The organism is Mesorhizobium sp. WSM4840 (genome assembly GCF_055811755.1).
Window position 1 is genome coordinate 54747 of record NZ_JBVVQD010000021.1, and the last position, 57671, is coordinate 112417.

A 57671-nucleotide genomic window follows, 5' to 3' on the forward strand; every position below is an offset into this window, starting at 1 on the left:
GTTTGCCGAGATGTACGGATTCCCCCTGACGATCTACATGTTCTCAGGCTGGCTGCAGTCAAGGTTCCCCGGCGTTGACTGGCTCTCGCATGATGCCGGTCACCTCCTGGAGATGATGTTCGGCTGGCGGCTCAATCCGCATTTCGGCCCCTTCCACATTCTCAGCTTCTTCCTGATCGGCGGCGGCTTCGTGCTGATCGCGAGTGCGTGGCGGGTGCTTTACGAAGCGCAGCGCCACAATCGCCTCGCAACCGGCGGCCCATATGCCTCCGTCCGGCATCCGCAGTATGTCGGCTTCGTTCTCGTCATGGCGGGCTTCCTCGTGCAGTGGCCGACGCTGCTGACGGTGCTGATGTTCCCCGTTCTGGTTGGCATGTATGTGCGGCTTTCCTTCATCGAAGAGCGTGAAGCGAGAAAGGAATTCGCCGATGCCTACGACCGCTATGCGGCCCGCGTGCCCGCCTTTTTTCCGCATGTGGCCAGGCTGTTCGGTTCCGCCGGCGAGCGCCGTGCGCCCTAAAGGCCAGGGAGGCGCTCGGGCATGATCTTTCTGTGCTGACCGAAACAACAATCTCGAGACCGAAGGAAATCATCATGAAACGCCGAGATATCCTGAAGGGTGCAGTGGCAGGCGCCGCAGCTCTGTGGTCGCAGCACCCTTCACCAACCAGTCAGGCGGCATGATGTCGGCCTTCGCTTACCGAAGCTGAGTCACCGCTGGCGTGCGGTCGCCACCACGATATGCGGCATGGAGAGCGACGATGAAAAAGATCAATCTGGAAGTGCGCGACCTAGTCGGCATGATGGATTTCGCGGCGGTCGAAAAACGTCTCGCGGCTTTGCCTGATGTTGCCGGTGTCGCGATGAACGCGGGGTCGACCACGGCGACCATCGAGTTCGATGAACGGCGGACGAGCCCGCAGACCCTTGCCCACGAAATCGAAGCCTGCGGCTTCCATTGCCGCGGCGAGACCGTACCTCGGCATCTGTGCAGTCCCGACAGCACGACAATTCCGCCAGGGCATCCGGCCGCGATCTCCGGGCACGCCGGGCCTGATCACGCCGCCATGATCCAAACGGGTCCAATGGACCGGAGGACAGTTGCGGCCAAGGTGCCGCACGACGCAATGGCCCATGAGATGGGGCACGGCGCCGGCATGGACATGCAAGACATGGTCAAGGACATGCGCAACCGGTTCCTTGTCAGCCTGGTTTTCACGCTGCCGATCTTTGCCATGGAGCCGATGGGTCTGGGCGAGCCCTGGTTGCGCCCGCCTTTCGGGCTGAGCGAAGACGTCGCGATGTTTTTCCTCGCCAGCGCCGCGATCCTCTATCCTGTCTGGCCGTTCCTGGTTGCCGCCTGGCGGGCCCTGCGCAACGGCGTCCTCAACATGGCCGTGCTGGTGATGCTGAGCGTCGGCACCGGCTACCTGTTCAGCGTCGGCGCGACCTTCTTCTTCGAGGGCCAGCAATTCTATGAGGCCGCCAGCGTGCTGCTCGTGTTCATCCTGCTCGGCCATTGGCTCGAGATGCGCGCCCGCGCCGGGGCCTCGGCCGCGATCAGGGCCCTGCTCGACCTCGCCCCGCCCAAGGCCACCGTCTTGCGCGATGGCAAGGAGGCCGAGGTTGCGACCGCGGACGTCGTGCTCGGCGAGATCGTGGTCCTGCGCCCCGGCAACAAGCTTCCCGTCGATGGCGAGGTGATCGAGGGCGGGTCGACGATCGATGAATCGATGCTGACCGGCGAGTCGATGCCGGTTACCAAGAAGGTCGGCGACAAGGTCATCGGGGCGACGATCAACAAGAGTGGCACGCTGCGTTACCGCTCCACCAAGGTGGGCGCCGACACAGCCTTGGCGCAGATCGTCAAGCTGGTCCAGGAAGCCCAGAATTCGAAGGCGCCGGCGCAGCTGCTCGCAGATCGTGCCTCGCAATGGCTGGTGCTCGCCGCGATCATCATCGGGCTTGCGACCTTCGCCGTCTGGTTCTGGTGGCTCAGCCAGCCACTGTTGTTCGCGATGACCCTGACCATCACCGTCTTCGTCATCGCTTGTCCCGATGCGCTTGGCCTCGCCACGCCGATGGCCGTCATGGTCGGCACCGGCCTTGGCGCTTCAAACGGGATCCTGTTCAAGAATGCCGCCGCTCTCGAGGACGCGACCAAGCTCGACGTGATCGTCTTCGATAAGACCGGCACGCTGACCATGGGCCAGCCCAAGGTCGTCGAGATCGTTCCGGCGGCCGGCGTTTCACGCGACGAGGTTCTGCAGATCGCGGCCGCCGTGGACCAGGGCTCGGATCATCCGTTGGCCGTCGCCATCGTCGAGCGGGCCAAGGACCGGAAGCTTCCCAAGGTTTCGGATTTCCTTAACATCGAAGGCAAGGGTGCCAGCGCCGCTGTCGGTGGAAGTCCGGTATTCCTCGGCAATCGGCGCCTCATGGACGAACAGAAGATCGATCTTCTGGCGCTCGGCGAGAAGGCCGAGACGCTCAAGGCCGAAGGTCGCACCGTCATTCACGTGGCGCGGTCCGGCAAGCTGCTCGGGCTCATTGCGATTGCCGACACGCCGCGTCCGACAGCCATCCCGACGATTGCCAAACTGCACGAGCAGGGCGTGCGCGTGGCCATGCTGACGGGCGACAATGCCGGCACCGCTAGGCGCATCGCGGACATGCTCGGCATCGACATCGTCCTGGCCGATGTCTTGCCGGGGCAGAAGGCGGAACAGATCAAGGAACTGCAGGGACAGGGGCTGAAGGTCGGCATGGTCGGCGACGGCATCAACGACGCGCCGGCCCTCACGCAAGCCGATGTCGGGTTCGCCATTGGTGCGGGCACCGATGTCGCCATTGAGAGCGCCGACATCGTGCTGATGAAGAGCGATCCCTACGACGTGGTCGGGGCAATGACGCTCTCGCGCGCCACGCTGCGCAAGATGCACCAGAACCTGTGGTGGGCGGTCGGTTACAATGTCATCGCCTTCCCGATCGCGGCAGGCGTGTTCTACCCGTTCCTGTTGAGCCCCGAGATTGCGGCGCTCGCAATGTCGGGCAGTTCGGCCCTTGTCGCCGTCAATGCGCTTTTGCTAAAGCGAGCCAGGCTCGAGGGCATCCGTCCTGCTGCATCGACCACCGCAGGCGCCGTTCATGAGCACCTAACTGGCGCGCCGGCATGAGCGGAGCTATGCAAGGTCCCTTGACCGTGCAGCGATGGAGCCTTGGCGTACTTCTGGCCTCGGCCTTCGTGGTTGCGCTCGGCTACGGAATTGTCCTTGCCGGTCCTGCCGATGATGGTCGAGCGGCTTGCCGGTTCCGCAGACCCGGCATTCAACGCATGGCACATCGACTTTTTGAGCGCCGCCTATATCGCCGCGCCGGTGGTCGCCGCTTTCCTCTGGGGGAAGTGTTCCGATTGATCGGGCGCAGGCCCGTCCTTGTCGTCGGTCTGCTCGGCTTTACCGTCACTCTGGCGGCCTCGGCGCTGGCACCGAGCCTGCTCGTTCTTTATGTCGGGCGGATCTCGAATGGCGGCTTCGCGGCGGCCGTGGTGCCAACTGCCCTCGCGTTCATTGCCGACATCGAGGGCGGGGCCGACACCGAAGGCGGGGACGATCGCCGCGCAAGAGCGTTCGGCTGGATCAGCATGGCATCGATCGCGGGCTTCCTGGTCGGGCCGATGCTCGGCGGGCTCGCTGCGGAACTGGAGTTTGACTTGGGTGCGGCGGCGGCCCTACCGCAGGCCGTTCCCTTCTTTCTTGAGTCCGGCCTCGCTGTCGCGGCAGCCCTTGGCGTGTGGTTTGCGCTGCCTGGAACCTGTTGCCAAGGGCCTCTGTCGAGGCGCGCAATCGCGGCTTCGTACCCGGAGAGCTACGGCTGCTCGCACTTGCCGCTGTCGCCGCGGCAGGGCTTGGCGCATTCGAAGTCGGGCTCACGTTGCGAAACCTCGAACTCGCCATGGGGCCTCGCCGCGCTCGGCCTCATGTTCGCGACGTGCAGCGTGGTCATGTTTGCAGTCCAAGGCCTCATCTTTTCGCCGCTCGTCAAACCGGCAACGGCAAGGTTGCTTGTGGCCCCCGCCTTCCTGGTGATGGTGATCTGGCGGTCTTTCCGACAGTTGCCGGCTTCGGCGAAATGATCTTCGCCATTTCCGTTGTCGCGGCGTCGGCCGGGGTAATAAGCCCGCTGCTCGCCTATTTGGTGTCGCGCATCACCGCGCGAAACCGGGGGCATGGAACTGGGCATCCAGTCGGCGGCGGTCAGTCTCGGGCTGTCGGTAGGCTCTGCGGCCGCCGGCCTGCTGTTCGGTTTCCCCGGCCTGCAAGGCGCCGCTTTCTTTGCCGCTGCCGCCGCCATGGGGCTCGCCGCGCAGGTGAGCCTGAAGCTGCCGCGACGGCCGCCACCACCGCTGGAGAGGGCCGAGCCTTTTTCCGTTTCCAGGAGGAGTCCTCCTGCTCCACAGTGAGCAGACTCCTTCAACCGCCGAATACACTCTACCTCGGCGCAAGCCGATCAAACAGCTGGCGTCGGTTCCCGATCGAACTCTCCCAACCAGCCGCCTTCAAATCCCGCCCGTTGCAGGCCGCTGCGGATGTACCGGCACGAGCGCATCAGCCGCCACAGGAGGCCGTTGCGATCGTTCTCGATCATCAGGACGACGGGGCCCTCGTTGAGGCCGAAGTGCCAGGGCGAAACCCACCATCCAAAGGCGTTGTCCGTCGTCCCTGGATGCGTCGGATTGAAAGCCGCCTTGAAACCATAGGCATTGGCGGCCTTGAGCTTGGCCTGGTGGATGCAGAAGCTGATCGCCGGTCGGACGATTTCTGACGCGAACGGCAAGGAGGCCACGACGGCCCACGGAGCGAGCGTGCCATCGTCGGGGCCGTACGGGACGCCGCGCGCGACATAATCCTCAAAGCTGCGTTCGATGCCGTTCAACTTGAGCGTGGAAGGCCCAGGACCCTCGCTTGCGGTGATGCCCCAGCAGTGTTCGCCGTAACCCTCGAATCCACGCGGATTTTCGACAGCGTAACGCTGATGGACGAAGGTGGCGCGTCGGGTGTTCTCGAAATAGTCGCTTCCCTTGCTGCGCATGAAGGCATCCTGCACGCCGCGAAAATCGATCCATACATGCGAAAGCTGGTGGATGAACAGCGGTCCCGCATAGAGGTAGTCGAAGCCGTAACAGTTCTCCCATCGGAAGGTCGCGGTCCATGCAGTGTAGCTGCTCGGGGGTAACGGGTGTGTCGGCGAACCCAGTCCCAAGACATAGAGCAAGAGCGCTTCGTCATAGCCTTGCCATCGATACTTCAGGAACCCGTGCTCGGGTGTCCAGCCATGGGTGACGGTCTCTCCTCCATCCTGCGCCCAACGCCAATCGGCTCGGTGATAAAGCGCCTCTGCCAAGCTGCGGATCTCGGCTTCGGCCTCGGTGTCGGCATCGAAATACTGCCCTGCAGCCAGCGCCCCAGCCAGCAGGAACACGCTGTCGATCGTCGACAGCTCGCATTGCCAGGCGCGCCGGCCGGTCTGCATGTCCAGGAAATGGTAGTAGAAGCCGCGATATCCGGTAGCGTCCGGCTCCAGGCCCTGCGGACTGTTCCAGAAGAAGCGCAGCGTCGCCAAGGTGCGTTCCGCAGCCGCGCTTCGCGTCATGAATCCGCGCTCGACGCCCACTGGATAGCACGCCAGCGCAAGGCCAGTGGCGGCGATGCTTGCGGGCCAATTCGCTTCGGTCTTGTCCAGAATGAGCCCGTTGGCGGGGTTCACTTCATGGATGAAGTAGTCGAATGTCTCCCGCTGCAGGGTCGCCAGATCGTCTTCCATGGCAGAGGTGGTCACCATGCGGTTGCTCTCGGGAGAATGCGATCGCATCGCTCTGTGTTCCCTGACCGCTGTTCACGGATGCGTATGGTCGTCGAAGAGTCGCCCGAAGGATACGCAAGTGCCTAAGAAGGCGAGCGCCGCCATGATGCGCTGCCCTCCCCTTGCGACTGTTCCTTCGATGGGCGACAGCAACGAAACGACCTGTGAGGCGATTCTGCCCCAAGCGGATGCTGTATCACTGTCTCGGGCCAACGGGTGGCGGGATGAGGCCGGCGCCAGCTAGGAACGTGCGAACTGCTATGCGAACATCCTGCTGCTGTTCAACCAGAAGATGTCCCCCAGCGTCGTAGACGACCAGTTTGGCACCCGGAATCTTGGCTGCGGCGAACTCAGCTGCCGGCAGCGTGTTAAACAGGTCGTCGCGCGCAGAAATAATGATCGTCGGCGCAGTAATTTCCTCCAACGGCAGTTCATGCAACGCGGGGGCGCTATCGATGTTGATTCCGGGAAAGCGCAGCGACAACGGCTCAACACTCTTGACAATGCTCATGACGCGGTCCCGCTCGGCTCGAGGCGCAGCCGCAACCAGCGAGGGCTGAACGCCAAGGAAGCGAACGAGCACTGACGGCGCGATCTTCTCGGTGGCCCACCATGCGAAATCGCCGCCGGCATTGACGACCCAGAATACGAACTTGTTGCCGCGGCTCGCTTCAATCGAGACCGGACTGGTGGGCGAATAAAGGCCTGGGACGATCAAAATGAGAGCGGTGACCTTGTCCGGGTGCCGGAGTGCCAGCTCGACCGCAGAACGCGCGCCCGCCGAAACGCCGACGACCACCGCTTTGGGAACGTTCAGTTTGGATAGCAGCGCCGCGTGCGCATCGGCCTGCGCGGCTGGAGAGGTATCCTGCGGAACGGGCGTGCGCAAATAGCCGAAGCGCGACGGCGCGATGATCCGAAAGCCCTCACCCACAAAATTGGCTGCATTGGCAAGGCCTTGGTCAAAGCCGCCACCGGCGCCGTGGATCGATAAGAGCGGAGTACCCACGCCACTGTCGGCGTATTCGATCGGGCCTATGTCGAGCTTGGCGACCACACTGCCGCTGCTGGCAGCGTCGCGCATACGGCCAAGCTCGTTCTTGTAAAGCAAGAAAGCCACACTCGCCGTGGCCGCTATGGCGATAGACATGGCCAGCAGGAAACCACCAATTCGTCTCATTGGAAAAAGCTCCACAAAGGACAGACGAATATTGGCATATCTCGCTTGGAAGCAGGTTGATTTACCTCAATTTCCCTGAGTGACAGCATCGGCCGGTGTATTCGGATGCTATCAATTGTGGGAGGCTTAAGCCGGTCGGCGCCCCCAGCGAAGGAACGCCCTCTGGAACCGGAATTGACGATGTAGGCGAGGCGAGGCGCCCTTCTTATGGTGGATATGGCCACTACGATGACATGTCGACCGCACTCTGTTGGCTGCGACGTCCGGGGTTTCGCCAGAAGCTATCCTGTCTTTCGAAAGGACCGGCCGGAATTTGTCCAACGCCGATATGCTCGCCGTGCGACGCGCTTTGGAGCAACTTGGAGCGGAATTTATTCCCGAGGATGCCATGGGAGGTGCCGGCGTTCGGCTCCGCTTCGATGCGGACCAATCACGGCGGATTTCGGATTGGAGGCCGAAGGCGGCGCGGCCGGCGATGACGATGTGACCTGACGGACTGCCGGCATGCGCTTTGATGCGCATCAAGGTAAAAGGCCGGGCTTCATGGTGATCTTGCAGCGAGGTCTTAGAGGAGCACGAAGGTGGACGCACCGGGAAATCCCGAACTGGCCATCGCCGCGATGGTGGACGGCGACCCTCCGGACGTCGTGCTGAATCGGGAGATCATCGAAGCTTATTCCCTCGATGATGACGCGCTTCGCGTCTTGATCGCGAAAGAGCGCCCCGAATTGGAACGGCGCCGGCTTGCCTATCGCGGAACGCATCCACCCTTGTCGATCGCCGGAAAGACCGCGATCATCGTGGATGACGGGGTCGCGACCGGCACGACGATGAAGTTCGCGATCCGTGCGCTCAAGCGCCGGTCACCACGGGAAATCGTCGTAGCGGTTCCTGTTTCGCCGCAGGACACGGTGGCTGATCTGGCCCGGGAAGCCGACCGCGTTGTTTGCCTTAGTCAGCCTGGACAGTTCCGCGCCCTTGGCTACCACTATCCGAGCTTCCCTCAGCTGTCCGACAACGAGGTCATCGCCGCGATGGACGAGGCTGTCCAGTCGCGAAAAGCCGGCGGGCGCCGAAATCAGAAGCGCGCCTCAGGCGCGGCCAGAGAAACAACGACACTGAACCGTCGTGAAAAATAGGAGATCGCACCGATGCTGATCCGCACACTTTCTGCCTTGGAATGCACGAAATTGCTGGCGGCCAATCGTGTCGGCCACTTGGCATGCGTGAAGAACGGGCAACCCTACGTCGTGTGCTTCAACTACGCCTACGCCGACAATCACCTCTATGCGTTCTCCTTGCTGGGTAAGAAGATCGACTGGATGCGGGCCAATCCCCTGGTGTGCGCTCAGGTCGAGGAACACGGCCAGGGACGCGGATGGAGAAGCGTGATTGTCGACGGCCGCTTTGAAGAACTGCCGGATCGGATCGGCCACAAGGTTTCAGCGCAATCATGCATGGTCGGTGTTGAGCAAGCACGCCGACTGGTGGGACCCGGGCGCGTTCAAGCCTGTCATGCCTCCCGTGTCAGATAGCACGCCGCACGTCTTCTTCCGGATCCTCATCGAGCAGGTGTCGGGCCGGGAAGCAAGCGAGTAGGCTGTTTCCACCAGTTCGATGCCTCGCGCAGAACAGCACGTGACAGATCCTCCAAAAACAAGGGCCGGCAGATCGCGCCGGCCCGGCAGTTTTCAGTCCTTGCATTGCTACCGCGCCATAAGGATCGGCATCGATGGATCCTCAAGCATCGACTTGGTGACGCCGCCGAAGATGCGCTGACGCAACCGGGAATGGCCATAAGCGCCCATGACCATCAGATCGGCGGCGATATCGACGGCGTGCCGACGAAGCACGTCAGCGACTGAATGGTTCGAGCTCGGGAGCCGGTCGACCGTGACCTTCACGCCATGCCGCGCGAGATAAGTAGCGGCATCGGCTCCGGGTTCGGCGCCGTGGTGGTATTCGTCCTCCACCGGGTCGACCATGACGAGGTGCACCTCGTCGGCGCCTATCAGCATGTCGAGCGACTCGCGGACCGCGCGCGACGACTCCAGACGGGCGTCCCAGGCGACCAGCACGCGTTTCGGCTTCAGTGTCGGCCGCGATCCCTCGGGGATGAGCAGCAGGGGCTTGCCGGAAGAAAACAATGCGCCTTCGATCACTTTGCTCTTCAGCGTTTCGCCGGCAAGCAACTCCGGTCCAATAACCGTAATATCGGCATAGCGGGCACGTCGGCCGATCGTTTCGTCGGCCCAGGCAGTGTCGGGATAGTCGTCGATCAGATCGCCCGATGTGACGATTTGGGGAAGGAATGCGGAAACGACCGAAGTTCGCTCTTTAAGCCTCTTGAGGTCGGCCCGGCGTTCCTCCAGCCACGCCGGTGAAACTGCAGCGGCATATCCACCGCCCGAGGGTGGTGCCTCAAGCACGAGAACGAGCACGGAAAGATGGGCACCAAACTGCTCGCACAGGCCGGCGGCAAGTTTGAGATCGCCGTCACCCTGGCTCGGTCCTGTAACCGCAAGGATCGTTTTGAAAGCCATGGCGCCTGCTCCTGATTTTGCCTCAAATTTCAATCGTCGTTGCAACAATGGCGAGACGGCTCGCCGTGTTCATTGCGCTGAATCAAAGACCGCCCCCTATGCAAATTGATCCGGATCAACGTGTCCACGTGCTGACGCTGTAGGCTTGGCCACCAATTGGGAACACGCCGATGAAATTCCTCATAGCGGCAGCTTTCGCAATCATGGCCTGCAAGGCGTCCACCGCGCAGGAAATGAGCTATGGCGAGGCGGAATACCTGAACTCCTGCGCGGTCTGCCACGGCGTCTACGGCAAGGGCGATGGGCCTCTGGGCGATGTGCTGTTGAAGCGTCCGGCCGACCTGACGCGTCTTTCCGAACGGAACGGCGGCGCGTTTCCCTATTCGAGGGTCTTCGCGACGATCGACGGTCGCTATGCCTTGCCAAGCCATGGCGATCGCGAGATGCCTGTGTGGGGTCGCCAGTTCCTCGAAGAAGACGTAAAAGTCTATGGCCCCAGTGGCGGCGAGGTCGTCACGACGGAACGCATCCACAACCTTGCCGGTTACATCGAGACGCTGCAGCATTAGATTTCGGCAGCAGCGAAGTTCGCGCGAATGGCTTGCCGTATGTGGATGGATTGGTGCACGTTCCCAGGCGCCAACCAACTTGGCTCTGGACCGCTATGATTGATATCAGCCCGAGGTTGGACGAACGCCTTGGCCGGATTCACGCCAGGCAGCGTCTAGGGGTCGAAGAGGACCATGAAGCCCAGGTTTTCGGCCAAGGTCTGAATTTCTTCCATTTGGAGAATTGGTATTCGATCCATGCGGTAATCCGCAACGGGCTGCGGTTAACTGGCCTCTATGGGCGTGGGCGCCGCAATGCCGCAAACGTCCAACTTAGCGTCAACAATATCACGTCGGCAAGCTTGCCACGTAGTTTTGAAGGATTCCGGATCCTCCACCTCAGCGACCTTCATGCGGACATGAGCCGTTCTGCGATGGATCGCGTAATCGAGCTTGTCTCTGATCTCGACTACGACATCTGCGTGCTGACCGGAGATTTCCGCGCAAAGACCTTCGGCCCGTTCGACGCCGCTTTGGACGGTGTTGCCCGCGTGCGTGCCTCCCTCAAGGGACCGCTATACGGCGTGCTCGGCAATCACGACACGGTTCGAATGGTTCCGGCCTTGGAGGACATGGGCATTCGCATGCTGATGAACGAACTCGATGTGATCGAGCGGAGCCGAGAACGCATCTATCTTGCTGGAATAGACGACGCCCATTTCTTCAGGGTCGACAATATAGAAAAGGCCGCGGCTGATGTGCCGACCGACGCATTTTCGATCCTGCTTTCGCATACCCCCGAGATCTATCGCCAGGCAGCCCACGCTGGATTCGATTTGCTGCTCGCGGGTCACACCCATGGTGGCCAGATCTGTCTGCCGGGTGGACTCCCGATTACCCTGGATTCGAAACTCCCACGGGCGATGGGCGTCGGCGCCTGGATTTATCATGGCATGACGGGCTACACCTCGGTCGGCGCCGGCTCGAGTGTCGTTGCAGTACGGCTCAACTGCCTTCCCGAGATCACGCTTCACCAACTCGCCCGCAAGGACTAGTAGGGCCTATCTCTGATGTGGAGCATATAGAGAAGCTGGGAGACCAGGAGTTCGCCGATCCAAAACGTGCCGACACCGACCAGAATGTCCCAAACTGAAAAGCCTACGAGGTTCTTGACGGCGAACAGGGGCAGCAGGGATTCCGGCACCTGATCGAAACCTGGTGCTTCGGCACTCGGCGCCAATCTCAAGCGACGCTTGAGGAAGCTCGACAGCATGTCGCCGATCATGGCGTTGATACCAATGAGCACACCTATTTCAACATCGAGCCCCACAAGAGGACCGCCAATCGCTGCAGCAAGAATTGCCAGTACGAACCCGCGCAGCGTCTTTGACCGCCCCAGAAGCGGCTGTCCATCCCAAGAGCCAACCGCCATCAATCGGCCAGGCGAGCCGCTCGCCAAGCATTTTCTTGGCGATGACGGGCACGCCGTTCGCGAGAGTCAGCAGGATGAGGCATTGAACAATCGACCATAAATGAAGCTCAGTCATACTGTTCTCATATCGCAAGGGCCGACATCCTAGCGGAAAGTAGCGCGCCTGGCTGTGCGCACCAAAGACAAGTATCAATCACAATGCCGCGTTTGACGGGGATCAATGATGCCCGGACCAACTGCCCATCATCAGCGGCCTGGGGGGCCGCCCGGTCGAGGTTCTAGTCTAGGTAGTTTCCCGTAGGGACATAACCGAATTTCGCGAGACGTGAATTCGCGCGATTGCTGTCACACGGATCAACCGGGAAAACAGCCATGCAAACCTACGCAGCGCCCAGAATTGCACTGTCGCCAAGCTCCACCCAGTCGAGCCTGCTAGAGGCTTTCGACGCCCCGCCGTTGCAGCCGGTCAGCTTCTTTCCCGCCGGTTCGGAAATCTATGCCCAGGGCGAGAAGGCCGGAGCCTTCTACCAGGTCGAGTTTGGGGCGGTCCGTGTCTACCGCCTGCTTGCCGACGGCCGCCGTCAGATAAGCGCCTTCCATCTGGCTGGAGAGACATTCGGCTTCGAAGCCGACACCACCCATCATTTCTTCGCCGAAGCCATCAACGCCACTGGTGTCCGCGTCTTCCGCTTTGCTACTGGTGCGGATATCTCCCGTCAGCTGCTGCCGTTGGCGCTCAAGGGCCTGACGAGAGCGCAGGAACACCTCTTGGTCCTCGGCCGCCAGAATGCCATCGAACGCGTCGCCGCGTTCCTGGTCGACATGGCGGAGCGGCAGGGCGGGTTGCGGCAGGTCGAACTGCCGATGTCGCGCATGGATATCGGCGACTATCTCGGCCTCACCATCGAGACCGTATCGCGGGTTTTTACCCGGCTGAAGGACAAGGGCGTCATCCGCCTGCTCAATCTGCGCACCATCGAGATCATCAAACACGACGCGCTTCACAATATGAGCGAGTGAGGCAACTTGGTCAGTTAACGCGCAGCCCGTAATGGTTGCCTGAAAAAAAGGGCAGCGTCGGTTGCATCCTTCCCTGTTGAACTGGGAAATTTGAATCCGGACAAGCGATGAGTCAAGGATCTCGACAGCAGCAATGTCCGCATTCGGACGCATACGGGTTGGGAGTGAGAACAAGACCGGCAGTCTAGATCAGATCATCGAGCATATCTTCGGTTGCCCCACCCGGCATGAAGTCGTGAACGACAGAGTGGCCGATGCCCCAAGTCGCCGACAGATCGGCTGCCTGCTCAATCGCAAGCATCCAGCCGATTCCAATCCGGCAGTCCCAGCCTTGCTCGTGGGAGCTTCAGCGTTCAACCCCACTTCGTAAGCCCCACTGCAGCGCTCGGCACATTCTCGTCCCTAAGCGGTCTCTCGCGACGCTGTGAATATAAGGTGAGGCATTGGCTTCTCAGGATTTCAGACCGTCCAAATTGGCGCCGCTACGACAGGCAACCACCAACGGGACCGCAACAACACCGCTGACCAGAAGTAACCAGTCTTGCGGCACGCCGAGGAGGAACGCCGCACTCCCTCCGATCAACGACCAGATGAACGGAATCGCGAGCAGCCACCGCGACAAGGGCGGCTTTGCGAAGAGAAAGAATCCGAAGGTGAAAATCGTCACCGGACAGGGGGTGACACCGAACACCGGCATTTCAGGATATGCGTGACCTGTCCAAATGCCGAGAAGTGGATAAGGACGGCCGCATAGGTGACGAAGCCAACTCCCACCATTGCTGCAGGTCCAAAACTCTGGCCGAACCGCAATTGATTCCTGACGAGACCAACATAGGCCAGAATGGCTCCCTGTGCGACGAAGAGAGCTCCAAAGACGAGCGCGGCCTTGTTGATCTGGGTGAAATGGAACCAGTGATATGCAACGCCGGTCCACAGCCACATGATCGCCAGGATGCCAGCGATCAGACGGTCCGCCATTAGCGGTCGCCAAAACAACAAGGCCACGGCAAGCAAGCCAAGGCCAAATGCCGCCACTTGCACCGGCCAGATGCCCTCGTTGTAAGAAACCAGGTTAGCGAGAAACTGATTGCGCGTGAAGGGCAACATCAGCGTGTCTCCTCACGCTTCACCATAGCCACGGTCGCAGGATACCTCAATTGATCTGGCGCAAATCAGCGGCCTCGGTTGATCCAGGTCAACGCCCACCTGGCATTTGCCCTGCCTTATAGATGAAGGATCAAAGGGAGAAACAACGTGCCAATAGAGAGTTTGGTCGTCACCATCGCGGTCTTGACCGTCTTTGCATTTTTTATGGTTGTGCTGGGCTATGCCTCTTTCGATGAATCGCGCGGGCTGTCCCCCAAGATAGCACCTCGGTCCGGTAAGGAGAGACGCTGAAGGAACCTCGTCATATAATCTGCCAGACCGTAGGGAAGTCGACGCCCTTTCTTCGTGTCAAATTGTACTTTCTGCGAGCCTGGAGACAATGTGGCTGTCTGCATGCCCCGTTGAAGCGGCTTCCACGTTCCAGGACCAATTGATGGCGAAGGACGCGCTTTGAGCGACGAACTTGGCATCTCCGAAATGACCACGCGCCCGGCCGATCCGGGCGGCGCTATCTTCGGGTGCCACCTTCGGCGGCGGCGATGCCATGCCGCTTGCAGGTGTGGCCCTTCTCGATCCTGGTGACCGTCGTTAGTCGCCTCGTTGCCTCTTCTTCCGCTGCCTCACGTCGCAATGCGTGGCGGCGGGCATAGGTGAGCCGATCGGCACTGCGGTTGAGCGCAACCGGGTCGGTCAAGCCTTCAGGCGTTCCCGCCAGAAGTGTTTCAACAACTCAAGGCAGACCAACACAGCGATCCCGGATGCAAGCGTGACGGCAAGATCATCCAGGTGCAGCGGCCCGAATTGGAAGAGGCCACTCGCAAGCGGCCACAGAAGCGTGCCGCCAAGTGCTGCAGCAACGACCGCGACGACAATTACGAACGATCGATTTGGCCGCAACAGCGCAATCAGCAGCGACTCGCTGAACGTGCGGTTGACGAAAATCAGCCCGACGATCGTCAACACCAACGAGAAGAACGTCAACGCACGAATCTCATCCTCTGGCATTTCCCAGCGCAAGCCGAGAAGAAAAATGCCCGCAACGAGCACGAAAGCCAGAAAACCCTGTACAAGGCTCCACGCGATCAACGGACGCGAGAAGAGCGCCGCCTCCGGATCCCGCGGAGGACGTTTCATTATGTCGTCCTCCTCGTTTTCCGCTTCAAAAACCAGTGAGCAGACCGGGTCGATCACCATCTCCAGAAAGGCAATGTGAATTGGCCCGAACAGGATTGGCAGTCCAAACAGCAATGGGAGTAGGGCCAAGCCGGCAATCGGCACGTGCACGGCAAGGATGAAACCCATCGCTTTGCGCAAATTGTCATAGATGCGACGGCCCAACCGTATGGCCTTGACGATCGATCCGAAGTCGTCGTCGAGAAGAACAATGGAGGATGCCTCGCGGGCGACATCGGTGCCGCGGCCTCCCATGGCAATGCCGATGTTGGCCGCTTTCAGCGAGGGGGCATCGTTGACGCCGTCCCCCGTCATGGCGACAATCCCGCCATTGGCCTTCAAGGCCCTGACGATCGCCAGTTTCTGCTCAGGCATGATCCGCGCGAACACGGTTGCGGTTTTCACGCGCGCCGAAAGGGCAGCCTCGTCCAGTGTCTTGAGTATTTCACCGGTGACGACATCTTCGAAGTCGAGCCCAGCTTCGCCGGCAATTGCTCTTGCCGTCGCCGGGTAGTCTCCGGTGATCATGATCACTTTAATCCCGGCGGCGCGGCAATCACTCACGGCATCCGGAACGCCTGGTCGCAGAGGATCAGCTAGCCCGACGAGGCCGATGAATTCGAAATCGAAACCAGTCTGCTTGTCTGGCAGTTGATCGCCGGCATGACTGGCTCGCGCTACGCCCAAGACGCGGAGTCCTTCGGTTGCCATGGCGTTCACGGAAACCTTGACCGAGGCGACACGATCCGCACTCAGACGACAAAGTGCCGCGATGGCCTCCGGCGAGCCTTTGGCGGCGACCAGGCAATTGTCACCGGCAAGCGCCGACCACCACACATTCGACATGGCAAGCAAGTCGGGACGCAGCCCATAGGTGCGGACCAGTTTCCGATCAGAGCTGTTCGACGCTTCCCACCCGAAAACCCGTCCTTGGGCGAGATTGTGAAATGCCCTTTCCATCGGATCAAAAGGAATCTCGGCACTGGCGAACATGCCAAGCTCGACCACTTCGCCGAATGCCGCCGGCATCGCTCCGTTCGCGCCGTCTGGCAAACGGAGCAGTTTGCCGTCCGGCGTTCTCAGTTCTGTTATTGTCATACGGTTTTCGGTGAGCGTTCCGGTCTTGTCGGTGCAGAGAACCGTTGCCGAGCCAAGCGTTTCGATTGCTGCCGCGCGACGGGTGAGCACGCGTGCCTGCGAGATGCGCCAGGCGCCCATGGCCATGAAAATCGTCAACACCATGGGGAACTCTTCCGGCAGCATCGACATGCCGAGCGCAATGCCTGCCAGCACCGCATCAAGCCATCCTCCGCGCAAAACGCCGTAAAGCATGACCGCGAGAACACTGACCGCGCCGCCGACGAGTGCGAATATGCCGACAAGGCGTTTTGTTTGTCGCTGCAAGCGGGGTGCTTCGGTCTCCATCGAACTGAGCGATTGCCCGATCGCACCGATTTGGCTGCGCGGCCCGGTCGCCAGAACTTCGCCGACGCCTGAACCGCGAACAACGAGTGATCCGGAAAATGCGAAAGGCAGGTCGTCTCCACCTGGACGGCGCTCGGCTGGCAGCAGGCCATCTTTGCCTGCAATCTTGCGCACCGGGACGGATTCACCCGTCAGCAAAGACTCATCGGTCTGGAGGTCTGCACTCTGGATCAGCAGCATGTCGGCCGGGACCCGGTCCCCCTCCCCCAGGACAACCAAATCGCCCCGCACCACCTCGCGACCCGCAACGCGCTTGCTTTCACCGTCGCGTATTACCAGGGCACGGGGGCTCGTAAGATCACGCAATGCCTCCAGAACGCGTTCTGTCCGCGCCTCCTGAACAATCGTTATGCCTACCGACAATGTGGCAAAGGCAAGCAGGATCAACGCTTCTTGCAGATCGCCAAGAAGCAGGTAGACAGCGCCGCCACCCAGCAGGAGAGCCAGCATCGGTTCGCGCATGACCTCGAGAGCAATCCGCAACGGCGTGCGCCTACCGGTCGTAGGCAATTCGTTGAACCCTTCGGCGAGGAGCCTCGCTTGCGCCTCGACCTCGCTGAGGCCGGGCAAGAGAATGGTCGATGCGTTGGATTCAGACATGTCGGCTTTCGTCAATCGCCAAAGCGCGCGCTGTTGCATTTCTTGCACGACAGGAACTGACATCAGGTTGGTCATGTGGGGTGTTGGTTGGTGTGGTGCAGATAGCAGTGGCACCCACGGCGCTCTCAACATCCCAGCGGCGACAGACTGCCGCCTCTAGCCACGGACTCCCGCCGCGCCCCTCGAAGACAGCGAAGGTCAGGGTGGACGGAATCACGCTTCAGGACCAGGAGCGCGTCTGCCACCGGCTCGTCCTTAGTGTGGGGCGATTGCCGCCTCATTAGGACCCTGATCCCACCTCCATTCAAGTATCTCGGGCATGTCCTGGCCATGAGCGCGAATGTAGGCTCTATGTTCAAGCAGCTTGGCGTCCATCGCCTGCTTCAGGCCGACCTGAACGCTCCTGAGGTGCGGAACCCGGTCGAGCACGCTTTGTACGAGATGGAACCGGTCGAGGCCGTTCAGTACCGTCATATCGAAGGGGGTCGTCGTCGTGCCTTCTTCATTGTACCCACGAACATGGATGTTGTCGTGGTTGGTGCGACGGTAGGTCAGGCGATGAATGGTCCAGGGATAGCCGTGATAGGCGAAGATGACGGGTTTGCCAGTGGTGAACAGCGCATCGAAATCGCGATCTGACAGGCCGTGCGGATGATGCTCCTTGGGCTGTAGGGTCATAAGGTCGACGACGTTGACCACCCTGATCCTGAGTTCCGGAACATGCTCCCTGAGGATTTGCACTGCCGCCAGCGTTTCAAGGGTCGGAACGTCGCCAGCGCAAGCCATTACGACGTCCGGCTCCGCACCGTCCTCGGGCGATGCCCAGTCCCAGATGCCGATGCCCGCTTTGCAATGAACGATCGCCTTGTCCATCGACAGCCACTGCCATGACAGCGGCTTGCCGGCGACGATGACATTGATGCGGTCCCATGTCTGCAGCACGTGTTCTGTGACGCAGAGCAAAGTGTTGGCATCCGGCGGCAGATAGACGCGTACGATGTCGGCCTTCTTGTTAAGGGCAACGTCGATGAAACCGGGATCCTGATGGCTGAAGCCATTATGTTCCTGATGCCAGACATGGCTCGACAACAAATAGTTCAGCGACGCGATCGGTCGCCGCCACGGTATGTCGCGGCACGCATCCAGCCATTTCGCATGCTGATTGAACATGGAATCCACAATGTGGATGAAGGCCTCATAGCAGGAGAACAGACCGTGCCGCCCGGTCAGCAGGTAGCCTTCGAGCCAACCCTGGCAGGTATGCTCGGAGAGGATTTCGAGAACCCTGCCATCGCGGCCGAGATGAACGTCTTCGGGCAGGATCGTTTCCATCCAGGCACGCTCGGTGACTTCGAACACGTCCTGGAGCCTGTTCGAGGCGGTCTCGTCCGGCCCGACGATACGGAAGTTCTTTGTGCCGTCGTTCAGCTCCATTACGCCACGTAGGAACTTGCCCATTACCCGCGTTGACTCGGCCTTAACCGCTCCGGGGCGCGCGATGGCTACCGCATGGTCGTGCAAGCCGGGCAAATCGAGAGACCGACGCAGCAGGCCACCATTGGCATGCGGGTTGGCGCTCATGCGTCGTGCGGCTTGCGGGGCAGTGGCGCGGATCTCGGCAAGAGGCGCGCCGGCAGCGTCGAACAGTTCGTTGGGTCGATAGCTTTTCAGCCACTCCTCGAGCAGCTTGAGATGGGCGGGGTTTTCCGCAAGGCCCGACAAAGGCACCTGGTGCGCTCGCCAGAAGCCTTCGGTCTTCAGCCCGTCGACCTCCTTCGGACCGGTCCAGCCCTTGGGGCTTCGCAGCACGATCATTGGCCATTTCGGTCGCGACACCGGCGCTGCGGAACCATGGCGTGCTGCGTCCTGGATCTCTCTGATGCGATCCAGTGCTTGGTCGAGCACGGTCGCCATCAGCTCATGCATAATGGCCGGCTCGTGTCCCTCAACGAACAGCGGTTCATAGCCATAGCCAACGAACAGCGCGCGCAATTCGACTTCAGGAATGCGGGCCAGGATGGTCGGATTGGCGATCTTGTAGCCGTTCAGATGCAGGATTGGCAGCACAGCGCCGTCGCGCGCCGGGTTGAGAAATTTGTTGGAGTGCCACGCGGCGGCCAGCGGCCCGGTTTCGGCTTCGCCATCACCGACGACGCAGGCGACGACAAGGTCCGGATTGTCGAAGGCGGCGCCGTAGGCATGGGAAAGCGCGTATCCCAACTCGCCGCCTTCGTGGATCGAGCCGGGCACATCGGGCGCGGCATGGCTTGGAATCCCGCCCGGAAAGGAGAATTGCCGGAACAGCTTGCGCATGCCCTGCTCGTCCAGTGATATATCCGGATTGAGCTCGCTATATGTGCCGTCCAGATAGGTGTTAGCAACCATCGCCGGGCCGCCATGGCCGGGGCCACAAACATAGATGACATTTGCATCCCTGAGCCGGATCACGCGGTTGAGATGCGCGTAGATGAAACTCAGCCCTGGCGACGTTCCCCAATGGCCAAGCAGGCGTGGCTTGATATGATCCAGCCGCAAGGGCTCGCGAAGCAGTGGATTGTCGAGCAGGTAGATCTGACCAATCGTCAGATAGTTTGCGGCGCGCCAATAGGCGTCGATGTCGTGCAGCTCGCGGTCGGTCAATCGGCTAGCAGGGGCCGGCGTTGTCGAGTGTTCGGTCACTTTTCCTGGCTCCGTTGCCTTGTTTCGAATGCCGGCGAACTGCGATGCACATTCAAGCCGGGCAGGTATGAAATCGCGTCCTCGCGGATGGAAGCCAACGAATTCGCGCCGTTAGATTCATGAGTGTCGCTGCCCTGGAATAGGCCGTGCACGTGACGTCTCAATCTCATAGGTCGAGCCGGTAACGCCATGGGCTGCGCCTTGGGAAACGCAGAACCGGATCTGGTCGCGATCACCCCTCATGCCACCAAACCCTAGTGCGACAGGAGCACAGGCAGGCGCAGATCCGAGAGGATGCCTTCGGTCGCCCCACCGAGCACGAAATCCCTGATACGCGAATGACCGTATCCACCCATGACGAGCAGGTTGCCGCCGATCTTGAGGGCGTGCTCCTGGATTGCAGTCCCGATCGAACGATCTCCAGCCTGAATTGAGGCGGCCCCGGCCGCCAAGCCGCGCGTCCTGAGGCCCTGCGCAAGACGTTCGGCGATGTCGCGCCCGGGGAGCGGCTTCTCATCCGTCACGGTCAGGACCGTTATCGTCGAAGCACGCTCCAGGAACGGCTGTGCATCGGCAACGGCCCGTGCCGCTACGCGACTTCCGTCCCACGCGATGATGACATGGCCAAGGACACCGACATCCGCGGCGTCGGGAAGAATTAGGGTCGGGCGACCCGACCCGAAAAGTATCGCCTCGGCGGCCATGCGTGCTGCCTGATTGTCCGACACCCAACCGACCAGACAGACATCGAAATAGCGGGACTCCTTTGCCGCAACGTCGCCCATCAATGCCGGCGGAGCTGTTATCTCTTGCGTGGTCAGAGTCACGCCGCTTTGCGAAGCTTCCTTCGCGACCGACTGCAGCACTGTGGTGCCGCACTTGCGACTGGCTGTTTCCACCTCCCGGATCTTGTTGGGAAGGTCGAGAAGATAGCTCGACAGGGTGTTCGAAACGTCGGGAATATCGACATTAATGGCGATAGCATGAAGCGCGGCCCCGATCTGCTTAACGACCGCGACTGCGTTCGCCGCTATTTTCGGAGGGGTCGAGTCCGGGTACGTCGTCAGCGAGAGCGATGCTATGTGGTCCATCAGATTTCGCCTCCGTTGCGGCAAGGTCAAGCGACCCTCACGCCAGTGCACGCTATCTGTAGAGGCAATGAACGGCGTCAGCTTTGATCCACCGCAAACGCGCGCGTCATCAAATACCAAAAAAATGACGGCGTCAGGTAACAGCTAGGATCGCCGATCTCGATCAGCGTTCGTTCGGAGTTCGACCTTTGTCATGGTGCACAAGGTGCCGATGGCCGATACTAGGCCGCTCGGTCTTCGCAGGCGTCCCTACGGTCGCAAACTCGGCATAAGCTCGAATCCCTGCTCCCTTCGCCGAGATAACGGATGAAAGGCCGTGCAAATTGGCAGCAACTTCCAGCCAGATCCAGAGAATTCCAGGATGCTCCATTCGGATGAGCTGTTGAAATTGATGTGGATGCGTCGGTCGCCGTCAGCTAAGAGGCGACGATGGCCGTCGTGGTCTTAATCGAATTGCTCCTGGCGCTAGGCAAAATATTGGAGCCTCCGGATGATCGCCTGAAGGGCAGTATTGCGCCATGGCAAGCGTATCTGCGATGAATCCTTCCCGGCTCACCAGATCAGCACTTGATGACTGCGCGGCGTCGATCAGCCGTTGGAACGTCCAGCCTCTTGCCGTGACAGCGATATAGCGGGACTCGGCTCAACATCGAGCCGGTGTTTTGACAAGCGAGAGTCTCAAAGGTCGCCTCATAGGCACTGCCATTGTCTTCCTCGATCTCTGCGCTCCTGATACCCAGGGCCTTCGCATCAGCAAGCAGCTTGAGGTTCTCGCTGACTGAGGTTTCACCCACCCTCCCGGGCACGTTGTTGGCAAGCCATCGTTCCGAGTGTGCTCATCTGGTATAAACGCCTTCATTCCGGTTCCCGGCGAAACCAATCGTGTCCCGGCGGGGTGGCCAAGCGCGCGTGCTTCTTGAAGACACCAATCTTGTCGGGATAGGTAATCATCGCTAAACGCGGGTCTGCAACCACCTGAACTTGTGTTCCCGTCCACCGCGTGAATGTGGACCGACTCCGCTGCCGAGGAGCAGCGCTTACCAGGGCGTCCCCACCGGGGGCGCGTTCGCTGGATCGCTCACCTTAGCGAAGCAACCTTTGGCCGCCTCGTTCCGTCTGTTCCATGAAGGCCCGCAGCAGTTCCATTCCTGTCCGGGGCGGACGGTTGCGTTGCCGGCGTAGCCGCTGACCCGAACTTCAACGATACCTCGGCCTCGAATCTATGTGCGCGAACCTGCAGGCCCAAGCATAAAACCGCAAATCGCAGCTCCTTATGCTTGAAGTTCGGCGGCCTCCTGGCCGAGTTCGACGGGATCGGGGACCGTCGTCGCGAAAATGTCGAGATAGTTTCGCCGTTTCGTAGGCGATGCTTGGCCGAGCTTTTCGACTTTTTGAGAAACCGTCTCCTTGAGGCGTTCAGCGCTAGGTTTCAGGCCTTCTTCGGCAGCCTTAATCCGCGCGTCGATAGCCGCTACGTCCGGTGTCGCCTCCGCTCCGTTTCCAGATCCGCCACTCGGCGCCGCTTTAGCGCGTTTCGGTTTCGGCAGGCTGGCTTTGCGATTCATGGTGCGAGCTGCGGGCTTCTTTGTTGCCGGCGCCGCTTTCGCGGTCGCGGCGATAGTTGGCATCGCCTCAGCGCCATTAAATGGTGATGACATTCTCTTTTCGGAATCAGCCATACCGGTAGTCGGGGCACCGACATCTTCGGCGGGCTGGCCGGCTTGGGCGTAATAGTCGGTCAAAGCCGGTACGGGTTGAACCGGAAGATATTCGATCGGCGGCATGTCCGGCGTGTGCGCCTGAGAAAATGCTTCCGCGGACTTGAATGGCTGTGTCTCGAAAAAGCGCAGCTTGTCGCCAAGGATCGGGCGTTGGCCTTCAACAAGCAGTACCATCTTTCTCTCCGGCATCTGCCGGATTTCCTGCGGCATCATCAGGTCACGTTCGCGAATCTGTTCGACCCTCGTGCGCCTCGGCAGGCCGAAGAGTTCGATCGTGCGCGATTCCGACTGGTAGCGGACGGTCCGCTTGCCTAGCGCACGGGAAGCATAGTCGGCGGTCGCCTGATCATTCGCGCCCAGAATGAGCTGATAACCACAATTGCCGAGCAGCGAATGTCGGGAGGTTTCTCCGTAAATCTCGTCGAGATTCTTCAAGTCCTGGATGATGATGGCGAGTTTGATGTTGTACCCCGCCACATAGGGCAGCTTGGTCATGATCTCGTCCATCTTCTTCAACTGCCGAAATTCGTCGAGCAGGAAGTAGACCGGCAGCGAGTTCGGATCGTGCTCGAGGGTGAGGATGTCAATTGTCTGTTGCACGAACAGCGTCAGGAGCGGCTTGAGCAGCGTGATATCCGTGATGTTGGGCGCGAGGTAGACGGAGATCGGCCGTCGCTTCATCGCGCGGAGATCCATATCGGTGACGTTCGTCGCGGCGACGATACGTTCGTTCTTGAACGGGCGCATCGCCTTCTGGATATCGAGCAAGGCCGAAGCGGCGGCGCGCTCGGAAAGGGCCAGATAAGCGTTGAAGCTTTCCAACGTGAATTTGGACAGGTACGGCTCTTTTGCCTTGATGAATTTCATCAGGGCCTGCAGGTCGACACCGCTGTTGAAGAATGAATTGACCTCACCGAGATTGCGCCGGCCGTTATAAAACGGGCTTTCCAACACATAGCTGATAGCGCCTGCCATCACCTGTTGAGCGGTCGCCTGCCACACCGAGTTTTCGGATTCAGTGTTTTCGGGAACGAGAATGCTCGCCGTGTTCTGGATATCGGTCGTGCGATTTCCACGTTCCTGGCGAATGAAGTCGAGAGGGTTGTAGCGGTTCGTCCGCTCCGCGCCTGGCGCGAAAAGGAAGACCTGGCTGCCGTTGCACCGGCGATAGCCGGCCGTCGCCTTGAAAACCTCTCCCTTGAGGTCGGTAACAATCATCGACCCTTCATGCATGAGAGCATTGGGAATGACATAGCCAGCGCCTTTGCCGGATCGTGTCGGCCCGATGATCAGATGGTGACGATCATCCTTGGTGCGCAGGATTTTGCGGCCGATGCGGCCAAAGATATGACCGGACTTGCGAAACCACTTGCCGCGGCGGAGAGAGGCGATGTCCTGAAAGGCCGCGTCGCCGAGCGGGCTGCCTTGCGGCCGAAGGCCGACGTAAGCGACGAGGCCGCCGGCGACGAGCGCGGGTACAAGCGAGCCAATCGCGACCTTCTGTAGAGCAGGACTACCCGCAAAGTGCCAAAATTGCTGGATCGGAACGAAAGGATTCGTAGTGATCGTCGTCTCGAGGATACGGCCGTCTTTGTAGAAGAGCTGCAGGCCCAGGCCATAGCCGAGCATCCATACGGCGAATGCAACGCCGAGGCAGAAGATCAGGAAGATGGTGCGGTACCCATTGCTCATGATTCGTGCCGCGCGAAAAAAATCTCTGAAACGCCGCGCTTGCCGCCCTCACGGCGCAACTGGATGACGATCGGAATCACCATCTGGATATAGGACATGAGATCCTGCTTGGTGAAACCGGCCGACATACCGGCCTGCTGCATCATCATCGCCAATTGCTCATAGGCCCCTAGAGGCGTGTCGGCATGGACCGTCGACATCGAGCCCGGATGGCCGGTGTTGATGGCGCGCAGGAAGGAAAATGCTTCCGCGCCGCGAATCTCACCAACGAACAGCCGATCCGGCCGCATGCGTAGTGACGCCTCGAGCAAGTGCTGAATCGTCACGTCGGCGGTACCCTGGTCGCCTTTCGACGCGATGAGATGCAGCTTGTTGGGCTGCGGAGGAAAGAGCTCTCTGGTGTCTTCGAGGGTCAGAATGCGTTCGTTCAGGTCAACGCTCTTCAGGCACGCATTGAGAAATGTGGTCTTGCCAGACGATGTGCCGCCACTGATGAGGATCGAAACACGTTTGATGATCGCGGTGTGGATGAAGTCGTAGATGGCATTTGAGCGGAGATAGCCGATCAGCTCGCGATCGGTGTCGCTTAGTCCTCCGACAGCCACGGAGACCTTTTGAAGCGAACCGTTGTCGCGATATTCTTCCAGCGTGAAATTGTTCACGACCTGCTTGCGGATGGAGATGGCCCCGCCTTCCGGCGCGGCAGGCGGAAGAACGACCTGGATGCGCTCGCCGGTTGGCAAGGCTGCGCTTAGGATCGGCCTATTCCGACTGATGAACTGCTCAGTTGTGCCGGCAACGCGCTCCCCGATGTTCTGGATTTCTTCAGCAGTCAGAGCATCGACCTTGTGAAACTCCATGTGATCGGACCCAAGCCGTTCGACATAGACGTGGCCCGGCTTGTTGATCGAGATTTCGACGACAGCCTGGTCATCGAGGAAATCCTTTATCGGTGCGAGCGCACGATTGAGAAAATAGTAGGGGTCTCGCGGCCCGAAATTATTTGAAGCCACGTTCACGCTTGATTTCCTTCATGGCTTCAGCCACCGGATCGTCGTACATGGCCGAGAAATCGAGATCCTGGCGAACGTAAACAAAGATTCTCTCACCCTGGCTGACACTGATCGTCGGAGGAATGCGAAGGTTTTCGGAGAGGGCCTGATTTGCCATGTCCGAAAAGGTTTGCGCGATGGTGTCGCGCGCGAGCTCTTCGCCGCGCTTGGCATCATCCTTTTCGTCGCCGAAGGCTTCGTCGCTGCCGTAGCCGGTCAGATAGCTTGCCCCGGCGCCGACGATCGAAAGCAAGATGGCGGACCCAAATCTTTCGCGCCACTTGTTATCGACAATGCCGGTGACGCCAGATCGGCCGAGACTATCCGTGCCGATCGAATTCAGGCGCACCGACACGCCATCGTCGCGGATGAGGCGCGTCCAAATGACGAAGATCCGCTTTTGGCCCCTTACGATATCGGACTGATATTCGCCGATCAGCCGGGTTCCCGTCGGGATCAACACGCGCCTTCCGTCGAAGGAATAAACGTCCTGCGAGGTGATGGCGCGTATCTGTCCTGGCAAATCGCTGACGATTGCCGTTTCGAGGATGCCTGGAATCAATGTTCCTTCCGGGATCATGGCGTCGATACGCTTGATCTGGCGTGCTGTCGCTGACCTGTCGGCCAAGCTCGCTGCTGCCGCCAGATATTTGCTGTTGCGGTCCTCGCCGGCGACACTCAGGCCTTCGCCTTCGTCACCGGCCAGCGTGCCACCATCGGCCGCCGAACCCTTGTTGTCGAATACGACCATCGCCGACTTGTACCGCTCCGGAAATTCTTCCGGCGGCGGTGCGGCGGCTTCGGGTGGCGGGGGAGCGGCAACTACAGGTGCCGGAGGTGGCGGCACGTTGAACGCCGTCGTGTCCGGCTTTTCTTCAGCGGGAGGCGGCGGCGGTGGCGGCAACGATATGATCTCACTGTCAGGAGCGGCCGGCGGCTCTTCGACATCACGAACAAAGGACGGGGGCCGGAACGTAGTGGTCCTGAATTCCTCGTCACCATCCAGCACGTCACGAGGCCTTTCCTGTGCACCGGCGAGAACGAAATAGGCCGCGATGGCACCGCCGAGCAGGAGTGCCGCGCCGCCCAGGACCTGGTTGCGTTTGGCATTCTTGTTGCTGACGTCCGTTTCGTCGGCCGAGAGCATCGCTTCAAGTTCGGGAGTCCGTTTCATCAGTTGCCGCTCCTTCTGCGCTTGCTCGCTAGGCGATCGGGAGCTGGACCGAGGATATCGGGGTCGGGTGCGCCTAAATCAGGCTTTCTCAGATTGAAAATGCACGTCCACTGGTTTCCGTCACGCAGCGTGTATTGGGTCGCCACGCCATCGACGACCAGATATTCCCCTTCCTTGCGGAAGTTGCGGAGCGTTTCCGAGAAATCGGAATTCACAGCGAATATTGCGGGCATGCGCCCGCTGAATTTGAAGAACGTCTTCTTCCCGTCGTCGAAAATCACAGACGGCTTGAGCGACGGATCGCCGGAAAAAGAATAGTCGATATTGACGTTTGCCTTGTCGATGTTGGAGACATTGGGGTTCGAGGCGCGATACTCGGCCTCTTTCCTCAGTGCAGCGTTCAGGTCATTTTCCGGGTAGACGAACCTAACCCCAAAGACCTTTTTGCCGGCATCGGGCGCAAAATCGTGCAGTTCGATGAAATAGATCCTCTTGGTGGTGACGATGTTCATGTTTGTTGACACGTTTTTCGCGATGGGCTTCACAAACAGGATGTTGCCTTTTTCGGAGGGCGCGACCTGCCAGCTTTCGGTGTCGCCGAGCGAAATGGTCTCGAACTTCTCATCTTCATCGAAGATGATCATTGTTGAGATTCCATAGGTCGCAGCCACCTTCACCACGTTGTTTTGCTGATAGACAACGCTCGTCACCCTCGCATCGAGGCTGCCTGGCCGAGGCGTTTGCGCCGCATGGGCGTGAGTCAGGATCGCGGCGAAAATCGCCGCGGAAATCAGGAAACGTTTTATCATCCCTGATCTCCCGGCGTCACGGTCTCTTGATCGCGACGATAGTTATAGACCTGGAAGCCTAGCGGGTTTTCGAAGCGCCACTCATTTGTCACCGGCGTATCAGTGTAGCGGTAGCGCACGACGGAAATGTAGTGCCGGACGATCGAGTCCGTGTCGGTCTTTTCCGTCGTCGAGAAACGCACCAGCGCTGTGCTGGCGTTCGAAAACGTCACCGATTTTATTTCGACGAGGACGCGCTTGTTCTTGCCATAAATCTTCGCCGGATTGTTCGTGTTGGCGGCGCTATACAGCTCTTGCAGCTCGCGGGCCGCGTCGCCTGTCGACAACAGCGCGGCGATGCCGAAGTTCTCTTCAATGGCGAACGGATCATAGCCTTCGTGCGCGCGAATATATCGTACGACGTTGGCCTGGGTGATTGCCTGCTGTTCGGTCAAGTTCGACGGCCTGGTCAGGCCCGTTTTGACCTCCATATAGCCGGTGTTCTTGTCGACCTCGACGATGTATGGCTCAAAGCTCTTTAACGGTACGAGCAGCACCAAAGCACCAAGCGCCAGAAGCGTTGTCGCCCCGAAAAGCGTTGTCACAAACCACGCGAGCGCGCGCGAGCGCATCGCCTTTTTGACGATCTCGTTTTCCCAACGATCACCGTCCTGAAAATAACTCCTGAGAGCAACGTCCTTAGAATCTGCCATCTGGTCTAGCCCTTACTTCTTACGAACCAACAGCCTCAACGCGGCATGCTGTGGCTGCTTATCCGGTTCTGCATTGCCGCCTTTGCGCCGTCTCCCCCGGATGCCGTTGTGGCGCCGCCGTTGCCACGGAAGCGGGTGTAGAGGCTCTTGCCGCCCTGGAAGCCGATGCTTGCGCCCTTGATGCCGGCCCGCGACACGTCCATAGGCGCCGTCAAGCCGGTGTATCGACCGACCGTTCTCGCGACGCTGCCGATACCGGCCGCCACTCCGCCGACTATCCCTTGTGCGAGGATCTGGATGTTGATCAGTACAAACGTGCCGGCACCGCATAGCAGCAGAAATGCCGAAATATCGCTGAGCTGGAGCCGTCGTTGGTTGGCCGCGTTGGATACCTTGGTCAACTCAGGGTCCATGGCCGCGATCAAGAAAGCGGCAACAACATAAACAAAGAGCGGGATCAGCGCGTAGAGCAGAACCTGTTGAAACCATGAGACGCCCAGGTTCCGCGTTTGTTCAAAGAGCATGCAAGCGATGAAAATCGGCGCGGTTCCAATGAGCACCCACATCATCACCTTGGCGAGCAGCAAAATTGCGAGGGCAACGGCGATGAAGACGGCGACGCACAACATGATCAGGAAGCCGACCATTGAAGGCAGAACCGAGAAATACCCTGACTGTTCGGCAAATGCCGAAGCCGCTTCATTGGCTGTTTTCCAGATCATCGACAGGCCGTTCGTCGGCTCGGTGATACCTGTCCCGGTCGCCGTGAGGATGGCCCGCCCGACGTCTTCGGGGGTATTGTTGAGCCAGGAATAAAAGAACGTGTTGAAATGGCTCCACTGGCTCACCAGTGTCAGGATCAGCAGCATGCGAACGACGCGACCGATGATTTCGCTGACACTGACGCGAGCAGTTCCCATAAAGAGCTGCAGGCCGTAATAGCCGACATAGGCCAGGAACATGACATTGAGCAGTGGAACAATTTCGCCGCCGACAATTTCGTAGGCTCGCTCGGAAAAGTTCGCCCCTGTCTGCTCTATCCTGTCCAGCAGTTCGCCCAAGAAATCCTGCATTGCCGCCGAGCGTCCCTATTCCACTTCCATCGCCTCGATCGCCGCGAAGGCCGCAGATGCGTCGCCATTGACATGGATCATCGGTCCGCACTCGAGACGGGGATCCGGCGCATAAGACGTCAGGTTTGCCGGCCGCTTGCAGGGCGCGGTCTTCTCCTTGACCGTGCCGCAGCCGGAAAGAGCGGCCACGACCACGAAAAGCGTCATCACTGTCGCTGTTTTTGTCGGCTTAATTCCCACTGTAGCTGAGCGCCTTTTTTGAGTTGGAGATATCGGTCAGACGCCGCTGATTGTCCGCCTGGAGAGACGAAACCGCGCCGTTCATCACACCGATCAATTCGTTGATCGTCAGGCCCGCTTGCACCTGCAGTTGCGTGTTTTGGTCGATCGAGCCCTTGATGTCCTGCGCCTGGCCGATCTGCCGGCCTGCCTGCTCAAAAGCACTTCTCCGCGTCTGGGCCGCCTGTTGCGACCCAGTCACCAGTGCCGCGACACCAATTACGGTGTTCACCAGCTCCTCGTAGGACTTATCGCCAGAGAACGTGCTGTTCGCCTGGCCCGACAGACTTTTGACCAGTTGCAGACCATTGATGAACGTCGTGGCAACTTTGGCGATGTCCCCGTCCATGCCGCCGAAATTCGGCACACCGCCTTGGAGCAGGCTATCGAATGACGGCATCGACGAGACTGAAAAGCCATTGCCGACGGCCAGGTCCTGCATCTGGTTGGCATCACTGCCGCGATCGCCTGTCACAGACTTCAAGGTCTGCTCGACGGTCGTGAGGATTTCCTTGTTCGTGCCGAGGATCTTGTCTGTGGTCGCGGCTGTCTGTTTCGCTACATCAAAGTTTGCTCCGTCAATCACAGGAACTTGTGCGAATGCGGCCGATGCAAGGACTATCGCCGACGCAGAAATGATAAATCGCTTCATGGTATTCTCCCTCATTGTGGCTTCAACATCAGATTTACGTTGGCCGCGCGTTCGCGTTTCTGAACGCATGCTTTCTCCGTCGGGCTCCATTCGAGGCCTTCGCGCGGATCGCAGAGGCCGGTTGTCTCGCGCGGATTTTTTTCCTCGTCCTTAAAATCTGAGGACTGCGAAGTGCCCGAGAGATTGCTTGCCGTGCTGGCGTTGCGAGAGTTGATCAGGTCGCCCATTGCCGTTCCCATGCGGATGACCTGATTCATCATTTCGAGATTGGCATTGCGGGCGCCGGAATTGTGATCCCAACTGTCCTGGATCGTGCCACTCTGCATCCCACCCAACTGCTGCAGCCACGAGGCTAAATTTCCAACGCTATCGGTCGCCGCTTGCGACGTCGCCATGGCGTTGATCGTTGAATCCCGCATGCCGCTATAGGCAGTGTTGCCGCCACCGTAGTTGAGCGGAATGTTTGCCTGATCCGAGCCACCAAAGGCCGGAAGCCATCTTTGCGTGATGTTTTTTACGTAGCCCTGAGTCTCCTTGAACGGCGGAATGCCGCCGTATTTTTGGACGTTGCCGTGACCGGAATTGTAGGCCGCAAGGGCAAGGTTCACGTTGCCGTTGAAGCGCCTCAATTGCTGCCGGTAATATTTGGCGCCTCCGCGCAGGTTTTCCTCGATGTTGTGCGGGTTAACGCCGAGATCGGCAGCCGTACCGGGCATGAGCTGTGCCAGGCCGATCGCGCCCACGCTTGACTTTGCACAAGGGTTGAAACGGCTTTCCTGGTACACAAGAGCGAGAAACTCGTTCTCGTTAATGCCTTCCTCTCGGGCGATACGCTTCACCAGACCGGCAATTTCCGGATTGGCGTTGGCAGCTGCTACCGGATCGTCTCGCCGGCCAGGCCGGTACACCGAGCAAGTGACGCTCTTGTTTATGGAAAAACGATCCTTGTCGACTTTTTCGATTTCGGTCGTCTTTTCGTCCCTCGTCGTACGCTCGGTCAGGTTCGCACCGTCGATAACGGGCACTCCTCCCGCCAATGCCGGCGCCGGTACGGCAAGCGCCGTCAACATCAGCCATAGAGCAGCACTATTCTTCATTGACCCTCTCCCATCCGCAGAATTCGGCCAGCCAGCGTTCAGGCTCATCGCCATATTTTTCCCGCAGCGCAGCACACTCTTCGATCGTCTTCTTGTTGCCGGAGAGCACCTTTACGAGTTCCGGCATTGTCGACAGATCGAGGCGGGCAATAACCGAGTCATTGCCGTGCTTGATCAGGAACGTGCGCTTTTCAGGCGGGGTATTCTTGATGAAGTTGAATTCTTTGACCGTCAGCCCAAATCGCTTGATGTAGCTGTCTTCGTCCGCCCGGGGATTCGGGAAATGGATGTTCGTCGCTGCCTGTTCGATGATCGTATGGGCTGCTTTGGCCGTGGTGATATCGGCCGCTGATTGCGTACCAAAGCCGACGATGCCATTCAGCTTTCGGATCGTTTTCATCTTGTCGACGATGAAGTTGCTGAACGTCTCGTCCGAGAGAAGCTGCCAGCCTTCGTCCATGAAGAACATGACAGGATCGCCGGTCAGCAGTTCGTCGAGGCGATGGTAGATGTACATCAGCGCCGGCGTGCGAAGATCCTCAGTCAAGAGGATGCTCGTCATGTCGAAACCGAAGACGCTTCTTCCGGAGAACGACAGGACATCGTGCGGAGCGTTGAACATCCACGCCTTTTCACCGTCGATCCACGGCCGCAGTCGTGAATGAAGGTCATTGGCGTCGGCCCGAGAACGGCCGACGAGCAGGCCCGAAAGATTTGGCAGATTGCGTTCGGCCGCAGGCTCCTGCATCAGGCGGGCGATCGCTCGTTCAAGCGTGTCTTCGTCTTCTGGTGAAAAGTCCTGCCGATCGCCCGACCGCAGCATGGCTTTGAGCAGGCGGAATAGAAACTCGCGGTTCGGTCCGGTGTTCTCAAGCTGCAACGGATTGAAGCCGGTCGGCGTGCCAGGCGACAACACTTCGTAGGAGCCGCCAATCGCTCGGATGAAAATCTCCGCGCCCCTGTCCTTGTCGAAGAACACAGCCTTGGGGGCCGGCGATACCCGGAAGGCTTGCGCCAGAAGGAACGTCATCGCCACGGTCTTGCCCGACCCGGTGGGACCGTCGACTGTGAAATGACCGATATCGCGACGGTGAAAATTGAACCAATAAGGTGTTTGCGATGTTGTCTCGAGGATCGTGATCGGCAGGCCCCAATGTGTCCGGTCGGCCTGCCCGGTTGCGAAATTGTGCATCGACGACAGGCCCGAGAAATTTGCACTCGACAGCATGGCCTTGCGGGCGATGTAGCTGTGATTTCCCGGCAGTTGCGCCCAAAAGGCCGCTTCAAGGTTCACGTCCTCTCGCAGCCAGTTGATGTTCATGTCGGTGAGGCACGATCCGAGCTCCGAAACGGAGCGGCTTACGCCTTCAAGATCCCGCGACAGGCACAGCAATGTCAGGTGGTGAAACCCGAACACGGCTTCCTGATTCATGAGGCTGTTGAGCGCAAAGTCGATATCGTGCTCGACCGAGCTTCCGGCTTCATCCGATGCCTGGATTTGCCGCTGCAGGCGGCTAATCCGCTCCTGGGCAATTGGCTTGTCCGCAATCGTGAATGATTGCGTCAGGACGAATTCGTGGTTCACCTGCAGCAGGCCGTCGAGCATCCCTGGACCGGTGAACGGCGGATATTCCTTGACGGACAGCAGCGCGCCAAACCGGTTGTCTTCTTCGATGGCAGCCTGCGCCTGCATGGTCCGCTTGCTGAAATGCAACCGCGACGTTCCGACGTAATTGCGCATGCCCATGCGGGGCAGCCTCATCTTCCGGGGCACACCGCAGGTCAGGATCGTATTGAAAAACTCGCAAGGTTCCGAATAGGGTTCGCCGTCGCGATCGCTGATGCCGAGCGCCCGGGCACCGTATTTCTGAAGCTCGCGCGTGATGTTTCCGATCAGCTCCTCGAGCTCCGTCACATCCTCGCGCGTTTGCTGCCCGCGCGCATCGCCGCCGGCAGTCCGATCCAGAAGGCGCTTGGCCGCGTCGCTCAAGCCGAGCGGTCCGCGCATCCCCGATCGCACAATGGTCAGGTAGATCTGGTTTGTGAACACGCGCTTCCGGCGCAACTGCTCCATGTAGCGCCTGTTCAGGAGATCGCAGAACGGATCATCGAAGGTTCCCTCAATCTCCGTTTCGACCTCGCGCCGGATGACCGTCGACCAGACGGAAAAACGGCTTGATCCGAGCGCCCGGATCATCGTGTTCTGGACGACCGAGCGCATATTGAGCTCAGCCTGATCCTCCGTCTGGAAGAACAGGCCATCCAGCTTGATCACGCAAAGAAGGGCGCCATTCTCCAACCCCACGACCGTATTCGAGACGTGCCGCAAATAAGGAATATGAGTCGCCATAGGCCGCTCTTTGTTAGCGACCTTCCCAAACCCGAGTTCTTCTCTAACGACTTTCAGCATCCGTTACGGCCCATACGAGTTGGCTCCCCAAAATGTCTTATTGGGCGTCCGCGGAGTCTTCCGGGACGCCACCTGCAGCACGTCGAGAATCTTGGCGTCCCAAGTGCAGAGCGAAAACAGGAAGAGGTAGCTCACCGGAGCTACCAGGAGCGCCCACAGCGAATTCGTCCCGAGCCAGCCGATGATGGTTACGCCGACGATGATGATAACGGCCATGTACGGCACGCCCCACAGCGTTGGGGACCGGGTTAGTCCGATCACCAACGGGGTCACCAGAGGCTTTTCGTCCTGGTGCTCAGCCATCGGTCAATTGCCGACAGCCGAGATCATTTCATCGACGATATTGGGAGCGCCGAACACCAAACCGATGCCGATGACAACCGCGCCCGCTGTGAACCAAGACAGACGGCCCGCAAATGCCAGAAAGCCCAGTCCGATGACGGCAATGATCGCAAGCAACCGGCCAAACGGACCGGTGATGAAGTCAACAATCATCTGTACGGCGGTTTGAAGCGGCCCGAATGCACCACCACCACCGCCAGTGCCTTGTGCAAGCACCAGATCGGCGCCAGCCACCTGCATAACCGCCACGAGCCCGAGTAGCGCCGCCAGCTTGACAGCCCCTGCCCCCGGTCCCCTTACCGCATCAATTCTCATACTTCTCTCCTTCAAAAATGCATCACACCGCCGACGAACCTGCCGGTTTTCTTGACCGCGATGACGCCAACATCTCGAACATCGCCTGCATCGGCAATTGCTTCCGGAGCGACCGCCGATGGCCTGCCCTTGGCCGCCGGCATCGGCAGGCCAAGCTGATAGTTCACGACCTTCGCCACGTAGCCGACGGTCTCTCTGAAAGGCGGAATGCCGCCGTATTCGTAAATCCGCCGTTCCCCGGCGTTGTAGGCGGCCGCGACCAGCAGTGGATTTTGAAATTCGTCGAGGAGCACCCGCAGGTACTTCATCCCGCCTTCGATGTTTTCCGCGGGATCGCAGACGTCGCGCACACCGAATTGCGCCGCAGTCGCAGGGATGAGCTGCATCGGCCCGCGCGCACCCTTCTCCGAGTTACGGATTCGATCAAAGCCGCTCTCAGCCCAGGCAATGGCCGTCGCAAATACTTCATCGACCTTGTGGCGACGTGCTGACTCAACGACCAACGTCTTGGTTTCAGACGCACTTAATGGAGATGGGCCGCATTGCCGCACGTTTTCCGTGTCCGGTTTGTCAGGAGCAATGATGCCATTGTGGCTTATTGCGCCCGTGGCTCTCCTAATCAGATCGGTATCAGTCGGTTTATCATATTCGACTCTCTCCGCCGAAGAAATGTTACCGATTTGATTAGAAGGCACGACCGCTTTTTTGACCGGTGGCTCTGACAGCACAACGCCATCGGCACCAAGGACGAAATCGCTTTCAGGGCTGGACCACCGTCTGTCGAATATGGCCGTGATCGCGGTTTCGCTAAGAGCGGCAGGGCTCCCCTGATCGCTGATGGAAACGTGCTGTTCTGGCGATCTTTTAAGGATTTCGCCGCCCTGGGATGCTCCTCCTCCCAAGGTCGAAACCGCCGCTACACCTATCAGCAGAACGATGCGTGAATCAGCTGCCATCCTAGCCCTTCCTGCCATCGGCCCCACCGCATTTGCGGTGTTGAGATCGCGATGAAAACCGATTAAGTTCTAACAGGTATGATACCGATATGGCATACTGATACATGTTTTTGCGCCGTACTTAAACCCCCTAGGCGCAGGGAATCAAATATGACCAAGATGGTAAGGGCTAGAAAATGAAACGCACGATCGCTGCCGCACTTACAAGTTGCATATTGGCGACGTCCGCATTCGCCGCGCCGGACATCGACAAGGACTACATCAAGTCGCTGGCGTCGCCGGGCAAGACAGTCCTGGTCGTCGAATACTATGACGGCAGCGGTAAAGTCGTGGGTCGCAAGGGCTTTGCATCTGCCAGTGGATATAAGGCTGTCTCGCCGACCGACATTCAGGTCGACGACAAGACAACACTGCATCTCTACGGCGTCGAGCCGTGCAGCGGCGAGATGGTGAATCGCACCGAAGGATACTCGGGATCATGCAGTGGCTTTGCGCAGCAAGAATTGCAGGTGATGCTGAAGTCCGCAAAGGTTCTCTTCTGCCGCGCCTTCGTCAGTGAACAGAATGCACCGAGCCAGGATGCGACTTGCTATGGCTATTATAACTATCCCGGCAGCCTCGACAGCGTTGACATGCTTGAAGACGAGCTGGTCTCCCTTGGCGCACTTCGAGTCGTGAAAAACCCGGATGGTTCGCCTGCGCGAGCGGATCTCGAAAAAGCACAACGCATCGGCAAACAAGGGTACGGGATGTGGGCCGATCCGAGGGTCAAAGGCCAATGAGAAGGGCCGCGATTTATCTGGCGGCGTTTCTCACATCAGGAGAGATCAATGCCGCGCCTGCAGGATACTTCGATCTTCAACCTGGCGTGACGCTCGAATCCGGCGACACATGGGTTGCCGACGGCAACCGCTATCGTCTCTACGGTGTGCAATCTTGCCTTCGCGGCACCCCTTACACCGACAAGACAGGTCAGAAGCGAGATTGCGGCGACGCTTCGCTCGCAGTTTTCGCCGCCTACATCAAAGACACCCGACCGGTTTGTGCGCCTGTCGCCAAGATCGCGGAGACGTCCTATGTCGTCTGCTACGCCACAGTCGGCAAGGACAGACTTGACCTTGCGACCATGATGGTCACTAGCGGATATGCCTTCGCTGCCCTCAATGCCGAAGGCCTGCCGTTTCATCCTCCCTATGCCGTTGCCGAACAAAGCGCCCGAGAGCAACGGGCCGGTCTGTGGCAGTTCGAAGACGTGCAGCACCCGGCCATCCTCTTGAGCAGGTCGGCAAACGCACGCGCCAAGAAAGCTGCCAAATGAAAAAGCATATGCTCGCGGCCGCTGTATCCGCCGCCATCGCGCATCCCTCGATCGCAGCCGACATCATTAATGAGCCGCCATTGCCGCCCCGCCTGGAACAACGCGCTCCAGCGCGCGTGCAGTCCCTTCCCGTATTTCACGGGCGCGTAGCCGTCATGGACGGCCGAACGCTTTGGTATCCCCAATATGCACAACGGGTTCGCCTCGCCGACATCGATGCATGCGAGCTGCCGCAATGGGCGCTCAATCCCAAATGGGAGACCCGCGACAAGATCAAGGCGCCGCCCCCAGTCCCATGCGGTCCGCTCGCCAGGGCATGGCTGAAACGCACTGTCGGCAACAAAAGCGTCGAATGTGCTGTTCTCGGCTACAGCCATGACGGTGTGCCGCTCGGTCGCTGCGCAACGGGCGGCGAGGATCTCGCCCTCGAAATGCTGCGTGTCGGATGGGCACGGGTCGCCTCGCCCTACCCCATGAACGGCCAGTATCTGACCGTTCAGAACTACGCGATGGCAGCGCGCTACGGCATGTGGGCCACTTACGTCCTCGATATGGATGAGTGGCGACGCAAGGCGGACGACAAGACGCTCGATCGGGGTCCTATCGCCGATTTTAACCTACTCGCTGAGCGCGAGAGTGAAATTTCGCCTCCCTTCGTCGATGCTCGTCACAAACCGAAGAGGACAGACCGATAGTTGCCGGACTTCGCCCATATTGCGAGCTCGTTCGCAACCGATCCTTTGGCGGGCCTATTGCTCGCCATTCCCTTATCGTTTGCTCTCCTCACCGTTTCGGCCAACCTGTGGTGGGTCCACGGGCCGCTCGCCGCACTGCTCCTTGTCGCTTCGATTTTGCTTCATGATCAACGTCACCTGGCGTTCGACAGCTTTCTTGTCGGCCTCTTCGCCTTTCCCCCTCTTTGCCGCGATATCCCCAACAAACCGCTGCTCTATCGTGTGGGGATATTCTGGTTCTCTGCCTTCACGCTCATTGCCGCCGTCACCTACGCCGCCGGCGATCGAGCGTCGAACGACTCACCCATCGACCAGATATTTGTCGGTCGGGAGCCAACAGCAGCAACAATCGAGAGGATCTGACATGAAACACCTGCTTTACGCCGCAAGCGGCCTTGCCGCTGTCACTTTCCTGCCGAGCACCGCAATGGCTCAGGATGCCTCTTGGGGCTGCCAAGTTCTGTTGTGCGCGGCTTCGTCCAACCCATCCTGGCACGGCGTTCCGTACTGCGTTCCGCCCATGAAGAAGCTGATCGCAGCGATGGCAAAGCCCGGCTTCTCATGGCCGATCTGCCACGAGGCGAAGGCCGGCAAGCCTGGACGGGAAATTTACGAGCAATGCCCTGAAGGAACCAAGGTCGGCTACAGCGAGCGCGGCCGGGAGGGAAGCCGCACGGAACCGGACACATGCGTAAAGACGGTCAATGTTGTCGCGCGACTGGCAACAATGGCAAGGATGGCTTTACCTATCGTCGCCGCACCGGCGGCCGCGACGGCGAAAGCTGAATCCAAGAAGTATCTACTCCCCGTCCGCGGCGTGCTGATCCATGGTACTTCGACATCCCCAGCGATAAGGGCGTGAAACAGCGCTTTTGGTTCAATCTCAACACATAAGGGAACGCGTGTTCAAATAGAGGGGTCAGCTCCAATGAACCAAAACATTCTTCTCGCCTTAGCCGCGACCGCCGGCCTGGTCGCTGGCGCCGGCGGTACGTGGTTCGCTGTTTCCAGCTCTTCGAACGAGACTCGCGCCATTTCGAAAGCGGAGATCACAGCCGCGATTGAGGCGGATCCTTCTCTTTGCCCTACCACTCTGGCACCGACGCCGGCGCCGAAGACATCTGAACTCGTTATTCCGACCGAAGCCGAGGCGCTTGCCGCCTTCCGCATGGCACAAGAAAGTTCGCCCCTGGTATGGGATAGAGATCAACTGCCCGAGGTATCGCTTACCCTTGGCCAGTGTGACACGAACAACAGCGGCCCTGGCGTCGCATGCATGACGACAATAAAACTCTCCCCTGAAGCCCAACCCCTAGACCGCCTTATCGGTTTCGCCCAATCCGCATCAGGCGAATGGGTTGCGACACCGTACTAGAGCCCAAGAACAGCCCGCGATCGTCGCCGCTTCCTCGATTTCTGATAACTACCTTCCGTCAGCAAGCGGAAAAAATCTGACACTTAGTACCGGTGCGGAATGGCGGAAGATGACCCCTTGGAGGCGTCGCCCGTGGTTCAGGCCGCTGCCTCCGCACGCGTGTTTCGCCGCATCACCTGCGGAGGCTGGCCGAAGGCGCGCAGGAAGGCGCGCCGCATGCGGTCGCGATCGGCAAAACCCGTTTGCCGAGCGATGACGTCGATGGAATGGCGGCTTTGCTCCATCATCAGCCGGGCGGCTTCAACCCGCAAGTTCTCGACCGCCTTGGCCGGCGACTGGCCGGTCTCGGCGCGGAACGCACGGCTGAACTGGCGCGGACTTAGATGCGCGGCTTCGGCGAGCTGTCCAACAGTCAGCGGACTATCGAGATTGCGCTTCGCATATGCCAATGCGCTCTGGATGCGGTCGGATTTGGGCTCCAGCTCCAGGAGCGCCGAAAACTGCGACTGGCCGCCGGCGCGCCGGTGATAGACCACCAGCTTCCTGGCCACGGCCCGGGCCACATCCGCGCCTAGATCCTTTTCGAGCATAGCCAACGCGAGGTCGATACCCGCAGTCATCCCGGCCGACGTCCACACCGGCCCGTCGATGATGAAGATGCGGTCTTCCTCCACTTTCACCTTTGGGAACCGGGCCTGCAATTCACGCGCGCGGTTCCAGTGCGTAGTCGCACGGCGGCCGTCTAGCAGACCTGCTTCGGCCAGGACGAACGCGCCGACGCACGTCGCAGCGACCCGCCGGGATCGTCCCAAAGCCTGATGCAGAAATTTGATCACGCCCGGCGTCAATGATCCGGCCACGGCGCTGCCGCCCACCATCACTGTGTCGAAACTCGTATCGTCAAACGGTTCCGTCGCAACGCTGATGCCAATCGAGCTGCGGATTAACCCGCCGGTCTCCGACAACAAATGCACCTCATAGACCGGCTTGCCCATCTCCTTGTTCGCGAATTCGAAGACCGAGAGAACAGCCACGCTCATCATCTGAAAGCCGGGCAAGACGATGTAACCGATGCGCTGCATGAAGCCTCCAACAATGTCCTAAAACGCAGCTTTTATGACATTTGAGACAAACGCCTGCAAGGCTAATCTCCTTACTTCAGGCCGCAACCGGTCGCGGGATAGAGGAAACGAAGCATGAGCGCCACTGAGACGAAGGGCACGGCACTGATCACCGGCGCCTCCTCAGGTATCGGCGCGATCTACGCGGACCGCTTGGCTCAACGCGGCTACGACCTGATCCTGGTCGCACGAAAGCGCGACCGTCTGGACGCGCTGGCGAACCGTCTGGCCGACGAGACGGGTCGCTCTATCGAAGTTGTCGCGGCCGATCTCAACGACAAGGTAGATCTTGCCCGCGTCGAGACCATCCTGCAAAGCGACGCAAGCATCGCGATGCTGGTTAACAATGCCGGCGTCGGCGCAACGGCGCCGCTCCTCGATTCGGACGTCGAGAAGATGGACGAGATGATCCGGCTCAATGTCAGCGCGCTTACCCGGCTGACCTACGCTGCAGCGCCCGGCTTCGTCACGCGGGGAGACGGCACCATCGTCAACGTGGCTTCGATCGCGGCGATCTCGCCCGAGACACTCAACGGAGTCTACGGCGGCAGCAAAGCTTTCGTTCTGGCTTTCAGTCTTTCGCTCGACCATGAACTCGCCGGCAAGGGAGTGCGCGTCCAGGCAGTCCTGCCCGGGGCGACGGCGACGGAGTTCTGGGACATCGCCGGCCTGCCGGTTCGCAATCTGCCCACCGAGATCGTGATGTCGGCGGAGGACATGGTCGACGCCGCGCTCGCCGGTCTCGACCAGGGAGAGACCGTCACCATTCCATCCTTGCCCGACAAGGGTGAGTGGGATCGGTTCGACGCAGCGCGCCGCGCGATGTCTGCCAGGCTCTCGAGTGCTATCCCGGCCCGCCGGTACAACATCAGGCAGCCCCAACCAGCTGGAGCATAAACAGCCATGATCGCTGTAATTCGCATGCCCGATTCAAGCGAATAGCCCGGAGGTAGCCATGGCCACTACAATTAATATCAACGGCTCCGATCACATCGTCGATGTTGATGGTGACACCCCGCTCTTGTGGGTGTTGCGCGACGTGCTGGGCATGACCGGCACTAAATTCGGCTGCGGCGTGGCGCTCTGCGGCGCCTGCACCGTGCAAATCGACGGCGTCGCCACCCGTTCCTGTGTCACCCCTGTTGACAGCATCGGCGCATCCGAGATCACCACGATCGAGGCGATCGGCGACACGGCAGCGGGCGCCAAGATCCAGAAGGCCTGGCTTGACCGCGAGGTCGTTCAATGCGGCTACTGTCAGTCGGGCCAGATCATGTCCGCTTCGGCGCTGCTTGCGAGCAACCCGCATCCGGCGGATTCCGATATCGACGACGCGATGTCCGGCAACATCTGCCGCTGCGGGACCTATGTACGCATTCGCGAAGCGATCAAGCAGGCCGCGCTAACGAGCGGACAGGGAGGCTGACAATGACCCTCGATCACCTCACGTCCCGAGCTGCCGACGCAGGTCGATCGCCATCAGCGAGCGGTCTCTCCCGGCGCAGCTTCCTGCAGGCCGGAGCGGCGGCAGGCGGTGGCCTTTTGTTGAGCCTGAGCCTACCGCTTGGACGCGGCGACGCCCAAGCAGCCGACGTCGAAGCCTTCGCGCCCAATGCCTTCATCCGCATCGAGGGCGACGGGCAGATTGTCCTGATCATGCCTTATGTCGAGATGGGACAGGGCACCTATACCTCGATCCCGATGCTGATCGCTGAAGAGCTCGAGGTGGATCTGAAACAGGTGCGGCTGGAGCATGCTCCACCCAACGAAAAGCTCTACGGGAATCCTTTGCTGGGCGGCTTGCAGGCAACGGGCAACTCGAACGCGATACGCGCGGCGTGGGAGCCGCTGCGCCAAGCCGGTGCCATCGCCAGAACCATGCTCGTGTCTGCGGCGGCAATACGCTGGAATGTCGATCCGGCAACCTGCCGCGAGCAGAGCGGCGAAGTGCTTCACGTGCCGACGGGCAAAAGTATCAAATATGGCGAACTCGCCGCCGACGCAGCCAGCTTGCCTGTCCCCGACAACGTGGTGCTCAAGCGATCGGAGGATTTCAAGCTCATCGGCACCCCGGCCAAGCGTCTGGATACACCGGCGAAGGTCAACGGAACGGCCGTCTATGGCATCGACGTTCGGCCGCCGGGCGTGAAGATCGCGACCCTTGCGCAATCGCCGGTCTTCGGCGGTCGTGTGAAGAGCGTGGATGATGCGGCGGCCAAGTCCGTCAAGGGCGTGCGTCAGATCGTGCGGCTCGACGACGCCGTCGCCGTCGTGGCGGACCATATGGAGGCTGCGAAGAAAGGGCTGGAGGCCCTGGTGATCGAATGGGATGACGGTCCGCACGCCAAGCTCAACACGGACGAGATCGTAAGTGAGCTCGAAAAGGCCACGCTCAGCTCGGGGGCGGTCGCGCAGAATATCGGCGATAGCGACAAGGCCATGGCGGGCGCCGTCATCAAGGTGGAGGCGACTTACCAGGTTCCGTTCCTCGCACACGCCGCAATGGAGCCGATGAACTGCACGGTTCATGTCCGCAAGGACGGCTGCGAGGTCTGGGTCGGTAGTCAGATCATGGCGCGAGCCCAAGCGGCGGCGGCGGAGACCGCCGGCCTGCCGTTGGAAAAGGTCGTGGTCCACAATCATCTGATCGGCGGAGGCTTTGGCCGGCGGCTGGAAATCGATGGTGTCATTCGAGCCGTCCAGATCGCGCAGCATGTCGACGGTCCCGTGAAAGTCGTGTGGACCCGCGAGGAAGACATCCAGCACGATATGTATCGGCCTTATTTCTTTGACCGGATCTCTGCCGGTCTCGATGAGAAAGGAGTGCCGGTCGCCTGGAACAATCGCTTCGCGGGCTCCTCGGTCATCGCGAGATGGGGTCCCCCGTTTTTCAACAACGGTCTCGATCCCGACACGACTGAAGGCGCGATCGATCTGGTCTATACCCTCCCGAACATGCACGTCGAGTATCTGCGGGTGGAACCGCCCGGCATTCCGACTGCCTTCTGGCGCAGCGTCGGGCCGTCGCACAATGTCTTCGTGGTCGAGAGCTTCATGGACGAACTGGCGGCCGCGGCGAAGCAAGATGCCGTCGCCTATCGGCTGGCCCTTCTCGACAATGCGCCCCGCGCCAAAGCCGTCCTCGAGCTTGCCGCGGAAAAGGCCGGCTGGGGACAGCCCTTGCCTGAAGGGGTCGGTCGTGGCGTCTCCGTCCAGTTCGTCTTCGCGACCTATTTGGCGCAGGTTGCTGAAGTCGAGGTGGCGAGGGACGGAGCGGTTCGCGTCCGCCGGGTCGTCTGCGCGGTCGATTGCGGCACCGTCGTCAATCCCGATACGGTCCAGGCTCAAATCCAGAGCGCGATCATCTTCGGGATCACGGCCGCGCTCTATGGCGAGATCACCCTGAAGGACGGACGGGTCGAGCAAACCAATTTCGACACATACCAACTTCTGCGCATGGAGGAGGCGCCGGCCATCGAGGTGCACATCGTCCAGAGCCTGGAGCCGCCGGGCGGGATGGGCGAGGCAGGGACTTCGGCCATCGTTCCCGCAGTGACCCACGCGATTTTTGCGGCAACCGGCAAGCGCCTGCGAAAGCTGCCGATCGACACCGCCGCGTTGAAGCAGCCATCGTGAACGGAACACCGTCGCAATGCGAAATTGCACCCAAGCGAGTAGACCAAGCAAAGAAGGATTGCCGTCAGATTTACAGGTGCGATCCCCTCCACCGAAAGGTTCGGGTTGAAAACTCGCCGTCGATAGGCAGCGGGATCGAGATCGTGAGGCGTTTTTGGGCGGCGTCGTCTTGAGCCAATCGACCAGCGTCGGATTGATCTGGTGCGCAGAGAAGAGTTTCGGGCACGAGACGAACGTCGGCGCGCCAGAACTCACAGGGGCCGAGGTCGCCGCGGTTGACCGACTGCGCATTCGAGAGCGGAATCCCAGTCGGCGAGGTCAGCAGCGGCGCGATATGTGCTCTCGAGAAAACTCATGAGGGTGGCTTCGGGATCGGCGGCTCTGCGGATCGCATCATAAGGTAGCAGGAATTCTCCGAGGCTTTTGTCGTAGTATGCGGCGTTGGGAAGTATCTTCGCCGCCGCGAAGTCAACCGGTGTCGGATAGGCATAGGAATAGAACGCGGGAAAGTCGATCGCTCCACCGCCCGGCCAAAAGCCAGCCGACGAAACTTCGTGACTGTAGGCTTCGCGGGTGATTTCGTCAGGCAGGGCCGGGATGCCGCCTGGGTGCAAGGGCGCTGGCCGGCCGGAAAAGCGCGTCACCGCCAGATCGAGGCCTCCCCAGAAGAGATGCACCGGGCTGACCTTGCCGAGATAGGCCGTGCGGAAGGTCTGGAACATGGATGTCACCGCTATGCATGCCCTGAAGAAACGCGCCACGGCATCGGCGTCGTAGGGTCGCTCGGCTCGGTCCTCGGCGAACGGAATTGCGTCCGGGATTTCACTCGGCCTGCCATGCAATTCCGGTGTCCCGCCGAGACTACGAACGAGATCCAACGCGCGGGCATGGAAGGAGGCGACCGACATCGGCTCGAGCGGAAACCGAGCAGTGCGCCCGTCGTCACCAAGGACCCTGGCGACCACGCGATAGGCGATCACATCCCCGAGATCCGCAGCATGATCGGTCCAGTCATAGCGTTGGAACGGCCAAATTTGCGATGAGCGGGAGGTTAGACGTTCGCCCTGGTCATCGACCTCGATGTCGTCCTCGAAGCCGACGCGGTTCGATAGATATTTGGGCTCCGCATCGCCTCGACGGCATTCGATGGCAAATCCCAGGCAACCTGGAATGTCATCCTCATGGCGCCATACAAGATGTACGTCGTCGGCATTCGAGAATACTTTGAAAGTGATCCCGGACATTCAGGCTCCCCCAAGCTGTTCGTTACATCGGCGACTTTGCCGTTCCACGCTCTTTCTGCGGGTCTACGAGTATCACTGCAACCTTTGACAATATAGTGACAGAACCGGTGAAAATCCCCCACCCCTGCTTGCAGTAAGATTCTGTGGCCGAACGAGATCCATAGGATCTCCTCGGCGGGGACGTCATCTTTAGCCACCGGGTCGCTTAAATCGAGGGCGGCGAGCCACGTAGGAATTCGAGGTTGGGCGCTCGCGATCTCTTCGAAGACCCCGCTGGGAAGACGCTGACGCAGAGTGAATATCGCGCCAAATGGGGTCTGCTGGCGGACTATCGCATGGTCGCGCCGAATTACGCCGCAGCGCGCTCGGCATTGGTCAAGACGTGGGCTCGGCCGCAAACCGAAAGAGCCGGAAATGCCGGCGCCGACGAAGCGGACCCGCAAGAAGGTCGAAGCTTGATTTCGTCTGCCGGAGATTCGTTCTGGAGCGTGCAAGTGCCAACAGCATAATCTGCGCGGAGTATGAAAGGGGGGGCAGCCTCTTTCCTTTCAAACAGCCTGCGGTCGCGCACAGGGTGCGTTTAGTGGTTGCGGTTGCGCCGCCATGTTTTCAATTCGCGCACAGGCTGCGTTCCTGCAAACGCCGCTTCATAACGCAACGCAAAGGGTTTCGTAGGATGGGTACTCGAAATCTCGTCGCAGCAGCCTCCCTCGCCATGATGGTGACCGTCTCGTCACCCTCCGAGGCCCGCACGCCCTTCACCAAGACACCGCCTCCCGCACCCAGGCCCTGGCCCTGCTGGAAATGCTCAACGCCGACCTGCTCAGCCACCCCAGCGCCACGCTCACGCTGGAACGGTGGTGTGGTGACCACGGGCTGGCGCCGGAGGCGAAGATCGTCGCCCATCGCGTAAAGGACGACGACAAATTGCTGCCGGACAATACCCGCCAGGCGTTGGGCATCAGCGCTGACGAACCCGTGCACTATCGCCGCGTGCAGCTCGCCTGTGGCGAACTCGTGCTCTCCGAGGCCGATAACTGGTACGTCCCGTCGCGCCTTACGCCCCAGATGAACCAGGTGCTCGACACCAACCGACCAGCCCTTCGGGAAGGTGGTCCAGCCGCTGCACTTCCGCCGCCAGACCATTAGCGCCGAGCTGCTGTGGTCGCCGCTGCCCAAAGGGTGGGAGATGGACGCGCCGCTGCCGGCGGCGGGGAAGGGGGCGCTGGCCATTCCCCACGAGGTGCTTCGGCACCGGGCCATCCTCTATACGGGGGCGAACCAGCCCTTCAGCCTGGTGGTGGAGACTTACACAGCCGAGGTCCTGGCCTTCGGCCGCCGCTGAAGGGTCCCGAATTTTCGCACTCCCAAACTGCCACTGGATCTGAAGCCCCGGAGCGGCCCTATCGCTGTAAAGCTTGTCTATTCCATAACCTCAAGGCCTTTCTGGGCTGCATGCACGCAAACCGGCGCGCTTTAGCCGCGCTGGCGCACGTCAGCGAAGCGTTCAAACGCCTTCATTTTGGACAGCGACATTCCGTACGCCATACCTGGATGGACTTTCTTTCGCCACTACAATCGGCTCACGGCAGCGGACAAGGAAGTAGGCCGGCACCTTCTCGCCTTGCATCATGGAGAGCTTCCTCCAAGCACAGTGCTTTCGATCGAGCGAACGACCGAGACAGCTCGTACCCGTGCCCAACTATTAACAGTCTTCTCTCGCTCTCCAAGGTGACATCAATGATGAAGCTGCCAGGCGATGAAGACGTGCGATTATGCTGTGCTCCCCAAAGCACAAGGTTAATACGTTGCGCCCTCTGCAGGACCCGATCCCGGGCTGACGTTCCACACTGCAATCTTATGCGACTTTGACCCTTAGGTTGATTGGCGATCCTGCCCCAGGTCCACCCGGTTCCCGCGCGGCAACGCCCCGACGCCACAGCTACCGTCGGGGCGACCGTCTCAACTTCAGGCGCGCCTTCGCAAGCGCGCAGATGGCTCCGCCGGCCCCCCTTCGCTGTGCTTGCAATCGGGGAACTGATTGCATCCGCAGAACACCGTTCCGTTCCTGTTGCGCTTCTCGACCATCTCGCCCACCAGGCACACAGGGCATTGACGCAAGGCAGCGCCTTCGATTGTCTCGTAGCGCACCTCATCCCCGGCTATCTCGCAAAGTTCCCGGATATAGCGGGACGGCTGGCGGCTGTTGGTGATGAGATATACGCCCCGGCTGGCGCGCGTTAGCGCGACGTAGAACAGGCGTCTTTCTTCAGCGTAGGCGAAGGTTTCAGGCTGGGGAATGACCAGGTTGAGCAGTTCATCGTCCTCGATGCGGCTCGGCACGCCATAATCGCCTTCACTCACATCAAGCAGAACCGTGTAGTCCGCCTCAAGCCCTTTGGCCCGGTGAAAGGATTGGCCAGAAACCTCGATATTGGCGAAGGAGGGCGGGATCCCGCCGAACGGATCTAGCAGATTGTACCGCCATAGAACCAGCACTTTGAGTTTGGCGTCTGGTTCGCTGCGCCACTGCTCGGCGATGCTCCCCAGGGCGATGTCGAGCCGTTCGAGAAGACGATGGCAAGCCTGGGCGAATTCGGGCCTGCCGCGTTCGTCATCAATGGGAATGACCCGAATCGACCGCGGAATGGCAGGCCGTGTCGAACGAACCGATTTCGTGATCTGTTCGGGATTACGCTGGACGAATGTCGCGGCCGTCTCGGCAATGAGCTGATTGCAGCGATAGGTCTGTTCCAGGCGTCCCTGCCAGCTTGCCCCGAAATTGGCCTCGAACTGCGTGAAGATCGTGATGTCCGATCCGGCAAAGCGATAGATCGACTGCCAGTCGTCTCCGACTGCGAACACTTTGCTGAACGCCTTCTGCTGCTTGAGCGCCTTGATGAGGTTGGCGCGCGGCTCGGAAATGTCCTGAAACTCGTCGACAAGTATCAGGGAATAGGGACTCTGATATCGCCCGGTCTCGACCAGCCGGACTGCGTCGGCGATCATCGAGTCAAAATCGATCCGCTTGGTCTCTTCCAGTCTCCGGGAATAGCCCTGCGTGGTCATCCACACGACGCGGGCATAGAGCTTCGCGCGCTCCTTGTCGTGTAGCGTCCCGGCACGCTCGAGCAGCATGTCGAGCGTCAGATGGCTGGCGCGAATATGCTTGATGCAGGTGGATATGAGCTTGTGATAGTGCTTGATCACTACAGGCTCGACCGCCTTCGTGATCTCGGCATAGCTCTTGCGCTGGAAGAGAATCGCGCGGCGCGCCAGTTCTGCCTCGAGTGTACTGAGCAGGGTCTCGTCACTGGCCTGGGCTGAAGTCGTCTCGAAGAAATCGATCTCTTTGCGTCGATAGGCCTGACGTTTTCTCTCGGCGTGCTGGACATAATCCGCAAAGGGTGAGGTCCCATCGGCGTTGAGCGCGAAATGCTCATGCACCGTATCAGTCAGCGGATAGTAGAAATCGGGATGCAGATGGCGAACCGTGCCGTCATCCTCCTCAACCGCAAGCTGCCTCTCGTATTCGAATGCGACGGAATGCAGCCACAGCCAGTTGACGATCTTCTGCTCCTGCAGCGATTTGACGATCACTCCGGCAAGCGAGCCGATCGTGGCTTCGCCCTTCCTGAGCCGTTCCGAGACATAGCGACGGTAGTCAGCCTCGGTGTCGAAAACGTCGGCCGGGATGTCCGCCTTGGGATGCACCACGAGCAGGTCGCTCCACAATCGCGCGAATTCCGGATCGGTCTCGACAAGGCTCCGGATGATCTCTTCGATGACCCTGGCTTCGCCGGCGGGATGATCCACCCAGTTGGCAAGCTGGGGCGGACGTCCTTCGACCTCCTTAATGATGCCTCGTCCAAGCGCGTGAAAGGTCGTGACGCGGCACTCCAGCGCGCTTTCCTCGATCTGTAGCTGTCGTGCGATCCTGGTCTTGAGTTCATCTGCTGCGCTCTTATTGAAGGCCAGAAGCAGGATCTCATCGGGCCGGTAGAGCTGCCTTTCCAGGACATAGGCCACCTTGCCGACCATGGTCGCGGATTTGCCCGACCCGGCCGAGGCGACGAGCAGATTGTTGTCCTCCAGGCGGATACATGCCTCGCGTTGCTGATCGGAAAAGGAGCGCCCGTCGAGATTGTCGAAAAATGGCTGGAATTTGCGCAGCTCCGCGGCAACGAACGCTTCATTGTAGGCGTGGCGAACGCCTGGGTCGGTCAGCATGGCGAACGAAGCCGGCAGGGACGCCTTGAGCCCGGCCGGAATCAATTGTGGATCCAGAAGCGGGTGAGAAAGTGCAGCAGCGGCGCTGCCGGGCACGCTGGCGATGGCCCGGCCGAGATCGGCCTGCGCGAGATACTGTCTGTTGCCTTCGGTGATCTCCCGAAGCCTGGCATCGACATCGAGCAAATGATCCGTCTCTGGGCCAATGAGGTCGAAGAGATGGGTGTTGATGAACGCATGAAGGTCTGCGGCCAGTTGCTCGGACGCGTCCCCCGACAGACTCGACAGATTGTCCGTTCTGCCGCGTGCGCGGATCTCGACGGTATGCCACAGCAGCGCCTTGCTGGTCGAAACCGACACGATATCGAGGCAGCTGAGATCAACATCGCCATCCTGGCTCAGCCGAATGCGCCCGGACAGCTTGGGGTCCAGGGTCAGCTTCCATTTTCCGGAAGGAAACATCCGCGCAAGGAAGCCAGGGCGGTATGTGCGCGCACGGCCAGATAGCAATTTACTCAGTGCCACATTCGATCTGTCCAGAAAATCAGGGCTCCCAAGGGGTGATTATCATCAACGTATTGAGATGTTCCAAATCATCGCGGGCAATCGCACTGAAATGTTCGCGGCCACAGCGCTGTCCCGGGATCTCGGGTCATCCTGGCATAGGCCAGTCAGTGAGCTGCTTTGATTGTGTGTCAGAACATCGTCAGGCTGCGGTCCCACGCGTCATATTGGTCGTATAGACGCCGCTTGGAAGTGAGCAAATGGTTCGAGATTGTTCACAAGCCCTTGCGAGCCCTGGTGCGTTATGCATGGTAAGCTGGCGGCTGAACGAGATCACCGCCGAGCAGGTGGGCACCGGGACCACTTTCGAGGTTTACATCGCTGTTCCGCTGGCGCTGGGGTGGAACGGGCTCCCGGCCAATGGCCGCCGGCCCCGAGGCAGGGCTCATTGAGATGATCCGACCGCCTTGGAACAAGATGGGGGTAGAGCATGATGAAGCGTTGGCAGCGTGTCTCCATGGACGCGAGCGCCGAGGATGGGATCACGATCATTCGCATCACGCGCGGCCGCAAGGGCGACGCCATGGCTACCGTGGAATCGTTGGAGTGGTTTGAGCCGGACGGTCACGAATACACCGGCTACGCCGCGGCTCAGGAAACGGGGCGGCGTCCTGCCGTCGAGGTGCTCGGCGACTTTAAAAAGGTGCGGGCAGTCGTTGCGCTTGAGAGCGACGACATTTGGGATCCGGCATGGGGTGACCTGCTGCCAATCGGCGGTTAACCGTGCCCGACAATAGCGGGCACAACATGCTGCTGAAGTGGCCGTCCGGAAGCGCTACCGGAAGTCCCGCGTCTTGACCTTGATATGGTCGATATGGTCATGGGCATCGACGATGTCGCGCCCCTTCGGCATGCCGCGCGGATCGATGCCCGATCCGCCGTGATGAGCTTCGTCCCCGCGGCCGTGCGGCAACGGAAACGGCGTCTCGCGGTTTCCCACGTTGGCCAGCTCGGCCGACAGATCGGTCAGCTGGTGGGCGACGAGGTGCACCACCTCCCCTTCCCGCTGGATGCGTCCGCGGACGCCGAGCATGGCCGACGCAAGAAGCACGCGCCGGAATTTCTCGAAGATCTCGACCCAGACGACGACGTTTGCCGCGCCCGTCTCACCCTCCATGGTGAGGAACATGAAGCCTTTGGCCGAGCCCGGCCGCTGCCGGACCAGCACCAGGCCGGCGGCCTCGAGCCAGCTTCTGTCTCGCGCCTGCATGGCTTCCTGACAGGTCACGATGCGGCGCCGGTTAGGCGGCACGCCGATTTTGGGAACGCTTACCTGTGAACTGAAAGATTGAAGGTCGGACTTGCGGCACATCGATCACGTTCAAATAAATAAGTTGCTGCCCGGCGAGGTCGTTTCAGCGCATCTCGACTGGTGGTCGGCAAGACAATGGGGAACGGGAATGATCGCAGGCGTAAAGGGACGGCTTTGGGGCCGGAAGCTTCGGGCCTGGAACCGGACCCCAGTTGGGCGCAAGCATCGTGGCCTCCGCCCGGTCAGGCATTCACCGGCTCGGGAAATGCCAATTGATTCTGCTCAACCGGGCATGCCTAAACGGCCACCTGCATCCCGATCTCGACCACACGTCCGGTTGGGATCTGGAAATACTCCGTCGCATCCGCCGCCGTGCGCGCCAACCCGATGAACAGCTTGTCCTGCCACACGGGCATGCCGGAATTGGGTGACGCCTTGAGCGAGCGCCGCGACAGGAAGAAAGAGGTCGTCATGATGTCGAACTTCCAGCCCTGCTTGCGGGAGATCGCCAGCGCGCGCGGAATGTTGGGCTGCTCCATGTAGCCGAAGGTCAGTTTCACCCGCATGAACAGATCGTTGATCGGTTCCATCTTGACCCGGTCACTGTCGGGCACGACAGGCTGCTGCGCCGTCACCACCGAGAGGATGACGTTCTGTTCGTGCAGCACCTTGTAATGCTTCAGGCTGTGCATCAGCGCGGTCGGCGCGCTGACGGGATCGCTGGTCAGGAACACGGCCGTACCGGACACCAGCTGCGGCTTCTTCTTCAACAAATTGGCGGCAAGGAAATCGAGCGGAATCTCGTTCCTGCGCGTCTTGTCGAACAGGTACCTGGTGCCTCTTATCCAAGTCCACATGGTCATCACGATCCCTGCGGCAATGGCAAGCGAGGCCCAGCCGCCTTCGAATACCTTGACGATGTTGGCTGCAAAGAAGCCGGTATCGATGAAGACGAACACCGCCATCAAGGCGATCGCGACGGCGAGCGGCCATTTCCAGATGCGCGTCATGACGACAAAAAGCAGTATGTTCGTCACCAGCATGTTGCCGGTCACCGAAATACCGTAAGCCGAGGCCAGTCTACTGGATTCCCCGAAGCCGACCACCAGCAGCATCACCACCAGCGCCAGCAGCAGGTTGACGCGCGGCAGGTAGATTTGGCCCGACTGTTTTTCCGACGTATGCAGGATCACGAAACGCGGCAGCATGTTGAGCTGTACTGCTTGCCTGGTCAGCGAGAAGGCGCCGGAGATCACCGCCTGGCTGGCGATCACGGTCGCCGCCGTCGCCAGCACCACCATCGGGATAAGCATCCAGCCTTCATTCATCTCGAAGAAGGGATGACCGACGACACCGCCATTCGCCAACACGAAGGCGCCTTGCCCGACATAGTTGAGCAACAGGCAAGGAAACACTACCGCCAGCCAGGCGAGCACGATCGGCTTGCGCCCGAAATGGCCGAGGTCGGCATAGAGCGCCTCAGCGCCGGTGACGGCGAGAAAAACCGCACCAACCGTGACGAAGGCGACTTCGGGCGAATTGATCAGGAATGACACGATATAATGCGGGCTGATTGCCAGCAGGATTTCCGGGTCGTCCATGATGTGGTTGAGGCCGGAAAGGCCGATGGCCAGGAACCACAGCGCGGTAACGGGCCCGAACACCAATCCTACGCCGCCGGTGCCAAACCGCTGTACCGCAAACACGATCGCCAGGATGGCCAGTGTCAGCGGCACCACATAGGGCTGGAATGTCGGCGTGACGACATTCATACCTTCGACCGCCGACAGGACCGAGATTGCCGGCGTAATGACTGCGTCGCCGAAAAAAAGCGCCGCGCCGACGATGCCGATGCCGAGGATCACCGCAGAGCGGGTCGGGAAACCGTTGCGCGCCAGCGCCATAAGCGACAGCACTCCGCCCTCGCCTCGATTGTCGGCGCGGAGCACGAACATGATGTATTTGATCGTCACGGTGATCGTCAGCGACCAGATGATCAGCGACAGTACGCCGAGGATGTCGCCACGGTTGGCGACGTTGCCACCGGCTGATGCATGCAACGCCTCGCGAAATGCATAGATCGGGCTGGTGCCGATATCGCCGTAAACGACACCGAGTGCGCCCAGCATCAGCACCTTGGTGCTGTGCTGCTCGACCTCAGAATGGCTCGATTGTTCGACAGGTTCTGCCTCGTTACCAGCATTGGTAAGGGCCATGGACGACACTCCGATAAGCGCGCGGTGCTCTACGCTTGCTGCACTGCAATATCAAGTGCCGTAACGTAATGTCTGCCGGCATCGCCTGTCGTTGCTCGCCTTGGCAGACTCGCCAGCCCCGAAGCCCTACCGACGAGCAATAGCGCACCGGCAGAACCCTCAAGCGCCCAGATCAATGAATGGTTCTCGGCCACAGTGCCCCCCGCGATGCGACCGATGGCGACCAGGGTGTCGGGGCGCACAAGGATGGCGGTTTCCTGAGAGATGATGGGGGAGAACAAGTCCGCGCTTGGGAGGGCCACAAACGCCCGCTCAGCGGCTGCCTCGTCCTCCGCAACGCCGAGGAAGCCCGATCGACCATGAATGGCAACTGCAAGCGCTGCTACCGAACGATCAGTTCGGCAGGCCCGCTTCGGAATTCATGCTTGGCAAGGAACGACACGATCCCCGCGGCAATCTTTTTGCCGCCCTGTTCCGAAGGCTCGATGGCGTTGACAAAGTCGGCGTCCTCGCCGCAGACAATGCGAAGGTCGATCAGCGGAACGCCGCGCACGGCGGCTGCTCGTGTGATGCAATCGTTGAGGATCGACAGGGCCGTTACCGCAATGCGTCTCTGGTCGGGGTTGGCATACCGGACATTGTAGATCGAGCAATCGCGGTCGGCAGCCCTACAGCCAGAACGGCGTCCAGGGTCGACATGTACTCCAAGCAAAACTGCTCTTTAATTTCGGCGAGCCTCAGCAGGGTGTCGGCAACGGACCGCGACGGAGCGTTCAAAACGGAGGAGACGCCGAGCGCGTCGTTCCCTCCCACGCTTACCACCAGATGAGTGGCGTCGGCTGGCAGGCGGTTCAGTTGCCGGCCCACATCCGCCATGACGCTGCCGTCAACGGCAAGCAGCTTCGCCGACCAGCCGATCGGGAGCTGACGCAAAACGTGGGGGCCAATAGATCTGCTCCATCGGCGACATAGGCGCTGTTGTCGAACACCGAATCGCCTAGTAGCACAACCTTGTTCATCATAGCCACGTCCTCGGCTGAAACAGTTTGCACCGTGGAAAATGCTTGTCCCGCGGCGGGCGGCCAGCAACAGGCTCCTGCGCGATATCCTTACCAGACCGGCGTCTCCCACGACTGTCGCTCGTGCGCACGCTTTCAGTGGCTGCTGTTCGAGTCCGCTTTCCGGATTAATCGACCGCCGTCCTCTCCTGTTCCCGCCGCTGATACGCAAGAGCCATAGCAGCCGCTATGGCTACTCCCGCGGCCCCCAGCAAGAGTTTGTCTCGCGTCTCCTGATCGCTCATGACGCCCTGAACAGCCGATGATGCTCGGCCGGCTGTGGCGGCTATCCTGATGGCCGTCTCGAGATCATGCATGAGGGTGTCGCCCTGCCCTACAGAGCCTTCGATGAACTGCGCTCGGTTCACCGTTCGGCGATCGTCGAGAACAAGCGGCTGGACGCCGCCCTGGAGATGGTTGCCGAGATGCAGATCGGCCGCGATCTGCAGCGCAGCCGACGCGGGCCGCGCCGCACCGGCCAGACCGACCACATGTTCGGAATCCCTGATGGCGCTGAGAGCAACGGTCATGTGAAACGCGGTCGCAAACCCGGCAGGCCGCCTGGTTAACCGAATTGGTGAATGCACTGCGCGCGCACCTCTATGAGTTCGGTTATGTTGCTCCGCAAGGAATTGGCCACCTGCCACGTCTGGCAGAGATCGTCGAGGACGAGAGCGCAGACCTGCCGGATCTGGTCCGCGATATCTGCAGCGCTCTACTTGACCAGATCGACCAGTTGAGCAGCCAGCTCGCGGCATTGAAGACGATCGACACGCTGTCCAAGCAAGCTGCAACATCTCGGCGCCTGCAAACCATGCCCGGTATCGGCCCTATCGCTGCCCTTGCCATTGAAACCTTTGCGCCGCCGATGGAGGCCTTCAAGTGCGGTCGCGATTTCGCCGCCTGGCTCGGGCTGGTCCCTCGGCAGAAGTCGAGCGGCGGCAAGCAACGACTAGGGAAGGTATCGAAGATGGGCCAGCGCGATATTCGGCGGTTGCTCATCATCGGCGCCATGGCTGTGGTTCGATGGGCGTCTCGGAGGCGCGCGCCCGACGGTTCCTGGCTTGCCCGCTTGATGTTGAAGAAACCGCGCATGCTGGTGGCAATCGCGCTGGCCAACAAGATGGCGCGTGGCATCTGGGCCATGCTGACGAAACAGGAGGACTACCGGAATCCGGCGACGGTGCCTGCGTGATTTGCAACAACGCACCTGAGACCGGGACGTCGGAGATGTGAGGAAGGCATGAACTGCATGGGCAAATGATCGATCAGATCGGGGTCAGGAAAACCAGAGTCAAGTTGAGAGCCCACGCAAGCTCGCTTTGCTGATTTGGACCTGATCCGCGCATCACCATACCGGCCCGCGGCACATGGAACGGCCGCAAATCAAGGCCTGACACATGACCGCACTCGATCACATGTCCAATGCTTCAGGTTCCTCCTTGCAAAATGGCTGGCATCCACACAAGAACTTGACGCACACAACTAAAACAATTGTCGCGCTCGCACGTGGCCCTGGCGGTCATCTTGCATCGCATGTGTGGCTGGAGGTCACGGAGTTTCCGCTGGACGGGGAAACCCACGGTGGGAGGGCGAAACGCCGATCCCGGAGGGAAGCAAAGCCTGCGAAGGAGTCCAAAATTCCGGAGATTCCGAGAAGCTCGGTAGCGCAGTGCTTGACCTCAACGCACCGAACAGAGAAGACGTGTCTCTTTCGAACTCGTATAGGCGCTGTCGCATAACGGCCCGCCTACATACCGGAAAGCATGGGAATTCGCGATGGCGAGCCTAGCCTTGGAATCATTCATTGACGAGACTGCCGGTTGTCTGGGCAGAACGGATATCACCCGACCACGTTTATCGGGATGCGCCAGCGACACGGAACAGTCAAAGCAATTTCGCGCCTTATGGAAAGCGGAGATGTTCAAAGCGGGTTCAAGCGGCTCCAGGAGTTTGGCCTACTGGACTGGACGATTGAAGCCGCCGTCATTAAATTCCCCGCCGAATCTCTCCTGCCACGCGGGAATGCGCTGAGTTCCGTCTCCGGCTTGCTAAGGTCGATGCCAATGCCCACCCGACCTAAAGTCCAGAAGCGCCCCGCTGTAGGCGTTGGCCGATCTCCAGCAAAACCGAGTATACGGCCGATCTCGCGGCTGCGAAATTGGTGGTCTTACCCTCAGACAGGCAGGGGCGAAAAGCCGAGGTTGCCCCTAGACTAGTGATCGCCGGCAAAGTTCAGCGCTGGAGCACCAGAGAAGCAACGAGGTTACCCTCAGAGCAACGTCCATCCCAGAGGAAGCGCCAGCATGAGGGCGTCCATTGCCTTAGTGTCAGGGCTTCCACCGTGCGACGGAAGTCGAATTTTGGACTCGCGCATTCGGCCCGCATTCCACTTTCGGGCATAGTTGAAGCGATCACTCTCTTTGCGCAAGATGGTGCATATGAAAAGCGCTGAGGCTGGGGAAAGTGGGAACTTCGGTTGAAGTATTGTTACGTCACGCGACGCGCTGAAGGGACGGGGCTGGAAGAAGGCCGCACCTATACTACCATTATTTGCAAGTGTGATCTGCCCGCCATTCCAGTCTGGCTCGTCAGCAATGTAAGCGGTTACTCCATTGTTCCAAGCGGAAGCTGTTATCAGTGGGGTCTCTCCGCGTTCGAGGTCACGCCGCGCGACGTATTTTCCCGCTTGCATATCAAAAATGTCAGGAAGATTGAAACTTTCCCACTCAGTCGGGTCAATGGCGGCTTCTACAGCATTCGCTGCATTTCCGGCATGGCTGGGCAGCTCTTGCGCTGCTGCCCAATCGGGCATGTCGTCAGGAAGCACCAAGGAGCCTATTGTACGGTTAGCTTGTCTCCCGAAGTGGAAGCGAAACCGATTAGCTCTGATGCATAGACACCACCAAAGCTTCTCTTGAAGTGACATTGGCTTTTGCGGCGTGAGGACCGCCACGTGATAGGTGGTGTAAAATCGACGGGGCTGGACAAAAGAGGAGAGCGAGTGATTGCGAGATCGCAGGCATACACTGATGTCTCCGGCCTGGGCGGGTGCCAGCCCCGGTATGGGCCGCACCCACGCTCCTATTCCGTTGTTCCGATGGCTACGTGTAACGTAGGCCACCGCACCATCGGGGTCATCCATCGCGTCGACTCTGTTCAGCGCGAGCTGATGTCCCTTGCCGACGTGGAAGAGCGACTCGACCGTTATCACTCTACCTCCTCGTCAATGTCCGCTGCCATAACGGCTTCAAAGATTGCGTATTCTCGTATCACTTTGCCAAAGTCTTGGGCAGTTAGGGCAGAGTAATCTGTTTCGAGGTATGCCTCAGCCAGCCACTCGTCGTCCGCACCAACTTGCCGAACCACACTTTGGCCGGTGACTGTTGATCTGGCATGGAAGCTCTTTAGCCAAGCGTCACGGATATCAGGCCAACTCTCGTTCAGATCGATCCGTCCTCGTCTCTTTTTCTTAACGAAACCGTCATTCTTCCAGGCTCCGAACCATGTAGGGGAAGGTGAGTCCGCATGGGGCTGATGTGCCTCGAAAACCAGCGCGCAGGCAATCACTCCGATCGGATGGAAGATATCATTTGGGAGCGATATTGAGGCAACGAGCGTGTGTTTTTCGAGAATGGCCTTTCGCTGCGGATGCGGTTCGATGGCACAGCTCATCGGCAGCACCACCACAGCACGACCACCTGGCCGCAAGATATCGAGCAGGTTTGCTACAAAATCCAACTCATGCAGGCCCTCACCTCGTTGTGCAAATGGTGGATTGATAAGGCCAATCGACGGTCGCTGAAACCGCGCTTGATCAGGCTTCTCAAGTTTCTCGACGATTTCTGGATCAAAGCAGCTTCCCTGAAATAAATTTGCCTTCCCGTCGCCGCGCAAGATCATGTTCGAAGCCGCGAGCGCGAACATATGTGGTTGTTG

Annotated in this window: 49 protein-coding genes and 6 pseudogenes (2 of these 55 cut by a window edge); 25 read left to right on the top strand and 30 right to left on the bottom strand. The window is 59.9% G+C overall.

The genetic code is table 11. The features are described from left to right. The 5 genes from AC0L3I_RS25015 to AC0L3I_RS25035 all read left to right on the top strand — a co-directional run. On the top strand, positions 1 to 520 hold the 3' portion of the coding sequence (locus AC0L3I_RS25015) for a methyltransferase family protein (protein ID WP_473528587.1). Its footprint begins 149 nt before the window's first position; the window shows 520 of its 669 coding nt (coding positions 150–669); the start codon falls outside the window, past its left edge; the stop codon is at positions 518 to 520. A 241-nt stretch (positions 521 to 761) separates the two neighbouring features. After that, a complete protein-coding gene (locus AC0L3I_RS25020) occupies positions 762 to 3176 on the top strand; it encodes a heavy metal translocating P-type ATPase (RefSeq protein WP_473528588.1) in 2415 nt (804 codons plus the stop codon). Positions 3177 to 3272: 96 nt separating this feature from the next. Beyond that, positions 3273 to 3416: a hypothetical protein gene (locus tag AC0L3I_RS25025; RefSeq protein ID WP_473528589.1), complete on the top strand. Its 144-nt coding sequence runs from the start codon at positions 3273 to 3275 to the stop codon at positions 3414 to 3416. After that, complete coding sequence (locus AC0L3I_RS25030; protein ID WP_473528590.1) at positions 3413 to 4135, top strand: MFS transporter; 723 nt, start codon at positions 3413 to 3415, stop codon at positions 4133 to 4135. The genes AC0L3I_RS25025 and AC0L3I_RS25030 overlap by 4 nt, the downstream gene beginning before the upstream one ends. 93 nt (positions 4136 to 4228) lie before the next feature. Next, the gene (locus tag AC0L3I_RS25035) at positions 4229 to 4462 is read left to right on the top strand and encodes a hypothetical protein (RefSeq protein ID WP_473528591.1); all 234 of its coding nucleotides are present in this window, start codon (positions 4229 to 4231) and stop codon (positions 4460 to 4462) included. 47 nt (positions 4463 to 4509) lie between these two features. Here AC0L3I_RS25035 and AC0L3I_RS25040 read toward each other — a convergent pair whose 3' ends face one another. Together AC0L3I_RS25040 and AC0L3I_RS25045 are read right to left on the bottom strand one after the other, a co-directional pair. Further along, complete coding sequence (locus AC0L3I_RS25040; protein ID WP_473528592.1) at positions 4510 to 5871, bottom strand: glucoamylase family protein; 1362 nt, start codon at positions 5869 to 5871, stop codon at positions 4510 to 4512. Positions 5872 to 6058: 187 nt separating this feature from the next. Next, positions 6059 to 7042 (bottom strand): alpha/beta fold hydrolase, encoded by a 984-nt coding sequence (locus AC0L3I_RS25045; RefSeq protein ID WP_473528593.1) that lies wholly within the window; start codon positions 7040 to 7042, stop codon positions 6059 to 6061. Positions 7043 to 7623: 581 nt separating this feature from the next. Here AC0L3I_RS25045 and AC0L3I_RS25050 point away from each other — a divergent pair. Beyond that, a complete protein-coding gene (locus tag AC0L3I_RS25050; protein ID WP_473528594.1) occupies positions 7624 to 8181 on the top strand; it encodes a phosphoribosyltransferase in 558 nt (185 codons plus the stop codon). A 12-nt stretch (positions 8182 to 8193) separates the two neighbouring features. Continuing rightward, positions 8194 to 8641 (top strand): annotated as a pseudogene (locus tag AC0L3I_RS25055) (pyridoxamine 5'-phosphate oxidase family protein). Positions 8642 to 8748: 107 nt separating this feature from the next. Here the strand turns inward: AC0L3I_RS25055 and AC0L3I_RS25060 are convergent. After that, complete coding sequence (locus AC0L3I_RS25060; protein ID WP_473528595.1) at positions 8749 to 9585, bottom strand: universal stress protein; 837 nt, start codon at positions 9583 to 9585, stop codon at positions 8749 to 8751. 170 nt (positions 9586 to 9755) lie between these two features. On the opposite strand from AC0L3I_RS25060, the gene AC0L3I_RS25065 reads away from it, so the two are divergent. Next, positions 9756 to 10154, top strand: a complete 399-nt coding sequence (locus AC0L3I_RS25065) for a c-type cytochrome (protein ID WP_473528596.1) — start codon at positions 9756 to 9758, stop codon at positions 10152 to 10154. Positions 10155 to 10249: 95 nt separating this feature from the next. Next, complete coding sequence (locus tag AC0L3I_RS25070; RefSeq protein WP_473528597.1) at positions 10250 to 11188, top strand: metallophosphoesterase; 939 nt, start codon at positions 10250 to 10252, stop codon at positions 11186 to 11188. On the opposite strand, the gene AC0L3I_RS25075 is transcribed toward AC0L3I_RS25070, so the two are convergent. Beyond that, entirely contained in the window at positions 11185 to 11592 is a 408-nt protein-coding gene (locus AC0L3I_RS25075; protein WP_473528598.1) for a CDP-archaeol synthase, read from the bottom strand. The two genes, AC0L3I_RS25070 and AC0L3I_RS25075, sit on opposite strands and share 4 nt — an antisense overlap. A gap of 345 nt (positions 11593 to 11937) precedes the next feature. Here AC0L3I_RS25075 and AC0L3I_RS25080 point away from each other — a divergent pair, with 345 nt between their 5' ends. Further along, entirely contained in the window at positions 11938 to 12585 is a 648-nt protein-coding gene (locus tag AC0L3I_RS25080) for a helix-turn-helix domain-containing protein (RefSeq protein ID WP_473528599.1), read from the top strand. A gap of 451 nt (positions 12586 to 13036) precedes the next feature. Here AC0L3I_RS25080 and AC0L3I_RS25085 read toward each other — a convergent pair. From AC0L3I_RS25085 to AC0L3I_RS25170, 18 genes and pseudogenes are all read right to left on the bottom strand, one after another. After that, positions 13037 to 13692 (bottom strand): annotated as a pseudogene (locus AC0L3I_RS25085) (DUF6064 family protein). 508 nt (positions 13693 to 14200) lie between these two features. Next, a complete protein-coding gene (locus AC0L3I_RS25090; RefSeq protein WP_473528600.1) occupies positions 14201 to 14386 on the bottom strand; it encodes a hypothetical protein in 186 nt (61 codons plus the stop codon). Further along, positions 14383 to 16950, bottom strand: coding sequence for a cation-translocating P-type ATPase (locus tag AC0L3I_RS25095; RefSeq protein ID WP_473528601.1), 2568 nt, complete (start codon positions 16948 to 16950; stop codon positions 14383 to 14385). Before AC0L3I_RS25095 ends, AC0L3I_RS25090 begins: the two co-directional genes overlap by 4 nt. A 255-nt stretch (positions 16951 to 17205) precedes the next feature. Further along, a complete protein-coding gene (locus tag AC0L3I_RS25100; protein WP_473528602.1) occupies positions 17206 to 19629 on the bottom strand; it encodes a phosphoketolase family protein in 2424 nt (807 codons plus the stop codon). A gap of 254 nt (positions 19630 to 19883) precedes the next feature. Beyond that, entirely contained in the window at positions 19884 to 20720 is an 837-nt protein-coding gene (locus tag AC0L3I_RS25105; protein ID WP_473528603.1) for a universal stress protein, read from the bottom strand. Positions 20721 to 21991: 1271 nt separating this feature from the next. Continuing rightward, positions 21992 to 24133, bottom strand: coding sequence for a type IV secretory system conjugative DNA transfer family protein (locus tag AC0L3I_RS25110; RefSeq protein ID WP_473528604.1), 2142 nt, complete (start codon positions 24131 to 24133; stop codon positions 21992 to 21994). Next, positions 24130 to 25152: a P-type DNA transfer ATPase VirB11 gene (gene virB11, locus AC0L3I_RS25115; protein ID WP_473528605.1), complete on the bottom strand. Its 1023-nt coding sequence runs from the start codon at positions 25150 to 25152 to the stop codon at positions 24130 to 24132. Before virB11 ends, AC0L3I_RS25110 begins: the two co-directional genes overlap by 4 nt. After that, a complete protein-coding gene (virB10, locus tag AC0L3I_RS25120) occupies positions 25133 to 26359 on the bottom strand; it encodes a type IV secretion system protein VirB10 (protein ID WP_473528606.1) in 1227 nt (408 codons plus the stop codon). Before virB10 ends, virB11 begins: the two co-directional genes overlap by 20 nt. Continuing rightward, positions 26359 to 27168 carry a TrbG/VirB9 family P-type conjugative transfer protein gene (locus AC0L3I_RS25125; protein WP_473528607.1) on the bottom strand — a complete coding sequence of 270 codons (810 nt, stop codon included), beginning with the start codon at positions 27166 to 27168 and terminating at the stop codon, positions 26359 to 26361. Before AC0L3I_RS25125 ends, virB10 begins: the two co-directional genes overlap by 1 nt. Beyond that, positions 27165 to 27860 carry a VirB8 family type IV secretion system protein gene (locus AC0L3I_RS25130; protein WP_473528608.1) on the bottom strand — a complete coding sequence of 232 codons (696 nt, stop codon included), beginning with the start codon at positions 27858 to 27860 and terminating at the stop codon, positions 27165 to 27167. Before AC0L3I_RS25130 ends, AC0L3I_RS25125 begins: the two co-directional genes overlap by 4 nt. Positions 27861 to 27895: 35 nt before the next feature. Further along, a complete protein-coding gene (locus AC0L3I_RS25135; protein WP_473528609.1) occupies positions 27896 to 28933 on the bottom strand; it encodes a TrbL/VirB6 family protein in 1038 nt (345 codons plus the stop codon). 15 nt (positions 28934 to 28948) lie between these two features. Further along, positions 28949 to 29140, bottom strand: coding sequence for a hypothetical protein (locus AC0L3I_RS25140; protein WP_473528610.1), 192 nt, complete (start codon positions 29138 to 29140; stop codon positions 28949 to 28951). Between the two features lie 22 nt (positions 29141 to 29162). Then, a complete protein-coding gene (locus AC0L3I_RS25145) occupies positions 29163 to 29864 on the bottom strand; it encodes a type IV secretion system protein (protein ID WP_473528611.1) in 702 nt (233 codons plus the stop codon). Positions 29865 to 29875: 11 nt separating this feature from the next. Continuing rightward, on the bottom strand, positions 29876 to 30961 hold the full coding sequence (locus tag AC0L3I_RS25150) for a lytic transglycosylase domain-containing protein (RefSeq protein WP_473528637.1): 1086 nt from the start codon (positions 30959 to 30961) through the stop codon (positions 29876 to 29878). Continuing rightward, entirely contained in the window at positions 30951 to 33371 is a 2421-nt protein-coding gene (locus tag AC0L3I_RS25155) for a VirB4 family type IV secretion/conjugal transfer ATPase (RefSeq protein ID WP_473528612.1), read from the bottom strand. The genes AC0L3I_RS25150 and AC0L3I_RS25155 overlap by 11 nt, the downstream gene beginning before the upstream one ends. A gap of 3 nt (positions 33372 to 33374) precedes the next feature. After that, complete coding sequence (locus tag AC0L3I_RS25160; RefSeq protein ID WP_473528613.1) at positions 33375 to 33674, bottom strand: VirB3 family type IV secretion system protein; 300 nt, start codon at positions 33672 to 33674, stop codon at positions 33375 to 33377. Between the two features lie 3 nt (positions 33675 to 33677). Then, entirely contained in the window at positions 33678 to 34028 is a 351-nt protein-coding gene (locus tag AC0L3I_RS25165) for a TrbC/VirB2 family type IV secretion system protein (RefSeq protein ID WP_236372199.1), read from the bottom strand. 11 nt (positions 34029 to 34039) lie between these two features. Continuing rightward, the gene (locus AC0L3I_RS25170; RefSeq protein ID WP_473528614.1) at positions 34040 to 34984 is read right to left on the bottom strand and encodes a lytic transglycosylase domain-containing protein; all 945 of its coding nucleotides are present in this window, start codon (positions 34982 to 34984) and stop codon (positions 34040 to 34042) included. 176 nt (positions 34985 to 35160) lie between these two features. Between AC0L3I_RS25170 and AC0L3I_RS25175 the strand changes: the two genes are divergently transcribed. From AC0L3I_RS25175 to AC0L3I_RS25200, 6 genes and pseudogenes are all read left to right on the top strand, one after another. Next, complete coding sequence (locus AC0L3I_RS25175) at positions 35161 to 35766, top strand: hypothetical protein (RefSeq protein WP_473528615.1); 606 nt, start codon at positions 35161 to 35163, stop codon at positions 35764 to 35766. After that, the gene (locus AC0L3I_RS25180) at positions 35763 to 36302 is read left to right on the top strand and encodes a thermonuclease family protein (RefSeq protein ID WP_473528616.1); all 540 of its coding nucleotides are present in this window, start codon (positions 35763 to 35765) and stop codon (positions 36300 to 36302) included. The genes AC0L3I_RS25175 and AC0L3I_RS25180 overlap by 4 nt, the downstream gene beginning before the upstream one ends. Further along, on the top strand, positions 36299 to 36997 hold the full coding sequence (locus AC0L3I_RS25185; RefSeq protein ID WP_473528617.1) for a thermonuclease family protein: 699 nt from the start codon (positions 36299 to 36301) through the stop codon (positions 36995 to 36997). The genes AC0L3I_RS25180 and AC0L3I_RS25185 overlap by 4 nt, the downstream gene beginning before the upstream one ends. Beyond that, positions 36998 to 37399: a hypothetical protein gene (locus AC0L3I_RS25190; protein WP_473528618.1), complete on the top strand. Its 402-nt coding sequence runs from the start codon at positions 36998 to 37000 to the stop codon at positions 37397 to 37399. A 1-nt stretch (position 37400) separates the two neighbouring features. Continuing rightward, positions 37401 to 37930 (top strand): annotated as a pseudogene (locus AC0L3I_RS25195) (hypothetical protein). A gap of 34 nt (positions 37931 to 37964) precedes the next feature. Continuing rightward, a complete protein-coding gene (locus AC0L3I_RS25200) occupies positions 37965 to 38411 on the top strand; it encodes a hypothetical protein (RefSeq protein ID WP_473528619.1) in 447 nt (148 codons plus the stop codon). 137 nt (positions 38412 to 38548) lie between these two features. On the opposite strand, the gene AC0L3I_RS25205 is transcribed toward AC0L3I_RS25200, so the two are convergent. Further along, positions 38549 to 39493, bottom strand: coding sequence for a GlxA family transcriptional regulator (locus AC0L3I_RS25205; RefSeq protein WP_473528620.1), 945 nt, complete (start codon positions 39491 to 39493; stop codon positions 38549 to 38551). A gap of 114 nt (positions 39494 to 39607) precedes the next feature. On the opposite strand from AC0L3I_RS25205, the gene AC0L3I_RS25210 reads away from it, so the two are divergent. From AC0L3I_RS25210 to AC0L3I_RS25220, 3 genes are read left to right on the top strand one after another with little or no spacing between them, the layout of a single operon-like run. Beyond that, positions 39608 to 40429: an SDR family NAD(P)-dependent oxidoreductase gene (locus AC0L3I_RS25210; RefSeq protein WP_473528621.1), complete on the top strand. Its 822-nt coding sequence runs from the start codon at positions 39608 to 39610 to the stop codon at positions 40427 to 40429. Between the two features lie 58 nt (positions 40430 to 40487). Beyond that, positions 40488 to 40958 carry a (2Fe-2S)-binding protein gene (locus AC0L3I_RS25215; RefSeq protein WP_473528622.1) on the top strand — a complete coding sequence of 157 codons (471 nt, stop codon included), beginning with the start codon at positions 40488 to 40490 and terminating at the stop codon, positions 40956 to 40958. 2 nt (positions 40959 to 40960) lie between these two features. After that, positions 40961 to 43168, top strand: a complete 2208-nt coding sequence (locus AC0L3I_RS25220; RefSeq protein WP_473528623.1) for a xanthine dehydrogenase family protein molybdopterin-binding subunit — start codon at positions 40961 to 40963, stop codon at positions 43166 to 43168. Positions 43169 to 43419: 251 nt separating this feature from the next. On the opposite strand, the gene AC0L3I_RS25225 is transcribed toward AC0L3I_RS25220, so the two are convergent. Next, a complete protein-coding gene (locus AC0L3I_RS25225) occupies positions 43420 to 44412 on the bottom strand; it encodes a DUF5996 family protein (RefSeq protein WP_473528624.1) in 993 nt (330 codons plus the stop codon). 284 nt (positions 44413 to 44696) lie between these two features. On the opposite strand from AC0L3I_RS25225, the pseudogene AC0L3I_RS25230 reads away from it, so the two are divergent. From AC0L3I_RS25230 to AC0L3I_RS25240, 3 genes and pseudogenes are all read left to right on the top strand, one after another. Beyond that, positions 44697 to 44871, top strand: a pseudogene (locus AC0L3I_RS25230) (MucR family transcriptional regulator); the annotation flags it as partial. 345 nt (positions 44872 to 45216) lie between these two features. Continuing rightward, positions 45217 to 45561 carry a hypothetical protein gene (locus tag AC0L3I_RS25235; RefSeq protein ID WP_473528625.1) on the top strand — a complete coding sequence of 115 codons (345 nt, stop codon included), beginning with the start codon at positions 45217 to 45219 and terminating at the stop codon, positions 45559 to 45561. Between the two features lie 40 nt (positions 45562 to 45601). After that, entirely contained in the window at positions 45602 to 45757 is a 156-nt protein-coding gene (locus tag AC0L3I_RS25240; RefSeq protein ID WP_473528626.1) for a hypothetical protein, read from the top strand. A gap of 623 nt (positions 45758 to 46380) precedes the next feature. Here AC0L3I_RS25240 and AC0L3I_RS25245 read toward each other — a convergent pair. Further along, positions 46381 to 49104, bottom strand: coding sequence for a UvrD-helicase domain-containing protein (locus AC0L3I_RS25245; protein ID WP_473528627.1), 2724 nt, complete (start codon positions 49102 to 49104; stop codon positions 46381 to 46383). Between the two features lie 532 nt (positions 49105 to 49636). On the opposite strand from AC0L3I_RS25245, the gene AC0L3I_RS25250 reads away from it, so the two are divergent. Next, entirely contained in the window at positions 49637 to 49927 is a 291-nt protein-coding gene (locus AC0L3I_RS25250; RefSeq protein ID WP_473528628.1) for a hypothetical protein, read from the top strand. 54 nt (positions 49928 to 49981) lie between these two features. Here the strand turns inward: AC0L3I_RS25250 and AC0L3I_RS25255 are convergent, their stop codons facing one another. The 3 genes from AC0L3I_RS25255 to AC0L3I_RS25265 all read right to left on the bottom strand — a co-directional run bounded on the left by AC0L3I_RS25255 (position 49982) and on the right by AC0L3I_RS25265 (position 53386). After that, complete coding sequence (locus AC0L3I_RS25255) at positions 49982 to 50434, bottom strand: OB-fold nucleic acid binding domain-containing protein (RefSeq protein ID WP_473528629.1); 453 nt, start codon at positions 50432 to 50434, stop codon at positions 49982 to 49984. Between the two features lie 320 nt (positions 50435 to 50754). Beyond that, positions 50755 to 52674 carry a potassium transporter Kup gene (locus AC0L3I_RS25260; protein ID WP_473528630.1) on the bottom strand — a complete coding sequence of 640 codons (1920 nt, stop codon included), beginning with the start codon at positions 52672 to 52674 and terminating at the stop codon, positions 50755 to 50757. Positions 52675 to 53056: 382 nt separating this feature from the next. Then, a complete protein-coding gene (locus tag AC0L3I_RS25265; protein WP_473528631.1) occupies positions 53057 to 53386 on the bottom strand; it encodes a hypothetical protein in 330 nt (109 codons plus the stop codon). 633 nt (positions 53387 to 54019) lie between these two features. Here AC0L3I_RS25265 and AC0L3I_RS25270 point away from each other — a divergent pair. Both AC0L3I_RS25270 and AC0L3I_RS25275 read left to right on the top strand, forming a co-directional pair. Continuing rightward, positions 54020 to 54283: pseudogene (locus tag AC0L3I_RS25270) on the top strand (ISNCY family transposase); the annotation flags it as partial. A 17-nt stretch (positions 54284 to 54300) separates the two neighbouring features. Continuing rightward, positions 54301 to 54927 (top strand): annotated as a pseudogene (locus AC0L3I_RS25275) (IS110 family RNA-guided transposase); the annotation flags it as partial. A gap of 1077 nt (positions 54928 to 56004) precedes the next feature. On the opposite strand, the gene AC0L3I_RS25280 reads toward AC0L3I_RS25275, so the two are convergent. Further along, positions 56005 to 56562 (bottom strand): restriction endonuclease subunit S, encoded by a 558-nt coding sequence (locus tag AC0L3I_RS25280; RefSeq protein ID WP_473528632.1) that lies wholly within the window; start codon positions 56560 to 56562, stop codon positions 56005 to 56007. Positions 56563 to 56942: 380 nt separating this feature from the next. Beyond that, positions 56943 to 57671: the 3' end of an HsdM family class I SAM-dependent methyltransferase gene (locus tag AC0L3I_RS25285; RefSeq protein WP_473528633.1), read on the bottom strand. Its footprint extends 1137 nt past the window's final position; 729 of the gene's 1866 nt are visible here — the last part of the coding sequence; its start codon lies off the right edge, out of view; its stop codon occupies positions 56943 to 56945.

What these genes read in the sequence shown, in the direction of transcription:
- AC0L3I_RS25205 (WP_473528620.1), bottom strand. Translation starts at nt 39,493, where the DNA reads ATGCAGCGCATCGGTTACATCGTCTTGCCCGGCTTTCAGATGATGAGC.
- AC0L3I_RS25185 (WP_473528617.1), top strand. Translation starts at nt 36,299, where the DNA reads ATGAAAAAGCATATGCTCGCGGCCGCTGTATCCGCCGCCATCGCGCAT.
- AC0L3I_RS25145 (WP_473528611.1), bottom strand. Translation starts at nt 29,864, where the DNA reads ATGAAGCGATTTATCATTTCTGCGTCGGCGATAGTCCTTGCATCGGCC.
- AC0L3I_RS25070 (WP_473528597.1), top strand. Translation starts at nt 10,250, where the DNA reads ATGATTGATATCAGCCCGAGGTTGGACGAACGCCTTGGCCGGATTCAC.
- AC0L3I_RS25210 (WP_473528621.1), top strand. Translation starts at nt 39,608, where the DNA reads ATGAGCGCCACTGAGACGAAGGGCACGGCACTGATCACCGGCGCCTCC.
- AC0L3I_RS25175 (WP_473528615.1), top strand. Translation starts at nt 35,161, where the DNA reads ATGAAACGCACGATCGCTGCCGCACTTACAAGTTGCATATTGGCGACG.
- AC0L3I_RS25060 (WP_473528595.1), bottom strand. Translation starts at nt 9,585, where the DNA reads ATGGCTTTCAAAACGATCCTTGCGGTTACAGGACCGAGCCAGGGTGAC.
- AC0L3I_RS25135 (WP_473528609.1), bottom strand. Translation starts at nt 28,933, where the DNA reads ATGCAGGATTTCTTGGGCGAACTGCTGGACAGGATAGAGCAGACAGGG.
- AC0L3I_RS25150 (WP_473528637.1), bottom strand. Translation starts at nt 30,961, where the DNA reads ATGAAGAATAGTGCTGCTCTATGGCTGATGTTGACGGCGCTTGCCGTA.
- AC0L3I_RS25220 (WP_473528623.1), top strand. Translation starts at nt 40,961, where the DNA reads ATGACCCTCGATCACCTCACGTCCCGAGCTGCCGACGCAGGTCGATCG.
- AC0L3I_RS25240 (WP_473528626.1), top strand. Translation starts at nt 45,602, where the DNA reads ATGGACGCGCCGCTGCCGGCGGCGGGGAAGGGGGCGCTGGCCATTCCC.
- AC0L3I_RS25095 (WP_473528601.1), bottom strand. Translation starts at nt 16,950, where the DNA reads ATGTCTGAATCCAACGCATCGACCATTCTCTTGCCCGGCCTCAGCGAG.
- AC0L3I_RS25215 (WP_473528622.1), top strand. Translation starts at nt 40,488, where the DNA reads ATGGCCACTACAATTAATATCAACGGCTCCGATCACATCGTCGATGTT.
- AC0L3I_RS25250 (WP_473528628.1), top strand. Translation starts at nt 49,637, where the DNA reads ATGATGAAGCGTTGGCAGCGTGTCTCCATGGACGCGAGCGCCGAGGAT.
- AC0L3I_RS25040 (WP_473528592.1), bottom strand. Translation starts at nt 5,871, where the DNA reads ATGCGATCGCATTCTCCCGAGAGCAACCGCATGGTGACCACCTCTGCC.
- AC0L3I_RS25235 (WP_473528625.1), top strand. Translation starts at nt 45,217, where the DNA reads ATGCTCAACGCCGACCTGCTCAGCCACCCCAGCGCCACGCTCACGCTG.
- AC0L3I_RS25180 (WP_473528616.1), top strand. Translation starts at nt 35,763, where the DNA reads ATGAGAAGGGCCGCGATTTATCTGGCGGCGTTTCTCACATCAGGAGAG.
- AC0L3I_RS25200 (WP_473528619.1), top strand. Translation starts at nt 37,965, where the DNA reads ATGAACCAAAACATTCTTCTCGCCTTAGCCGCGACCGCCGGCCTGGTC.
- AC0L3I_RS25245 (WP_473528627.1), bottom strand. Translation starts at nt 49,104, where the DNA reads ATGTTTCCTTCCGGAAAATGGAAGCTGACCCTGGACCCCAAGCTGTCC.
- AC0L3I_RS25260 (WP_473528630.1), bottom strand. Translation starts at nt 52,674, where the DNA reads ATGGCCCTTACCAATGCTGGTAACGAGGCAGAACCTGTCGAACAATCG.
- AC0L3I_RS25130 (WP_473528608.1), bottom strand. Translation starts at nt 27,860, where the DNA reads ATGGCAGATTCTAAGGACGTTGCTCTCAGGAGTTATTTTCAGGACGGT.
- AC0L3I_RS25110 (WP_473528604.1), bottom strand. Translation starts at nt 24,133, where the DNA reads ATGAGCAATGGGTACCGCACCATCTTCCTGATCTTCTGCCTCGGCGTT.
- AC0L3I_RS25140 (WP_473528610.1), bottom strand. Translation starts at nt 29,140, where the DNA reads ATGACGCTTTTCGTGGTCGTGGCCGCTCTTTCCGGCTGCGGCACGGTC.
- AC0L3I_RS25155 (WP_473528612.1), bottom strand. Translation starts at nt 33,371, where the DNA reads ATGCTGAAAGTCGTTAGAGAAGAACTCGGGTTTGGGAAGGTCGCTAAC.
- AC0L3I_RS25080 (WP_473528599.1), top strand. Translation starts at nt 11,938, where the DNA reads ATGCAAACCTACGCAGCGCCCAGAATTGCACTGTCGCCAAGCTCCACC.
- AC0L3I_RS25045 (WP_473528593.1), bottom strand. Translation starts at nt 7,042, where the DNA reads ATGAGACGAATTGGTGGTTTCCTGCTGGCCATGTCTATCGCCATAGCG.
- AC0L3I_RS25105 (WP_473528603.1), bottom strand. Translation starts at nt 20,720, where the DNA reads ATGGACCACATAGCATCGCTCTCGCTGACGACGTACCCGGACTCGACC.
- AC0L3I_RS25020 (WP_473528588.1), top strand. Translation starts at nt 762, where the DNA reads ATGAAAAAGATCAATCTGGAAGTGCGCGACCTAGTCGGCATGATGGAT.
- AC0L3I_RS25125 (WP_473528607.1), bottom strand. Translation starts at nt 27,168, where the DNA reads ATGATAAAACGTTTCCTGATTTCCGCGGCGATTTTCGCCGCGATCCTG.
- AC0L3I_RS25165 (WP_236372199.1), bottom strand. Translation starts at nt 34,028, where the DNA reads ATGAGAATTGATGCGGTAAGGGGACCGGGGGCAGGGGCTGTCAAGCTG.
- AC0L3I_RS25160 (WP_473528613.1), bottom strand. Translation starts at nt 33,674, where the DNA reads ATGGCTGAGCACCAGGACGAAAAGCCTCTGGTGACCCCGTTGGTGATC.
- AC0L3I_RS25065 (WP_473528596.1), top strand. Translation starts at nt 9,756, where the DNA reads ATGAAATTCCTCATAGCGGCAGCTTTCGCAATCATGGCCTGCAAGGCG.
- AC0L3I_RS25225 (WP_473528624.1), bottom strand. Translation starts at nt 44,412, where the DNA reads ATGTCCGGGATCACTTTCAAAGTATTCTCGAATGCCGACGACGTACAT.
- virB10 (WP_473528606.1), bottom strand. Translation starts at nt 26,359, where the DNA reads ATGAAACGGACTCCCGAACTTGAAGCGATGCTCTCGGCCGACGAAACG.
- AC0L3I_RS25035 (WP_473528591.1), top strand. Translation starts at nt 4,229, where the DNA reads ATGGAACTGGGCATCCAGTCGGCGGCGGTCAGTCTCGGGCTGTCGGTA.
- AC0L3I_RS25170 (WP_473528614.1), bottom strand. Translation starts at nt 34,984, where the DNA reads ATGGCAGCTGATTCACGCATCGTTCTGCTGATAGGTGTAGCGGCGGTT.